Here is a 57,671-nt window from a genome sequence, read left to right as displayed (position 1 = left end):
TGTCCAGCCCGGAGAGAATGTTCAGCAGGGTCGACTTGCCGGAGCCGGAGGCACCGACGATCGCCACCAGCTCGCCCCGGTCGATGACCAGGTCGAGGCCCTGCAGGGCGACGACCTCCACCCCCTCGGTCTTGAAGATCCGGACCAGCCCGTCGCAGACGATGTGCCCGCGCAGCCGGTCCCGCCCGCCGGCCCGTTCGGCGGCGCGTTGCGCGGCGCGCTGCTGGAGGGCGGCCAGGTCCGGCACGGCGGACGTCTCGGCAGTCGCTGTCATTCGCTCTCCTCTCCGAGCCGGAGCACCTCGCCGAGGCGCATCCGACGGTTGTTCAGGGTCTCGACCGTGATCGCGAAGCCGAGGGCCAGCACGGCGAGGCCCAGCACGCCGGCCACCAGGCCGGGTTCGAAAGCTGCCTGCACCGCCACCCCACCGGTGAACGCGCGCAGGCCGAGCACCGGGGTGAGCAACACCGGTAGCAGCGCGCCGACCAGCGCGCCGGTGAGCACCGACACCAGCACCAGCGGGGTCAGCTCCACCAGCAACAGGCCCCGCCACTGCCGGCGGGACAGTCCCATGGTGCGCAACCGGGACAGCACCTGCCCACGGCTGCGCGCCTCGGCGAGCACCGCGAACGCGAGCGCGAGCAGGCCGAGCAGGCCGCCACCGACCGCGCCGACAGCGAACCCGAAGACCAGCAGGCCGTTCACCCCGCTGCCGCCCAGCTCGGCGCGGACCGCCGACCGGGTCAGCACCTCCGGCGGGTGGGGCCGCGCACCGGCGACGACGGTCCCGCTCCGCTGGTAGCGCCGCTGGCCCTCGTCGACGACGCGGGCCACGGCGTCCGGGTCGACCCCGGCGCCGGCGAGCACGAAGCCGGTGGGGACGAGCGGATGCAGTGCGTCCGCCGGCAGCGCCGGCCAGGGCAGCACCAGGAAACGCGTCACGTTCTGGTCGATCGGCGGGAACTCCTCGACGGTGCCGGCGACGCGTACCGGCAGCCGGTTGCCCTGCACGTCCAGCCAGGCGGGTTTGCGCCCCTCCCGGTCGGCGAGCCCGGCGTCGGCGAACTCCTCGGCGAGCTCCGGGGAGACCAGCCCCGGCATCGGCGCCGCCGGGTCGCCGGCGGCCCGCAGCGGGTCGGGGACGGTCACCGGGACGCCCGCGCGGCGGGCCACCGCCGCGAACCGCTCGCCGTCGACCAGCAGGACCCGGATCTCCCGTACGTCGCTGAGCCGGCCGTTCTGGTTCGCGTACGGGCGTTGGCTCGGCTCGACGAGCAGCGGGGCGACCGCGCGCACCCCGGGCAGGGCGGCCAGCGCCTCGGTGGTGTCCGGGGCGAACCGCTCCCCGTTGACCAGCACGTCCCCGGGGACGGCACGCTCGGCGGCCCGGTCCCGACCGTTCTCGATACCGGCCGCCACCACGCCGCAGAACGCGGCGGTGGCGACGGCGAGCACCACCACGACGAGCGGGCCGGTGGTGGCGGCCCGGCCGGCGCGGGCGCTGCCGAGGAACGCCACGCTGCCCCGGGCCCGTGCGGCGGCCCGGCTGAGCAGTCGCAGCGGCCACGGGTACGCGCGCAGCGCGACCAGCGCCGCGGCGACCGCCAGCAGCACCGGCACGGACACCAGCAGCGGGTCCACCGTCCCGTCGAGGGTCAGCCCGCGCCGGCGCAGCAGGAACGCCCCGAGGGCGGCAACCGCGAGCACGGTCACCTCGACGGTGAGCCGCACGGTGGTGGAACGGGCGCCGACCAGGTCGGCCCGCCCTGCACCCCGCATGGCGGTGAGCGCGGTGACCGGCGGGAGCAGTGTGGCCGCCACCGCGGCGAGCAGCACCCAGCGCGGGTCGGTGCCTGCGCCGGGGAGGAGCCCGCCGAGCAGCCAGCCGGCGCCGGCGGCGAGCGGCAGCACCAGCGCCGACTCGGCCAGCCCGCGGCGCAGCACCGCGCCGGTCGAGCCGCCCCGGGCCCGGATCAGCACGTACTCGCTGCGGCGTCGGCGCGCCGCCACCCGGGCGGCGAGCAGGATCAGGCCGGCCAGGGTGGCGAACAGACCGGCGGCAATGACGGCGAGCAGCGTACGGGCGGCGGCGAGTGACTCGGCGAAGCGCCGCAGCGGGATGTCGATGCCCTGGGTGAAGGTGAGCCCGGCCGGGCGGTTCCGATCCAGGACGGCCAGCCCGTCGATCAACGCGGTGAGTTGATCCGCGGAGATCCGGTCCCCCGCGATGCGGTAACGCCAGCCGAAGCTGACCGCCCAACCGGAGGTCGCGACAGTGTCGAAGCCGCGGTCGCTGGTCACCCCGACGCTCAGGAACGGCTTGCCTTCGCCCTCGGGCTCGGTGAGCCGCAGCATCGTCGGCAGCCCGTCCCAGATCCCGTCGGTCCGGTCGTTCGGCCGGAACACACCCACCAGGACGACCTGGCTGGCCCGCATCAGGGTGCCGTCTTGGCGCAGCAGCAGGTAGCTGAACCGGTCGCCCGCGTGCAGCCCGAGCGGGCCGGCCACCGTGTCGGCCAGCGCCACCTCGATCGCGCGGTCCGGGTCCGTGTCGGGCCAGCGTCCCTCGACCAGGGTGGCCGCCTCCTGGATGCCGCTGGCCACGCGCAGGCTGAGGTCGATCAGCCCCTTGTCGGCGGTCAGCCGCGGGCCGCGCAGCCGGCCGAACGTGGTCTGCGCCTGATACCACCGCTCCCCGATCGCCCCACGGACGACAGCGGGCATCTGGGCCTCGATGTTCCTCAGTTCGCCGGCCCTGTTGGCGGCGATTCCGGTGCTGCTCTTCGGCACCACCTCCGGCTCCGAGGTGTAGTTCAGGTCGCGGAGGGCCGACTTCTGGCCCGCGATGTGCTCGCGCAGCCCCTGCCCGGTCAGCCGGTCCGCGACCCGGGGCACCGCCGTGATCAGCAACGCGGCGACCAGGGTCAGCACGGCGAGCAGCAGGAAGTGGCCCCCGTACGCCCGCACCCGTCGCGCGACCGCCAGCAGACTCATCGCTCTCCCCCGATCCGAAGCTGGGCCGCGGCCACCCGCTGGCGGATGCCGGCGGTGATGACGGCGCTGAACGCCAGGGCGACCGCCAGCAGTCCGAGCGCGGTCGCCCCGACCGGCGCCCAGGGCAGGACGAAGGCCGCGTCGGGCACCGGCCGGCCGGCGGCCGGGGTGAGGATCACCAACGGCACCATGGTGGCCGCGACTCCCGCCCCGACCAGCAGGCCCACCCCGACACCGATGCCGGCGAGGAAGGTCTGCTCGGCCAGCAGCGCCCGGGCCAGCAGGCGCGGCGTCGCGCCGAGCGTGTGCAGCACGGCGAATTCCGTCATCCGGTGCCGGGTCGTCGCCCAGACGTCGACGGCCAGGCCGACCAGGGCGAGCAGCACCGCGCCGAGGGCGGCGGCGAGCAACCCGGTGCGGGCCCCCAACCAGTACGGGTCCCGCGCCGCCTCCCCGGCGATCTGTCGCCGGTCGAGCAGGGTGGTCGCGGGCAGGTCGGCGAGGGCCGCCGCCGCGGCGGCGTGGTCGCCGTCGGTGCCCAGCCACCACTCGGACGATGGCCGGACCGTGCCCTGCTGGCCCAGCAGCCAGTCGGCGGCCGTGGGCAGGTCCAGCAGGATCCCGTCGCGCTCGGTGGCGGGCACGGCCGCGACCTGCCCGACCAGCCGGACCGGCAGGGACACCCCGGAGAGCGAGAGGGTGACCGTGTCCCCGCTGTGGAGGTTCAACGCCGCAGCGGCACCGGGCGTCATGAGCGCGGGCACCGACGGGTCGTCCCCGGCCGGCACCACGGCGAACCGGGACGGCGGCTGGTGCGCGAACTGCAGGAGCCCTTCCGGCAACTTCACCTCGTGTGTGACGTCCACGGTGGTGCTGCCGACCGGCGCCGGCCCGCCCGGGCCCTGCAGGGGGTCGGTCAGCCGCCAGCCGGTGCCGAGGGAGAACTTCAGCGCGCCCCCGCTGGCGTCGGTGACCCGGAGCTCGTCGAGGCGCAGCCGGTAGCTGATCCCGGTCGCCGGGCCCGCGTCGGCCTCGAACCCGGTCAGCCGCAGCGGCGTACCGCCGGTCTCCGGCAGCGGGACGGAGAACGGCACCGGCTGGTCGCCCTGCCCCACCGCGAGCGGCAACCGCCAGGTCGCGCCGCCGTCGGTGGCGAGCAGCGCCACAACGACGACCCGTGGCTCACCGAACAACGAAACGACCGGGGTACGGACGGTGCCGGCGAACTGCCGGGCACCGGCCGGGAGCGCGACCCCGGGAGACGCGAGGCGGTGCGCCAGCCGGTCGAGCAGTTCCGACGCGGACGCGTCGCCGACGGCGTCGTCGAGCCGGAGCAGCCCCTTCGCACGGGCCGCGTCCAGGCTCAGCACGGTCACCGGCAGGTCCTTGCGGCCCAGCCGGACGTCGTCACGCCAGGCCGGCAGCACCCGGTCCACACCGGGCACCGTGGCCAGGGCGGCGGCCCGGTCGGCCGGCGCGGCGCCGTTGCGCTCGACCAGCCGCAGGTCGGCCCCGACGGTGTGCCGGGCCTGTTCCTCCTGCGACCGTTCCCAGGAGGCCATCAGCGACCAGGCCAGGCTGCTGCTACCCACGGCGAGGGCGAGCAGCAGCACGGGACCGGCGTGCGGCCGGCGGCCCGCCTGCCACATGCCGAGGATGGTGGCGGTCCACGGTCGCCGGTCGACGAACCGCTCGGCGAACCGGGTCGCCGGCGGCAGCAGCCGCAGCGCGACCACCGCCCCGGCCAGCACGCCGATGGTGGGTGCGGCGGCGAGCAGCGGGTCGATGCCGAGCTGGCCGCCGGCTCCCGCGAGGGGCGAGGAGTAATGCCGCAGCTGGGTCCAGGCGAGCACGGCGAGCGCGACGAGCGCCAGGTCGACGCTGGCCCGCTGGACCGCCGCGCCCCGGGTCGGGCGGGACCGGGCCGCCATGTCGGCGACGTAGGTGCCGGCCCGGCGCAGCGCCGGCATCACCATGGCGAGCAGGCAGCCGACCGCGGCGGCGACCGCGACCGCCCAGACCTGACCGAGAGCGGCGTCGGCCAGCCGCAGGTCGGCACCGATCCACCGCACCGCCTCCGCGGCCAGCGGTGGTGCCAGCAGGACGGCCGGGGCCACCACCAGGGCCGCCTCCCGTACGGCGAGGCCGGCGAGCTGGCCACGGGCGGCGCCCCGGGCGCGCAGCAGCGCGGTCTGCGCCCGCCGGTCCTCGTTGAGCAGCGCGGCGACCAGCACCAGCGCGTACCCGCCGAGGACCACGATCAGCAGCAGCGGGGTGAGCAGGGCGGACCGGCCCACCAGGTCGGCCCGGCCGAGCCGGTCGGCGAGCCGGTCCAGGTGGCTGACCATCTGGGCGGAGGAACCGAGCCCGGTGGCCTCGGGAAGCCGCTGGGTGATGCTGGCCACCGCAGTCTTGACCTCGGCCAGCCGGCTCGGCTCGATGACCGCGAGGTTGGGCGCGACCAGCCAGGTGGCCGACGTGGAGCCGGGGAAGGTACGCGCGAAGTCGGCCGGGTCCAGCACGAACGGCCCGTACGAGGTGACCTTGCCGGTCTCCTGGCCGTCGCCCACGCCCGGCGCCAGCCACCAGTACGGCTCTGTCGGGTCGCGGGGCCGCCAGGTGCCGGCGACCACCACCGCGCCGGCCCGCTCGGTGCTGCGGTCGTAGAGCGGCACCCGGTCCCCGGTCCGCAGCCCGAGCTGGCCGGCGATCTTCTCGGGCAGCGTCACCTGCATCGGCGTCGCCCCGGGCGTCGGCCACGAGCCGGCGGTGAGCTCGGCGTGCTCGGGCAGTTCGGCCAGCGTGGCGAGGTTGGCGAACATCGGGTCCTTGCTGGTCCGGGCGGAGCCGAGGTCCCCGGTCAGCTCCCGTCCGGTGCCGTACCGGGCAGTGGCGATGGTCACCGGTGCGCCGCCCAGCCCGTCGGCGAACTGCGCGCGGACCGCGCGGTCCCGCTCGGCGTACGCCGCGGCGTCGCGGCCGCCGGAGCCGCTGACCAGCAGGCTGCGCTCCTCCGGCGGGGCGGCGGCGAGCACCGCCTGCTGGCCGGCGTCGATGGCTCGACGGTTGTAGTCGGAGAGCCCGGTGACCAGCGCGACCGCGACCAGGGCCGCGACGGCGGCGGCGAGTAGCAGCCCGCGCGCCTCGACGGCCCGCCTCCACACCAACTTCATCCGATGCCCTCCCCTGGCCCCCGGTCGGGCCGATGACAAGGGAGACCGGTCGGGGGGCGGGAAAGGTTCGCACGCGTTACATGATCGTTACCTCCTGGTGCGGGGCGGGGAGGCGGTCAGGCCCGGGGGCGGTCGCGGTCCTTGGAGGGCTGCACCCGCTTCGGTTCACCCGGCATCTTCGGGTACTCGGGCGGGTACGGCAGGTCGCCCTGCCCGGCGGCGGCGTCCCGCTCGGCCCACTCCAACAACGGGGTGATGTCCCACGGCGCGTCGTCGATGCCCGCGTGCGGGTCGCCCCGCTCGGCCAGCCGCGCCGGCACGCTGCGCAGGTCGAAGTCGTCCGGGTCGACCTGGGTCAGCTCGTCCCAGTCGACCGGGGTGGAGACGGTGGCCCGCGCGTTGGCCCGCAGCGAGTACGCGCAGGCGATCGTCCGGTCCCGGGCCATCTGGTTGAAGTCCACGAAGACCCGACTGCCGCGCTCCTCCTTCCACCAGGCGGTGGTGACCAGCTCGGGGCGGCGGCGCTCCAGCTCGCGGGCCAGCGCGATGGTGGCCCGGCGCACCTCGACGAACGTCCAGCGCGGCTGGATCCGCAGGTAGATGTGCATGCCCCGGCCGCCCGAGGTCTTCGGCCAGCCGGTCACGCCCAGCTCGGCCAGCAGCGCCCGCAGCTCGCCGGCGGCGGTGACCGCGTCGGCGAAGTCGGTGCCGGGTTGCGGATCCAGGTCGATCCGCAGCTCGTCCGGCTGGTCGACGTCGGCGGCGCGGACCGGCCACGGGTGGAAGACCACGGTGCCCATCTGCGCGGCCCAGGCCACGTGCGCCAGGTCGATCGGGCAGAGCTCCGCCGCTTTCCGGCCACTGGGGAAGCTGATCTCCGCGGTCGCCACCCACGGGGGTACGCCCCGGGTCGGCACCCGCTTCTGGAAGAACATCTCCCCCTCGATGCCCTCGGGGAAGCGCTGCAACGTGGTCGGCCGGTCGCGCAGGGCGCGCATGATTCCCTCGCCGACCGCGAGGTAGTAGTGGAAGACGTCCGCCTTGGTGAAGCCGCGCTGCGGGAAGATCACCCGGTCCGGGCTGCTGAGCCGTACGGTGTGCCCGGCGACCTCGATCTCCTCGGCTGCGGCCTTGCTACCAGCCATTGCGCGACGATATGCGATACCACCGACGCCCGGCGTACCGTTGACCGGTGAGTCTTTCCGAGAGTGATCTGCCCACCACCGAGGACGAGTGGCGGGTCCGGCTGAGCCCCGAGGAGTTCCGGGTGCTCCGCCAGGCCGGCACCGAGCGGCCATGGACCGGCGAGTACGTCGACACCAAGGCCTCCGGCGTCTACCACTGCCGGGCCTGCGGGGCGGAGCTGTTCCGCAGCCAGGACAAGTTCGACTCGCACTGCGGCTGGCCGAGCTTCGACGACGCCATTCCCGGAGCGGTGAAGGAGATCCCCGACAACACCCTCGGCATGCGGCGTACGGAGATCCGCTGTGCCCGGTGCGACAGCCACCTGGGGCACGTCTTCGAGGGGGAGGGTTTTACCCCGAAGGACACCCGGCACTGCGTGAACTCGGTCTCCATCCGGCTCGAACCCCGTTAACCTGGGGCCATACGTCCATTTTTGGGGGATTTCGTATGGCTACCTGTGAGGTCTGCGGCAACGACTACTGGATGGCGTTCGAGGTGCGCACGGCCAGCGGGGCCACGCACACCTTCGACAGCTTCGAGTGCGCGATCCACAAGATGGCGCCGATCTGCGAGCACTGCCAGTGCAAGATCGTCGGCCACGGCGTGGAGGTCTCCGGCCGCTTCTTCTGCTGCGCGCACTGCGCCCGCGCGGTGGAGGGCGCTCAGGGCGCGGAGATCCGCGACGCGGTCGGCGCCCGACCCGCCTGAGCCCGGCCGGCGACGCCGACGCGGATCCGGCGGCGAGGTACGCCCTCGTTCGCCGGCAACCCGTCCCGGCCCGGCCGGGACGACACCCCGGCTGCGACCTAACATCGCGGGATGCCCATCGAGTCGCACGTCGCGAGCTTCGCCGAGCTGGACGCCCGCACCTTCCACGACCTGCTCCGGCTACGCATCGACACGTTCGTCGTGGAGCAGACCTGCCCGTACCCGGAGCTGGACGGCCGGGACGTCGAACCCGGGACCCGGCACCTCTGGCTGACCCGCGACGACGCGGTGTTGGCGTACCTGCGGATCCTGGCCGACCCCGGCGGCGTGACGCGGATCGGCCGGGTGGTGGTGGCGCCGGCGGCCCGTGGCGCGGGCCTGGCCGGCCGGCTGATGACCGAGGCGCTGGCCCTGGTCGGCGCGGACCCGTGTGTGCTGGAGGCGCAGACCCACCTGGTCGACTTCTACGCCGGCCACGGCTTCACGGTCAGCGGGCCCGGATACCTCGACGACGGCATTCCGCACACCCCGATGCGACGGGCGATGTAACGCCGAAGGAAGTCGATACGCTGTGCCCTCCGGTGAGACATGGGAGGGAAACGACAACGTGAGACCAACGGGGATCCGCTGGAACCGCCGGACCGTCGGCATCGCGGCCGCGATGGCCACCACCACGCTGGCCGGCACCATCGGCATGGTCGCGGTGAGCCTGGGCGACGAGGGCGCCGAGTGGGTGGACGCGCCGGTCACCACCGCCCTGCACACAGTGGACTTCCCGGCCGCGACCGGCCGGGATGTCACCATCCCGCGGCGGGACACCGACAGCTTCGCGCTGCTCGGCGTGACCTGGGCGAACCCGAAGGCCGACTTCCGGGGAACCATCGCGGTACGGACCCACGCGGTGGGCGGCGACTGGTCGGACTGGCAGCAGCTCGAGCTGGACGGCCACAGCGGACCGGAGCCGGGTTCCACCGGACCGGCACACGGTGCCACCGATCCGCTCTGGGTCGGCCCGTCCGATGGAGTCGAGGTACGCGCGACGGCGGCTGACGGCCGCACGGCCGGGCGGCTCCCCGACGGGCTGCGGCTGGAGCTGGTTGATCCGGGCCAGCCGAAGCGCCGCAAGGTCAGGGCCGCGGGCGGCGGGCAGGTCCGGCCGCAGCGCCTCCAGCCGGTCGCCGAGCAACGCGCACTGGAGCCCGCCCCCACCGACGGCACCACCACCGAGCCCGAGCCGACCGGCGACCCCACCACCGCGCCCGCCGAGACCACCGACCCGGCGCCCACCGAGACCACCGCACCCGTGCCGACCACCACCACCGCGCCGGCACCCACGACCGGCCCACCGGCACCCAGCACCACCGCGCCGGCACCCACGACCAGCTCACCGGCACCCAGCAGAACCCCGGCCGGCCCGCCGAAGGTGGTGACCCGCGCCGAGTGGAAGGCCGACGAGTCGATCGTCCGCGAGGCGCCCACGTACGGGAAAACGGTGAAGGCGTTCTGGGTGCACCACACCGCCGGGGCCAACAGTTACAGCTGCGCCGATTCGGCGGCCATAGTCCGGAGCATCGAGGTCTACCACATCAAGAGCAATGGCTGGAGCGACATCGGCTACAACTTCCTCGTGGACAAGTGCGGCGTGGTCTTCGAGGGCCGCAAGGGCGGCATCGACAAGCCGGTGACCGGCGCCCACACCTACGGTTTCAACACCGACACCGCCGCCATCGCGGTGCTCGGGGACTACCGCACCACAGGAGTGCCCACTGTGGCGCTCGACGCCATCGCAGTGGTCGCCGCGTACAAGCTCGGCCAGTACGGCAACGACCCGCTCGGCAAGGTCACCCTGACCTCCGGCGTGGAGGGCAAGTACCACCTCGGCCAGCAGGTGGTCTTCAACCGGATCGGTGGGCACCGCGACGCGGTGGCGACCGAATGCCCCGGTGACACGCTCTACGGCCAGCTCGGGACCATCCGCAGCAAGACCGCCAACGTCTACGGGCTGACCATTTCCGGGGTGGCCGGCACCCGCAACGGCACCACCACATACACGAAGGTCCTGACCACCGTGTCCTGGTCCGTGAGCACCCCGAGCGACCTTATCGCCCGCTTCGAGGTGCTGGTGGACGGCGCGGTCGTCGCCACCACCGCCGGCACCGCCCGCTCGGCCGGACTCTCCCTGGCCCCCGGGACGCACACCGTGCAGGTGCGCGGCGTGCACCAGCTGGGCCAGACCGCGACGACCCCGGCGCAGACCGTGGTGGCGGACACCACCGCCCCGGCCTTCGCGTTGCGGCCCACCCTCTCCCTGCGTACCGGCGGGGTGAGCAGCACGGTCGTGCCGGTGTCGCTGAGCTGGCGCGCGACGGACAACGTGGCCGTGCGGTCGGTGGCGCTGACCGCACCGGCCACCGGCACCTTCGCCGGAAGCGGCGCCTGGTCCACCACCACCCGGCCGGGCGTCACCACCACCTGGTCGATGCGGGCGGCGGACTGGTCCGGTAACACCGCGACCTCCTCGGCGTCCTGGATCCCGGTCTTCCTCCCGGAGACCAAGGCCACCCGCAAGGGCACCTGGTCGACCACCACCAGCAGCAAGTATCTGGGCGGCTCGGCGCTCACCGCCAAAGCGGCCAAGGCCTCGCTCAGCTGGACCTTCACCGGCCGCTCGGTCTCCTTCGTGGCGGCGAAGACCTCAGCGTCCGGGCGGGTGGAGATCTGGGTCGACGGCGTCAAGAACACCACGCTGGACCTGAAGTCCAGTACCACCCAGTACCGGCAGGCGGTCTGGGCGAAGAGCTGGGCCGGCAGCGGCCGGCACACGGTGAAGATCGTGGTGCTCGGCACCTCGGGTCGGCCTGGCGTGATCACCGACGGCCTGGTCTACGTGCGCTGACCCCATCGGCGCGACGGGCCCTCGGGGCGATGTCCCGGGGGCCGTCACCGTCCGCGCCAGTCACACCGGGCAGGCGATGGTCATACCAGCGCAGGCCGCGCATCAGGTGAGCAGACATTGACGCATACCGCTTTCATGTGAAAGCGTGCCAGGAAGCCGTCGCGGGAGCCACCCAAAACGGGCGCAGGAGGGGCAACTCCGCGCCGTCCGGGCGTCGTTGACCGCCCCTTCCTGGAGGCTCACATGTCCACTCCACCCCGCCGACGCACCCTGCTCGCGACGGCGTTCCTCGCCGTCGGCGCCCTCGTCGCGGCACTGCTCACCACCGTCATGGCCAGCCCGGCCTCTGCACACGGCTCCGTCGTGGACCCGGCGTCGCGCAACTACAGCTGCTGGCAACGCTGGGGCGGCGACTTCCAGAACCCGGCGATGGCCACCCAGGACCCGATGTGCTGGCAGGCCTGGCAGGCCGACCCGAACGCCATGTGGAACTGGAACGGCCTGTTCCGCGAGGGCGTCGCCGGCAACCACCAGGGGGCCATCCCGGACGGCCAGCTGTGCAGCGGCGGCCGCACCCAGTCCGGCCGGTACAATGCCCTCGACACGGTCGGCGCCTGGAAGACCACGTCGATCGGCAACAACTTCCGGATCAAGTTCTTCGACCAGGCCAGCCACGGTGCCGACTACATTCGGGTGTACGTGACGAAGCAGGGCTTCAACGCGCTGACCAAGCCGCTGGCATGGAGCGACCTGGAGCTGGCCGGGCAGATCGGCAACACGCCGGCCAGCCAGTGGACGCGGGAAACGGACGGCGTGTCGATCCAGGTGCCCGCGAACGCGCCGGGCCGCACCGGCCGGCACATCGTCTACACCATCTGGCAGGCCAGCCACATGGACCAGTCCTACTACATCTGCAGCGACGTCGACTTCGGTGGCTCGACCACCCCGCCGACCACCCCGCCGCCGACCACCACCCCGCCGACGACCACTCCGCCGACGACCACTCCGCCGACCACCACTCCGCCGACCACCCGCCCGCCGACGACGGCTCCCCCGACCACCGCACCGGCCGGCAGCTGCTCCGCCACCTACCGGGTCACCAACTCCTGGACCGGTGGCTTCCAGGGTGAGGTGACGGTGACCGCCGGCGCCTCGGCGATCAAGGGCTGGACGGTCACCTGGACGTTCCCGAGCGGCCAGCAGATCAGCCAGGCGTGGAACGCCGTAGTCACCAGCAGCGGGTCCACGGTGACCGCCCGGAACGAGACCTTCAACGGCTCACTGGCCGCCAGCGGGCAGACCACCTTCGGCTTCCTCGCCTCCGGCAACAGTGCCACTCCCACTCCGAGCTGCACCGCGACCCTCTGACGAGGGGATGAGCAGGGGGCCCTGGCACCGCGCCGGGGCCCCCTGCTCTCACGGCAGGCAGGTGACGATGTCGGCGATGGACCGGCGGCGCCCGGTGTAGAAGGGGACCTCCTCGCGGACGTGCCGGCGGGCCCGGGAGCCCCGCAGATCGCGCATCAGGTCGACGATCCGGTGCAGCTCGTCCGCCTCGAAGGCGAGCATCCACTCGTAGTCGCCCAAGGCGAAGGAGGCCACCGTGTTGGCCCGCACGTCCGGGTAGCCGCGGGCCATCTGCCCGTGCTCGGCGAGCATCTCGCGCCGCTCGGCGTCCGGCAGCAGGTACCACTCGTACGAGCGAATGAACGGGTAGACGCAGATGTAGGCCCGGGCCTCCTCGGCGGCCAGGAACGCCGGGATGTGGCTCTTGTTGAACTCGGCCGGCCGGTGCAGCGCCAGCTGCGACCAGACCGGGGTGAGCGCCCGGCCCAGCGTGGTCCGGCGGAACCGCAGGTACGCGTCCTGCAGCGCGTCGCTCGACGAGGAGTGCCACCAGATCATCAGGTCCGCGTCCGCGCGCAGGCCGGACACGTCGTACGTGCCCCGGATGGTCACATCCTTGCCGGCCAGCTCGCCGAAGAGGGACTCGACCTCGTCGATGACGTTCTCGCGCAGCGACGGGAGCGGGCTGGTCGCCCGGTACACCGACCACATGGTGTAGCGAATGGACTCGTTGAGCTCCCGCAGCCGCGCCGCGTTGGTCTGCTCGGTCATGCCGCCGTTCCTCCCAGTGCTGTGATGATCTCCTCGGCCGCGGTCTCGCCGGATCGGACGCAGACCGGGATGCCGACGCCGTCATAGCCGGCCCCGGCCAGGGCCAGGGTCGGGTGGGCGGCGCGCAGCGCCGCCCGAGCCGCCGTCACCCGGCCGAGGTGTCCGGGCGTGTACTGCGGCAGGGCCCCGCCCCACCGCTGCACGTGCCGGTCGACCGGGGTGGGCAGCGGGACACCCAGCACCTTCGACAGCTCCCGGTGCACGGTGGCGACCAGGTCCTCGTCGGTGAGCTGCAACGACGTCTCGTCGCCGTACCGGCCGACGGAGGCGCGGACCAGGGCGAGCCCGTCCGCCCGGCGCAGGTGCCCCCACTTGGTGGTGAAGAACGTCGACGCCTTGATCAGCAGCCCCTCGGTGGCCGGCACCAGGAACCCGGACAGCTCCGGCAGCTCCGGCTCCGGCAGGGCCATGCTGATCAACGCGACGCTGGCGTAGTCCAACTCGCCGATCGTGGCGGCCACCTCGGACGCCGGGCCGGCGAGCAGCCGGGCGGCCGAACGGGCCGGCACGGCGAGCACCACCGCATCGACGTCCACCTGTTCGGGGTCACGGGTGGGGCCGACGGTCAGCCGCCAGCCGGTGGCGGTGCGGTGCAGCTCGCGGACCGCCGCGTCCCGGCGGATCGTCGCGCCGCTGGCGGCCGCCGCCGCCTCGACCAGGGTGCTCAGCCCGCCGGCCAGGGTGCCGAAGACCGGCGTGCCGGGGGTGCGGGGCGCGGCGGCCTGCGCGGCCCGCACCGCCCCGACCAGGGTGTGCTCGACGCGGGCCGCCCGGGCGAGGGCCGGCATGGTGGCGGCCAGCGAGAGATCGTCGGACCGGCCCGCGTAGACGCCGCCGAGCATCGGGTCGACCAGTCGGTCCACCACCTCGTCGCCGAGGCGGGCGCGGACCAGCGCGCCGACCGGCACGTCGGCGTCCGGGCCGAGCAGCGGTTGGCCGGCGTCCCGGTCGGCGTCCGCCACCGGGCGGGCCACCGCCGCCACCTTCTCCAGATCGCCGGGTACGCCGACCAGCGTGCCGCCCGGCACCGGGCGCAGCCCGCCGTCGACGACCAGCGCGGCCTGCCCGACGCTCGGGTGCACGATCGACTCGGCCAGGCCGAGCTTGCGGACCAGGGCCACCGCCGCGGACTCCCCGCCGGCCGGGTCGCGCATCAGGAACGACTCGGCACCGAACTCGACTGGGCCGCCGGCCAGCTCACCGGTACGCAACTTCCCGCCGAGCCGGCCGGACTGCTCGTACAGGATGATCTCGGTGCCGGCGGGGAGGCGCTCGCGTAACCGGACGGCGGCCGCCAGCCCGGTGATCCCTCCACCGACGATCGCCACCCGGCTCGGTCGCGCCATGGTCCCTCCCCTACTCGACGGGCCGCGCGCTGAGCTCGTGTACCAGCGCGACCACCCTGGTCAGCACATCGGGATCGGTCTCCGGCAGGACGCCGTGACCGAGGTTGAACACGTGACCGGGGGCGGACCGCCCCTGGTCGAGAATCCGGCGCACCTCGGCCTCCACCACCGGCCAGGGCGCGAACAGCACGCACGGGTCGAGGTTGCCCTGCACGGCCTTGTCCGGGCCGATCCGGCGGGTCGCCACGTCCAACGGCGTACGCCAGTCCACGCCGACCACGTCGGCGCCGGCCTCGCCCATCGCGCCGAGCAGCTCGGCGGTGCCCACCCCGAAGTGGATCCGGGGCACTCCGGGCGACCGCTCCGGCTCGGCGCGTCCGTCGCCGCGCCGCGACCCGGAGCGGTCGCCGTCGGCCAGGCCGCCGAGCACGCGGGTCGAGTGCGGCAGCACGTAGCGGCGGTAGTCGGCCTCGGACAGCGCCCCGGCCCAGGAGTCGAAGAGCTGCACCGCGGAGACCCCGGCGTCGATCTGCACCCGCAGGAACGACAGCGTCACCTCGACCAGCCGGTCGCAGAGCGCGTGCCACAGCTCCGGGTCGCCGTACATCAGCGCCTTGGTCTTCGCGTGGGTCCGTGACGGCCCGCCCTCGACCAGGTAGCTGGCCAGGGTGAACGGGGCACCGGCGAAACCGATCAGCGGGGTGTCGCCCAGCTCGGCGACGAGCAGCCGGACCGCCTCGTCCACGTAGGACACGTCGTCGACGGTGATCGGGCGGATCCGGTCGACGTCGGCCGCGGTGCGGACCGGCTCGGCCACCACCGGCCCGGTGCCGGGCACGATGTCCAGGTCCACCCCGGCGGCGGCCACCGGCACCACGATGTCACTGAACAGGATCGCCGCGTCGACCCCGTGCCGGCGTACCGGCTGGAGGGTGATCTCGGTGACCAGTTCGGGGCGACGGCACGACTCCAGCATCGGCACGTTGGCCCGGATCTCGCGGTACTCCGGCAGCGAGCGGCCGGCCTGGCGCATGAACCACACGGGGGTGTGCGGCCCGGCCTCGCGCCGGCAGGCGCGGACGAAGGGTGAGTGGGCCGGCCCACCGTGGTGGGTTTGTCCGTCTCGGGCCGCGGTGCCCGTGGTGTCGTGGCTCATCGCGGCAATCGTGCCACGCCGGCCGATCCGGCCTGCCGCCCCCGTCACCTTTTGTGACGTAGCCGGAAGGGCCCCCGCCTGACGCCTACGGCACCGGACTCCCGGCCGACACGGCCGCCGGTGTCACATGATCGTGACCGCCGCTCGGCGTGCCGTCGCCCGGCGCGGGCGGGCGGCGGCATAGGCTGCCCGCATGGCCCCCCCGATCGCGCTCCCCGAAACCTTCGCTCGCGCGGTCGCCGGGCTGCGATCGGTGACACCCCGCACCGAAATTGTGCTGGAGGAGGTCGGCGCACCCCAGCGCCTGGCCCCGTACGCGTTCGCGCTCTCCGCGGGGGTGCTCCGGGGCGAGGACGAGGTGTCCACCGGGCGGCTGATCCTGCTGCACGACCCGGCCGGGCATGAGGCGTGGCAGGGCACCCTGCGGCTGGTCACCTACGTGACGGCCGAGTTGGAGGTCGACCTGGCCAGCGACCCGTTGCTGCCCGGGGTGGGCTGGACCTGGCTGACCGACGCGTTGGACGCGCAGGACGCCCGGTACCGGGCGATCGGCGGCACGGTCACCCAGACGCTCTCCACCCGGTTCGGCGAGCTGGCCGGGCCGCCCACCGCCGGTGACATCGAGATCCGCGCCTCATGGACGCCGCTCGGCGTCGACCTGGCCCCGCACCTGCTCGGCTGGTGCGCCCTGCTCGCCTCGACGGCCGGGCTGCCGCCACCCGGCGTGACGGCCCTGTCGTCCCGCCGCCCGGCCGGCGCCGCCTGAGCGGCCGAAGCACCGACACGGGCCGCCCCGGGGAGTCCGGAGCGGCCCGTACGGCAGGCCGTCAGAGGTATTTCTCGGCCTCGTCGCAGACCTTGTCCAGGCCCTTGGTGGCCTTGTCGAAGGCCGCCTTGTCGCCCCGCGACCCCGCCGCGAGGGCGGTCGTGAGCCCGTCAAGGCACTTGGCGATGACCTTCTTCTGCCGGGCCTGCTCATCCCGGTCATTCTTGGTGCCGGTCAGGTCCTGCTCGGTGTCGGCGAGCTTGTCCCGCATCGCCTGCAGGTCGGCCTTGAGCTTCTCGATCTCCTGCCCGTTCGCCTGGATCGTGCCGTCCCGCTGGCTGACCTTCTCCTCGGTGACGTGCAGCTTCGTGTTCGTGTCGAGGTAGAGGTAGCTCATCACGCCGCCGAAGACGAACAGCAGCCCGGCGACGATCGCGAGGACCAGGGTGCTACGCCCACGGCGAGGGGCCGCCACCGGCGCCCCGTACGGCGGCACCACACCGGGCGGGGCCGACATCGGCTGCGGCCCGAACCCGGGGCCGGAGACCGGCGGGGCGGACATCGGCGGCGCCGACATCGGCTGCGGGTAGCCGGGCGCGGAGACCGGGGCGGCTCCGGGCACGTACTGGCCGGGAACCGGCGGGGCGGGAAACGGCGGGACGGGCTGGGGCTGGGGCTGGGGCTGGGCCGGCTCGGGCGCAGCGTACTGCTGGGCCGCCGGCTGCGCGGCCGGGAACGGCCCGGCCGGCTGCTGGGCCGCCGGCTGCTGCGCGGCCGGGAACGGCTCGGTCGGCTGCTGCGCGGCCCGGAACGGCTCGGTCGGCTGCTGCGCGGCCCGGAACGGCTCGGTCGGCTGCGGGCCGGCCGGGAACGGCTCGGCTGGCGACTGGCCGGCCGGGGCCTGCTGGGGTACGGGCTGGCCGGCGTACGGGCCGCCGTAGACGGTGCCGCCCGGCGGCTGGGGCGGGTAGCCCTCTGCTCCGGTCGGTGGCTGGGACATGTCGTTTCCTCCAGATTGCTGATCCCCGTGGGTGGCCCCGACGGGCCGGGAAGCTGCGAGCTGGCGTGACCTGGGTCACGCCGAACGGTGCGAAGGTGGCCAGGGTGACCGGGCGGCGCCGGTCAGCAGAGCTTGAACGTGTCGCAGGCGGTCTTGACCGGCACGGCGAGGCCGATGCCCTCGGCGTCCCGGGCCTTGGCGGTGGCGATGCCGACGACCTCCTTGGAGCCGTTGATCACCGGGCCGCCTGAGTTGCCGGGATTGATCGGAGCATCGAACTGGATCACCGGGCCCGAGCCGTCCTCGTCCTTACGGAACGCGCTCACCACCCCGGTGGTCACGCTGTCCTGCAGGCCGAGCGGGGCGCCGACCACCACGATCTGCTGCCCTGATCGGACCGGCTCGGTGGCCGCGACCAGCCCGGTGAACCGGGCGGTGGTACGCAACTGGGCGAGGTCCTTGTCCTTGTCGACCTTCACGATGGTGGCCTCGAAGCGCTGGCCGGTCCGCTCCAGGAAGACCTTCCGGCCGCTCTTGTCGTAGACCGCCTCCACCACGTGGAAGTTGGTGAGCAGCGTGGTGCCACCGCCGGTCGGCGGCTTGCCGATCGCGAAGGCCGTACCGGTGAAATCGCCGGCGCGAACCCGGAACACGCTCGGCAGCACCGCGCTGGCCACGGCCTCCGGGTTGAAGGCGGCGCCGGCCTGCTTCTCCAAGGCCTCCGCGCGCTTCTCCAGGCCGTCCAGACGGACGCCGTCGACGCCGTGGGCCTCGGCCAGCCGCTGGTCGGTGGCGGCGAGCCGGCCGTCCAGCCGGTGAATCTGGTACGCCTGCACGCCCGCGACCACCGCCAGCACCCCGGCCAGCGCGAACGCCACCACCGGCAGCCGGCGCCGCCGCCCGGGCCCGTCCGCCGGCGCATCGGGGTACGCCGTCCCCGGGCCGGCCGGCCCCGGGTAACCCGGCCCAACGGTCGGCTGCCCCGGATACGCCGCCCCGAGGACCGGCTGTCCAGGCACGGCGGCCGCCCCTCCGGGCGCGATGGCCGGGACACCCGGCGCAGCGGCCGCTCCACCGGGCGAGAGAGTCGGTCCTCCCGGCGCGGCGACCGGCGCACCGGGCGCGATGGCTGGTCCCCCGGGCGCGGTGGCTGGCCCACCGGGCGTAATGGCTGGTCCCCCGGGCGCGACGCCGAGCGGGGCCGGCGGCCACGGACCCTGGGTGCGCGGGGCGGCGGAGAGGCCGGTCGGGTCGCCCCACTGCCCGCCGTTGGCCGCCGGAGGCCAGCTGGTCCGGCCGGCTGGCGGGGCAGGCTGACCCGGCACAACTCCGGGGTGGCCCGGCACAACTCCCGGGTGACCCGGCACAACTCCCGGGTGACCCGTCGCGACTCCGGGGTGACCCGTCGCGACTCCGGGGTGGCCTGCCGCGACTCCGGGGTGGCCTGCCGCACCAGCAGCCTGACCCGGGACACCGCCGAGCTGGGCAGGAGCGCCGGCGGGCGAGGTCGGACGCTGGGCTCCGGCCGCCTGACCAACGGCGCCGGGCACGGCAGGTGGGTTGGCGAAACCGCCGCCGGTTCCGATCGGCAGGGTAGCGTCGGCCCGCTCGTCGGCGCCCTGCCCCGGCACCTCGTCACCGGCTCGGTATCCGGCCGTCATGATCGCTCGTCCTCCCCGTGAACGCCCCGTCTGATGCCGCTACGCGGCCTTCGACACCCGCCACGGCTCGATGGACCGTACCGGCGCGAACGTGGTTTGTCTCCCCCGTTGTCCGACCATGCCACGCCGAGGCCACCCGGCCCGATCGCGACACTCGCCAGCCATCCCGCCGACACACGGCGGACCGGCTGCGCACACCGGATCGCCCGGCGAACTAGGGTTGTCAGGTGACCGACGAACCACCCCTGCGCCGTCGGGCCGCCGAAAGCCGTGCGGGAGAGGCCTCACCGTATCCGTCGTCGGCCGCGCCGCAGCCCTCGGACGCAGGGACCGAACCCAGCGCCGGCGGCCCCGTGCCGTTGACCGAGCCCCGCGAGGGCACCCCCACGCCGGTAGCCGCACCGAGCGAACTCGACGAGGTCGTGGCGCGTTTCGCGGCGGCCGTCGGCCCGGTGGCCCTGGACGCCGAACGCGCCTCCGGATACCGCTACAGCCAGCGGGCGTACCTCGTGCAGTTGCGGCGGGCCGGCGCTGGCACCGTGCTCATCGACCCCCTGCCGCTGCCCGACCTCTCCGCCCTGGACGCGGCCATCGCCGAGGCCGAGTGGGTGCTGCACGCCGCCAGCCAGGACCTCGCCTGCCTCGCCGAGCTGGGGCTGCGCCCACGCCGGCTCTTCGACACCGAACTGGCCGCCCGGCTGGCCGGCTTCGAGCGGGTCGGGCTTGCCGCGCTGACCGAACAGCTGCTCGGCTACACGCTGGAGAAGCACCACTCGGCGGCGGACTGGTCCAGCCGGCCGCTGCCGGAGTCCTGGCTGACGTACGCGGCTCTGGACGTGGAGATGCTGGTCGACCTGCGCGACTCCCTCGACGAGGAGCTGCGCCGGCAGGGCAAGTCGGAGTGGGCGTCGGAGGAGTTCGCCGCTCTGGTCCGCAACGGCGCCCGCCCGCCGCGCGTACGGGCCGAGCCCTGGCGGCGCACCTCCGGCATCCACCGGGTACGCGGCGCCCGGGCGCAGGCCCGGGTGCGTTCCCTCTGGTACGCCCGGGACCAGATCGCGGCGCGGCGGGACGCCGCCCCGGGGCGGGTGCTGCCGGACTCGGCGATCGTGGCCGCCGCCGAGCTGGATCCGAAGGACGAGAAGACCCTGCTCACCCTGCCCGGCTTCGGTGGTCGCTCGGTACGCCGGCTGGCCCGTACCTGGCTGGCGGCCCTGGACGACGCCCGGCAGCTGCCCGACGACGCGCTGCCGGTGGCCCCGATCGTGGAGGGCCCGCCCCCACCGCACCGGTGGGCGGAGCGCGACCCGGTGGCGGCGGCCCGGCTGGCCCGCTGCCGCGAGGTGGTGGTCGCTACGGCCGGCGCGCACAACCTCCCGCCGGAGAACCTGATCGCCCCCGACTACGTCCGCCGCCTGGCCTGGCAACCCCCGGAGGAGATCACCGAAGCCACGGTCGCGGAAATCCTCCAGGGCTTCGGCGCCCGCCAATGGCAGCTCACCCTCCTCCTCCCCACCCTCACCCCCGCCCTCACCACCCCCTGACCAAACTCCTCCCGCGTCGATCATGAGGTTGGCGGCACCTTTGTAGATCCACATCACCGCCAACCTCATGATCGACGCGAGCCGGGCGTCCGGGCGCGGGATGTGTGGGGTGGGCCACATGGGGGGTGGTGACGGGTTTTGGTTACTGGCGAGTAGCATCCGAGGAAATGCCAGTGCCGGGCGACCCTCGTTCGGGCCGTGGCGCTGCCGGGCGGCGCGTCGGCCGAACCGTGGTCGAAGAGGAGGCTCCAAGTGCCCCGTGAAGTTCGGGATGTCGTCTTCGTCGACGGCGTCCGCACCCCCTTCGGCAAGGCGGGTGGCATGTACGCCAACACCCGCGCCGACGATCTGGTGATCCGCTGCATCCGCGAGCTGATGCGACGCAACCCGCAACTGCCGCCCGAGCGGGTCGAGGAGGTCGCCATCGCGGCCACCACCCAGATCGGCGACCAGGGCCTGACCATCGGCCGCACCGCCGCCCTGCTGGCCGGCCTGCCCAAGACGGTGCCGGGCTTCGCCATCGACCGGATGTGCGCCGGCGCGATGACCGCCGTCACCACCGTCGCCGGTGGCATCGCGATGGGCGCGTACGACGTAGCCATCGCCGGCGGCGTCGAGCACATGGGCCGCCACCCGATGGGCGAGGGCGTCGACCCCAACCCCCGGATCATCGCGGAAAAGCTGGTCGACCCGTCCGCCCTGGTCATGGGGGCCACCGCGGAGAACCTGCACGACCGGGTCCCGCACATCACCAAGCAGCGCACCGACGCGTTCGCGCTCGCCTCCCAGCAGCGGACCGCCAAGGCGTACGCGAACGGCAAGCTCCAGGGCGACCTGGTGCCGGTGGCCATCCGCGACGAGGAGAACGGCTGGGGCCTGGCAGGAGTGGACGAGGCGCCCCGGGACACCTCGATGGAGAAGCTCGCCGGCCTGAAGACCCCGTTCCGCCCGCACGGCAAGGTCACCGCCGGCAACGCGGCCGGCCTGAACGACGGCGCCACCGCCGCCCTGATCGTCGCCGAGGAGACCGCCCGCGAGTTGGGCCTGCCGATCGCCATGCGGCTGGTGTCGTACGGCTTCGTCGGCGTCGAGCCCGAGGTGATGGGCGTCGGCCCGATCCCGTCGACCGAGAAGGCGCTGCGCATCGCCGGCCTGACCATCGACGACATCGGCCTGTTCGAACTGAACGAGGCGTTCGCCGTGCAGGTGCTCGCCTTCCTCGACCACTTCGGCATCGCCGACGACGACCCGCGGGTCAACCCGTGGGGCGGTGCGATCGCCATCGGTCATCCGCTCGCCTCCTCCGGCGTACGGCTGATGACCCAGCTCGCCCGGCAGTTCGCCGAGCACCCCGAGGTCCGCTACGGCCTCACCGCCATGTGCATCGGCATCGGCATGGGCGGCACGGTGATCTGGGAGAACCCACACTGGACGGAGTCCAGCAAGCCTGCTCAGCGGGAGGGTGGAGACAAGTGAGCGCGAGGAGTGAGCCGGGTTTGCGTGCCCCGCAGTCGCGAACGGAAGGTGGCACGGTGAGCGCGCTCGCCGCACCGAACGAGGTCGTCACCAGGGCGCTGCTGCGCCAGGTGAACGTGCCGGGGCTGGACCGTCCCGCCGCCCTGATCACCCTGGACAACGGCCTCGACCACACCAAGCCGAACACCTTCGGCCCGGCCGGGCTGACCAGCCTGGACGAGGCGATCACCGCCGCGCTGGCGGCGAACCCGGCGTTCATCGCGGTCACCGGCAAGCCGTACATCTTCTGCGTGGGCGCGGACATCACCTCCCTGCCGCTGCTGGCGAACCGCGAGCAGGCGCTGGAGATCGGCCGGCTCGGCCACCGGGTCTTCGCCCGGCTCAAGGACAGCGAGATCCCGACCTTCGCCTTCGTGAACGGCGCGGCGATGGGCGGCGGCCTGGAGTTGGCTCTGCACTGCCGCTACCGGACGCTCTCCGGCGGGGCCACGGCGCTCGCGCTGCCCGAGGTCTCGCTCGGCCTGGTGCCGGGCTGGGGCGGCACGCAGCTGCTGCCGAACCTGATCGGCATCCCGGCCGCCACCCAGGTGATCCTGCAGAACCCGCTGATGCAGAACAGGATGCTCAAGCCGAAGCAGGCGGCCGAGATGGGCATCGCGGACGTGCTGCTGGAGCCGGCCGACTTCCTGGAGCGGTCCCTGGAGTGGGCCGCCGGCGTGGTCCGGGGCGAGGTCACGGTGACCCGGCCCGAGGTCGACAAGGACATGTGGGCGGGCGTGCTCTACTTCGCCCGGCAGACCCTCGACCAGCGGCTGCACGGCGCGGTCCCGGCCGCGTACAAGGCCCTGGACCTGTTGGAGACGGCGAAGGACGGCGACTTCGCGGCCGGCACCGCCGACGAGGACGAGGCCCTCGCCGACCTGATCTTCTCCGAGGAGCTGCGCAGCGGCCTGTACGCCTTCGACCTGGTGCAGCGGCGGGCCAAGCGGCCGGCCGGGGCACCGGACAAGGGCCTGGCCCGCCCGGTCACCAAGGTGGGCATCGTCGGCGCCGGCCTGATGGCCAGCCAGCTCGCTCTGCTGTTCGCCCGCCGCCTCCAGGTGCCGGTCGTCATGACCGACCTGGACCAGGCCCGGGTGGACAAGGGCGTCGGCTACGTGCACACCCAGATCGAGAAGGCCGTCAGCCGGGGCCGGATGGACAAGGGCACCGCCGCCAAGCTGTACGGCCTGGTCAGCGGCTCGGTCGACAAGAGCGCCCTCGCCGACGCCGACTTCGTCATCGAGGCGGTCTTCGAGGACCTGACCGTCAAGAAGCAGGTCTGGGCCGAGCTGGAGAAGATCGTCTCCCCGGAGGCGGTGCTCGCCACCAACACCAGCTCGCTCTCGGTCAGCGCGATGGCGGCGGACCTGGAGCACCCGGAGCGGGTGGTCGGCTTCCACTTCTTCAACCCGGTCGCCGTGCTGCCGCTGCTGGAGATCGTCCGGGGCGAGCGGACCGACGACGCCGCCCTGGCCACCGCGTTCGCCGTCGGCAAGCAGCTCAAGAAGTCGTCGGTGCTGGTGAAGGACGCCCCGGCGTTCGTGGTCAACCGGCTGCTGACCCGCTTCCTCGGCACGGTCTTCGCCGCCGTCGACGCCGGCACCCCGCTGGATGTGGCGGACAGCGCGCTGGACTCGCTGGGTCTGCCGATGCGCCCGCTCGCCCTGCTCCAACTGGTCGGCCCGGCCGTGGCGTACCACGTGGGCGGTACCCTGCACGCCGCCTTCCCGGAGCGGTTCGGGGTCAGCGAGAACCTCAGGCGGATCGCCGACTCCGGCCAGCCGATCGTGGTCGACGACCAGATCAACGCCGAGGTGGCCAAGCTGCTCGTGGTCGGCGACCAGCCGCTGACCGCCGAGCAGGTCCGGCAGAACGCCCTGGAGGCGCTGGCGCAGGAGATCCGGCTGATGCTCGACGAGGGCGTGGTCGCCGAGGCGCAGGACATCGACCTGTGCATGATCCTCGGCGCCGGCTGGCCGTTCCACCTGGGCGGCGTCACGCCGTACCTGGACCGGACCGGCACCGCCGAGCGGGTGACCGGCCGGCGATTCCTGCCGCCCGGGGCGGCCAGCCTGCGGTGACAGCTCCAGCTCGGCGCGTCTGACGCCGCGCCCGCGACCTGGCGCCGTCAGGTGATCCACGTCGCTCGCCACGGTCGCGGTGGCCGGTCGTCCCCTGGGCGGCCCGGCCACCGCGACCGTCGTTCGGCCTGCCGGATCACAAGCCGGTTCCGGTTTCGTCACGCCCACCCTGGGCGGACGGCAGCTTGTCGGTGCGGCTCGATACGATCACGCGTCCAGATTTCACACAGGAGCTGACCAAAATCATGTCGCAGCCGCCGTCCAGTCCGTACCCCGGTTCCTACCCCCCGCCGCCGCAGCAGCCCGGCGGATACCAGCCGCCGCAGCAGCCCGGCGGATACCCGCAGGCCCCGCAGCAGCCCGGCGGGTACCCGGGTGCCGGCCAGCCCGGTTTCGGTGCCCCCACCGAGCCGCCGAAGAAGAAGTCCAACGTCGGGAAGATCCTGCTGATCGTCCTGGCAGTCGTGGTGGTGCTCTGCGTCGGTGGCGGCGTGGCGCTCTACTTCGCCGGGAAGGACGCGGTGAACGAGGTGGTCGACGCCTCGAAGACCCGCGTGGTCGAGCCCGAGACGCTGGGCGGCCGGGCGAAGTCGACCGACGCGTCGCTGGTCTCCGTCGTCGAAGAGGCGAAGACGGAGATGAAGACCACCGTGCCGGGCGCGACCAGCATCGTCGGCGGAGTCTACGGTGACCCGGCGAAGCAGGACATGCTCATGGTCGTCGGCGCGTCCGCCTTGCAGGTCGACCCGAAGAAGGAGCTGGACACCGGCCTCAGCCAACTCGGTGGCAGCCTCGGGGTGACGGAGTTCAGGACGATCGACGCCGGCCCGCTGGGCGGCGACGCCAAGTGCGGCGACGGCAAGAGCTCCGGCGTCGACATGGGGATCTGCGCCTGGTCGGACCGGGGCAGCTTCGGCATGTTCATCCTCTACTTCAAGTCCTCCGCCGACCTCGAGAAGCAGTTCGCCACGCTGCGGGCCGAGGTCGAGAAGAAGGACTGACCCTTCCGGAACGACCGGTGAACCAGGCCCCCGCCAGCTTGGCGGGGGCCCGGTTCGCTTCAGGGTGGGACGGTTCTGGTCAGGTGGCGGCGGGGGCGTCGGCGGAGGGCAGGATGACGCTCACCTCCAGGCCGCCGCCCGGCTGGGCGACCGCCTTGACGGTGCCACCGTGCGCGTCGCAGACCGCCCGGACGATGGAGAGCCCCAGGCCGGAACCGCGAGCCCCGGTACGCTCCTGGCCGCCACGGCGGAACGGCTCGAACAGCCCCGGCACCTCGGCCGGGGCGACCTCGAAGCCGGTGTTCCCGACCACCAGCCAGGATCGCTTCCCGTCGCTGCCGGTGCGGATCCACAGCCGGCCGTGCAGGTGGTTGTAGCGGACGGCGTTCTCCACCAGGTTGCCGGCCAGTCGGTCGAGCAGCCCCGGGTCGCCGACCACCGGTGCCGGACCGAGCGCGGTGTGCACCTTCAGGCCGATCCGTTCCACCTCGCCGGCCATCGCAGAGAGGGCGTTGGCGGCGCCCACCGCGAGGTCGCTCTCGACACGGCGGGCCAGCCGGCGCCCGGCCTGCGCCTCGCTGCGGGCCAGCACCAGCAGCGCGTCGACCAGGCCGTTGGCCCGCCCCGAGGCGTCCCGGACCACGGTGGCCATCCGGCGGTAGTCGGCGATGTCCGACTCGTCGTCGCTGAGCGTCACGTCGATCTCGGTCCGCATCACCGCCAGCGGGGTACGCAGTTCGTGCGAGGCGTTGGCCACGAAACGCTTCTGCGCCTCGAACGCGGTGGCGATCCGGTCCAGCATCGCGTCGAAGGTCTTGGCCAGCTCGGCCACCTCGTCGTCGGCGCCGGACCAGCCGATCCGCTGGTCCAGGGTGGCCTCGCCGAGCCGGCGGGCGGTGGCGGTGACCTGGTGCAGCGGGCGCAGCGCCCGCCCGGCCACCAGGTACGCCCCGGCGACGCCGACCACGCCGATCGCCAGCAGCGCCCCCAGGCCCTTGAACAGCAGCTCCCGCGAGGCCGCGTCGACCAGTTGCCCCTGCCACTGCCCGGCTTCCAGGGTGCGGCCGTCGGCGAGCACCACCGTGGTGCCGGGCAGCAGGTCGTCGGCCGGGCGCAGCCCGTCCCGGAGCAGCAGCCAGGCCAGCACCACCAGGATCGCCCCGGCCCCGACCAGCAGCACCCCGTTGAGCAGGGTGAGCCGCAGCCGCAGGGTGGGACGCAACCGCAGCCGACGGATCATGCGGCCACCTCGGCGGTGCGGTAGCCGGCCCCGACCACCGTCTCGATCAGTGGCGGGTCACCGAGCTTCTTGCGCAGCGTCATGACGGTGACCCGGACGATCGTGGTGAACGGGTCGGTGTTCGCGTCCCAGACCCGCTCCAGCAGTTCCTCGCTGGAGACCACCGCGCCGCGCGCCTTGAGCAGCTCGGCCAGCACCCCGAACTCCTTGTTGGTGAGGTCGACCGGCACGCCGCCACGGGTGACCGCCCGGCGGGCCGGGTCGAGCACCAGGTCGGCGAGCGCCAGCACCGGTGGGGCGGCCGGGGTGGCCCGCCGGCCGAGCGCCTGCACCCGGGCGACCAGTTCGTCGAAGGCGAACGGCTTGGGCAGGTAGTCGTCGGCGCCGAGCTGCAACCCCTCGACCCGGTCGGCGACCGTGCCGCTCGCGGTCAGCATCAGCACCCGGGTCAGGGTGCCGGAAGCGGCCAGGTCGGCGCAGATCCGGTCGCCGGGCACGCCGGGCAGGTCCCGGTCCAGGATCACCACGTCGTACCGGGTGACGAAGGCGGCCTCGTGCCCGGTGTCGCCGTCGTAGGCGACGTCCACGGCCATGCCGCGCTTGCGCAGCCCGCGCGCGATCGCGTCGGCGAGGTTCCGCTCGTCCTCGACCACCAGTACCCGCATCCCGGCCTCCCGCCTCGTGACCTCCCGACAACCTAGTGCCGGCCGCCAACCAAGCGTCCCTCGCCGTCGTTGCAAAAAACCTTCGGGTACGCCATGCTTCGCGGCACCCGGCGACAAGGAGCTGCCGATGACCGCAACGCCCGCCGGACGGGACGTGGCGTACCGCCGCTTCCGCTTCCCGCAGGACCTCGCCCTGGGTACGGCCGACGGGGTGGCCGCCGGCCCGGACGGCCTGGTGGTCGCCGATCCGGCCGGCCGGGTCGAGCACACCGACCCGCACAGCGGCGTCACCGCCGGGTACGCGCGGGCCGCCTGGACGTCCCCGGTGGTCCGGGCGGGCTTCGGCGTGGACGAGATCGTGCCGTCGTGGACCGCCGACACCCCGGACGGCGGCTGGCTCCGGGTGGAACTGCGCGGCTGGCACGAGGACGCCCCGGCCACCGGCTGGTACGTGCTGGGCGACTGGGCCGCCGACGACAGCGCCGTCCACCGCAGCTCGGTGCCGGGGCAGACCGGCGACGACGCCCGGGTGACGGTCGACGTGCTGCGCGTCTCGGCGGCGGAGGTGACCGGCTGGCAGGTCCGGGTCACCCTGTTCCGCCGGTCCGACGCCACGGCCGGTCCGGTGCTGCGGACCGTCGGCGCGGTCACCTCGGCCGGCGCTCCGACCGACCCGCCCGCAGAAGCGACGGTAACCTCGGCCGACGAGGCGACCGGCCGGCCCGAGGACCCGACGGGCGCGGACGACGCCGGCGCCTGGGGGCGGGTGCTGGACGTGCCCCGCTACGCGCAGCGACTGCACGCCGGTGGGGAGACCCGCTGGGGCGGCGGCGGTGACTCCTGGTGCAGCCCCACCTGCGTCTCGATGGTGCTGGACTTCTGGGGTGCCGGCCCCACCCCCGACCGGTACGCCTGGGTCGACCCGCCCGGCCCCCGGCCGGTGGTGGTGCACGCCGCCCGGCACTGCTACGACCACGCGTACGCGGGGGCCGGGAACTGGGCGTTCAACACCGCGTACGCGGGCCGGCACGGGGTGGACGCCTTCGTCACCCGGCTGCGGGGCCTGGCCGAGGCGGAGCGGTTCGTCGCCGCCGGCATCCCGCTGATCGTGTCGGCGGCCTTCACCGCGGGCCAGGTGCCGGGGCTGGACTACGACACCCGGGGACACCTGATGGTGCTGGTCGGCTTCACCGCCGGGGGCGACCCGGTGCTCAACGATCCGTACGCCCCGGACGACGTGGGGGTACGCCGCACCGTGCCCCGGGCGCCGTTCGAGGCTGCCTGGCAGGCGGGCAGCGGCGGCGTCGCGTACGTGGTGCGGCCGGGTTCGGTACCGCTGCCCCCGGCGCCCGTCCAGGCCAACTGGTGATTCACCGGTTCAGCGGCCAGAGCACCAGCCCGCCGGCCGGTCGCGTGCAGACCAGCGCGGCGGCGGTGGTGGTGCAGTCGCTCCAGGGACCGGGGAGCACGGTGAGGGTCCGGGCCTGACCGGCCGCCACATCCAGCTCCGCCACCAGCGTGCGGTTTCCGGTGGCGGGACGGAAACCGAGCGTCCGAACCCCGGTCCGGTCGATGTCGGCCAGCCGCCAGCGACCCAGCCGGGCCAGGGTACGGCCGGTGCCGGGATCGAGCACCGCCAGTTCCTCCGCCCGCCAGTCGCCTGCGGCGACGACCAGCCGGCCGTCGACCGAGAAGGCGTCCCGCCACTGGTCGTTGTGCCAGCGTGGACGGCCGGTGGCCGGGTCGTACACCCGTAGGCCGGCCGACCGGCCGCTCACGCAGATCACCTCGGCACAGTTGAGGAACCAGTCCTGCGGTGGCAATGGGATGGTCCAGCGCCGGTCCAGCCGGTCCAGGCCGTACGCGGTGACCGTGCCCGACGAGTCGCCGAGCAGCAACAGGTCGCCCAGCACCAGTGCCAACCGCTGCGGCCGGTCGACGGCCGTGGGCAGCCGGCCGGCCCGCCGCAGCGCGCCGGAGTCGACGTCGTGCACCTCGACCAGCCCGTCGCCGGCGAACAGCATGATCGCCGTCACGCCCCGGTCCCCGAAGCCGTACACCACCCTGTTGCCGGGCAGCGCGAGCGACCAGCGGGCCGTTCCGGTCGCCGGGTCGACCGCCCGGATCGCACCCACCCCGTCGGCAGCGGGCGTCTCCAGGACCAGCCCGCCCGCCTGGGTGGGCGTCGGGTAGCCGGGCTGCCGCCAGCGCGCCGCGCCGGTACGCGGATCCAGGGCGACGGTGCGGGCATCGTGGTAGGAAGCGGCCGGGCTGCTCGCCACCAGCAGCAGACCGGCCACCGCCCACACCCCGAGCACGTCCTCGCCGGTGGGCGGATCGAACCGCCACACCGGCGCACCGTCGGGCAACCGGTACCCCTTGACGAACCGTTCGCCGGCACCGGCCGTGCCCGGTCCGCCGGCGGCCACCACCAGCCGGTCGGCGAGGACCAGGAAGTAGGCGTCCCGCGGGGTGGGCAGGGTGACGCCGGCCGGTTGGCGGGGCACCGGGGTGGACCCGGCCAGGCTGAGCAGCACGGCACAGCAGAGCAACGCAACCCGGGCCGACGCCGTCGGGGGCCGGCGCGGCGCCGGTGGTGGCTCGGGCTCGTCGCCGTGCCGTAGCTCCCCCAGCTCGATCATCGGGTTCACCGGTTCCGCCACAGGATGAAACTGCCGTCGATCCGGTGGCAGACGAGCAGTGCCGCGCCGGCCCGGCAGTCCCCGGCGGCGGGCAGGGCGTCGCGTATCCGGGCCTGCCCGGCCGCCGGGTCCAGTTCGGCGATGAGCAGCCGGCCGTCGCCGCCCGGCCGTACCGCGACCATCGGGCCGTCCTGGTCGACGCGCGGGACGATCTGCCACTCGCCGAACTCGGCGACGAGCCGGCCGGTGGCCTCCTCCACCACCGCCAGCCCGTAGGAGGAGGAGGTGGGTGTGGACTCGCCGACCAGCAGCCGCCCGTCGGCCGCCCCGACCGCCCCCGCCCACCGGCGGTCGGTCCACCGGATCGCACCGGTGGCCGGGTCGAGCACCAACAACCCGCCGGCCTGCCGGTAGACGCAGAGCGACCGGCCGCAGGAATCGGCGAAGTCGACCTGCGACAGCCGGACGCTCCAGCGCACGTCCAGCCGATCCAGGTCGTAGCCGGTCACCGTGCCGCCGGCAGTGCCGATCACCAGCACCATGCCGTCGGCCACCACCGTCCGCCGGCTTAAGGGCGGCTCCCCGGTACGCAGGTCGCGGGCGACCAGCCGGGTGCCGGAGGCGGCGTCGAAGACCTCCGTCGTGCCGGACTGGTGCACCAGCACCATCCGGTCCACCCCGGCCGGCCCCTGGCTCAGGTTCAGCTCGGCCGAGGTCGTCGGCACCGACCACAGTGTTCCGCCGGTGCGGACGTCGATCCGGCGGGTCTCGGCCTCGTCACCGTCGCGGTCGCGCAGGAGCACCAGGTCACCGGCCGGTACGGCGACCCCGGGCTGCCGCCAGCCGAGCCGCCCGGTCCCGATGTCGAGGGCCATCGTCTCCCACGCGGCGTCGTTGGTGGTCCGGCCGAGCAGCAGCAGCCGCCCGTCCACCGCCCAGGCCACGTCGACGACGCCGCCGCCGGGCAGTGGGGTCCGCCACAGTTTCCGCGGCCGACCGTCCGACACCCGGTACGCGACCAGCCGGCGGCCGGTGCCGCCGTCCGGGTCGGTGGGCTCCACCACGTACACGCGGTCGTCGACGACGAACGCCGCGGCGCCGGGACCACCCGGCACGGTGGTGGCGATCCGGCGGGGTGCGGGTGCCGCGCCGGCGAGGGTGACCAGCGCCGCCAGCAGCACCGCGAGGCACCGGTACGAGCGACCGACGGCCCGCGGCGGCCGGGCGGGCGGGGCATCGTCGCGGAGCTCCCCCAGATCGATGATCGCCATGACCACCCCTCTCCCGCGCCACCGTTGGGCGGCGGCGGCCGGGCCCGCTCGGGGCACACCGGTGGGCCGGGGCGACGGCAGGCCGGCCGGTACGATGGCCCGTCGTGGCCGTGCCCGTGGTAGACCCCTCGCTGAACTCCTTGTCCGTCGCGACCGAGCCCGTCGAGGCGGAGGTGCCGCGCCGGCCCCGACGCCGGCCGGCCCGCGCCGACATGCTGGCCATCGGAGCCTATGCGTTGGTCGGTGTTCTCGTCTGCCTCAACTACTGGGTGGACGTGCAGCACCGGGTCTCGTCGCATCTGCCGACCGACCACAGCTGGTTCGAGTGGCTCTTCGCGCACGGCGCACACTCGGTGCGGCACCTGGAGAACCCGCTGTTCACCGTCCGGCAGAACGCCCCGGACGGGGTCAACATGATGGCGAACACGGCAATGCTCGGGGTCACCCTGCCGTTGGCGCCGCTCACCCTGCTGCTCGGTCCACAGGTGATGTACGCGCTCTATCTGGGCGCGGCCCTGTCCGCGACGGCGGCCACCTCGTACTGGGCGCTCTCCCGGCATCTGGTGCGCTCCCGCGCGGCCGCGTTCGTCGGCGGCGCGTTCCTCGGCTTCGCCCCCGGCATCGTGCACCACGCCAACGGCCAGCCGAACTTCGCCTCCAACTTCCTGCTCCCGCTGATCGTGGCCCGGGTGCTGCGGCTCGGAGAGCCGGGCCGGTGGCGGCGCAACGGGATCGTGCTGGGCCTGCTGGTGGCGTACCAGGTCTTCATCAACGAGGAGATGCTGCTGCTCACCGCGCTGGCCTGCCTGGTCGTCGTGGTCGCCTACGCGGTGCAGCGCCCCCGCGCGGCCCGCGAGCAGGCCGGCCCGTTCCTCGCCGCGATGGGCGTGGGCGGCGGGCTGGTCCTGCTGCTGACCGCGTACCCGATCTGGTTCCAGTTCAACGGGCCGCAGTCCTCCCGTGGCCTGCAGGGCGGCGTCTTCCACAGCTGGGGCGAGGACCTGATGGCCTTCGTCACCTTCGCGCGGGACACCGTGGCCGGTGACGAGGCGGTGGAGAAGACCATCGGGCTGACCGAGCAGAACTCGTGGTTCGGCTGGCCGTTGGTGCTCGTCGCGCTGGTCGCCCTGGTGCTGCTGGTACGCCGGTCGCTGCCGGCGCGGATCGTCGCCGTGCTGATGGTGGTCTTCAGCGTGGCCGCGATCGGCCCGAAGGTGCGCTTCGACGGGGTGGTGACCGGCGTCGACGGCCCCTGGGCGTACGTGCCGGACGACCTGCCGCTGGTCGAGATGATGATGCCGACCCGGCTCACCCTGGTGGTGGCGGGCGCGCTCGGAGTGCTGCTCGCGCTGGCCTGGGACGCCCTGGCCGGGGCCGGCCGCCCACCCGTCCCGGCTCCCCGCACCGGGGATGCTCCCGGCCCGTCCCCCGCCGCCGGCCCGCGACGCCGTTGGCTGCGCGGCCTCGGGTACGCGGCGATCGTGGCCGCCCTGCTGCCGCTGTTCCCGCGCCCGCTGCCGGCCCAGCAGATCGACCCGCCGCCGCACTTCATCACCGCGGGAGGCTGGCGGCCGTACGTGCCGGACGGCCGGACCCTGGTGCCGGTGCCGATCCCGAGCAACGTGCACGGCCTGGCCACGCTGCGCTGGAGCGCGCTGACCGGGCAGGAGTTCCCCATTCCGGGCGGCTACTTCATCGGCCCGAACAAGCAGGGCGACGGCGTCTTCGGCGCACCGAACCGCCCGACCAGCACGCTCATCTACGCCACGATGGACGCCAACCGGGTCCCGGCGGTCACCGACGAGAACCGCCGCCAGGCCGTCGAGGACCTGCGCTTCTGGCGGGCCTCGGTGGTGGTGCTCGGCGCCGGCCCGCGCGAGCAGGTGCTGCGGGAGCTGATGACTGCCCTGCTCGGCCCGCCGCAGCGCGTCGACGACGTCTGGCTGTGGGACGTGCGGTGACCAGGGGCCCCGGTCACGGCCGGGGCCCCTGGGCGCCCTCCGGGCGGCTGGCTGGCGCTGTCGGCCGGCTCGGTCAGCCGGTGAGGGCGCGGACGTCCCAGAGCCAGACGTCCAGCTCCTGGCGAGCGGGGCCGATCAGCTGCTCGACGGTCCGCCGCAGCGGCTCGGCGTTCGGCTGGTCCAGCGGCAACACCACGATGGCGGCCCGCCAGTGCCGCAGCTCGTCGAGGCAGCGGCGGCGCTGGCGGTCGTCCAGCACCGGCGTACGCCCGGTGGCCGCGACCTCCGCCAGCAGCACGCCGATGCCGCTGGGCCGGCCGCCGAAGCGGCCCGGGTCACCGGTGACCCCGTTGCGCGGGGCGAGGAAGTAGCCGCCGGGGATCCGGAAGGCCAGGTCGGTGCTGGCCGCCCAGCGCATCGGGTCGGTGTTGCCCATGCTCGGCACCGGCACCGACACCAGGGTCTGGTCGGGGCCGACGTACTGCCGCCACCGGTCGGCGGTGATGAACTCCGGCACCGCCGGCCGGGTGGTGACCTGCAAGGGCATCGGCGCGATCGGCAACAGCGCGAGCACCAGCCCGGCGACGGTGAGGGTGCGCGCGGTCCGCCGATCGATGGTCCGCAGCGACCAGGCCCGCTCGACGGCGATCGCCAGCAACACCCCGACGACCACGGTGGTGATCAGCCCGAACCGGGTGGGCACCACCGCGTCGAGCAGTGGCAGCCGGACCAGCAGCTCCCACGGCCCGGTGATCAGCTCCCGGTCCCACCAGGTCACTCGCTCGCCCAGGGAGAGCACCGCGAAGAACAGCCCGGTCGCCGCGAGTGCCCGGACCATCACCTCCCGGCGCAGCCAGGCCGCGATGCCGACGGCCAGCAGCGACAGGCTCCAGCCGAAGAAGGCGTTCTCCTCCGAGTAGTTCGGCGCCAGGTTGACGTTCGCCCGCTCGTTGCCGCCCAGGGTGGGCGAGCCGGGGGCGAAGAACGCGGAGATGTCGTTGCCGTAGTCGCGGACCGTGTCGCTGAGGCCGTGGTACGCCATCGGGCCGGTGAACTGGACCCAGAGCGGATACGCCAGCAGCGCGCCGGAGAGCACCGCGCAGACCGCCAGGCCGATGCCCAGCGGTCGCCACGCCGCGGCCCACCGCCAGCGCTCCTGGACCACCACCGCGAGCAGGAACACCCCGCAGGACAGCGCGGTGAAGAGCAGGATCTCCTCGTTGATGAACGCCTGCGCGGTGACCAGCAGGGCGAGCAGCACGCCGTCGCGGACCGGGCGGGTGGAGCGGCTCAGCACGAGCACCCGCCAGACGATGAACGGCAGCAGGAACTGACTGATGATGTTGGGGTGCCAGTTGGCGTGCGACAGCATCGCCGGCGAGAAGCCGCAGAACCAGGCGCCCACGGCGGCGGCCAGCCGGTTGCGCACGACGTGCCGGGAGAGCACCCGGTACCAGGCGGCGGCGGTGCCGGCGAGGCCGAGCGTCACCAGTGTGACGAAGCTGACAGCCGGTCCGAACAGGACGGTGATCGGCACCATCGGGATGCCGAGGGCCAGGACGGCGGTGTTCGCCATCAGGTTCACCCCGTCCGGATAGTTGAACCGGTCGGTGAAGAACGGGAACTCGCCGTGCAACACGACGCGTACCGAGTGGGCGAGGAAGAACTGCACCTGCGCCGGGTCGCTGCTGTAGAGGGTGGCCACCCGGCCGGCCGGGTCGATCCAGATCCGGCTGGTCACCCAGACCGCGGCGACCAGGAAGACGCCGTACACGGCGAGGTTGAGGCGGCGTGGCGTCCACCGCCAGCGTGGCGTCGAACGGCCCGTCCCGGCAGCGGACGCCCCCCGCCGGGCGGGAGGTTCCGGCGCGACGACGACGCCGGGGGTGGTGGAGGCGGATCCGGTCAGGAGGTCGGCATCCGGTGGCGAATCGACGAGGGGCTCGGCAAGCGGCACAGTAGCCAGATTCTACCGGAGCCGGAAAATGGCCGCGAATCGCCTGCCTCCATTGTGGAGGACCAACGGGGGCAAGGACCGGCGCTGCCGGCCCACCGGACATCTCGTACCATGTGGCTTCCAACACGACCGGCAACGCGATCGGGGGCGTACGGGTGGCCAGAGTCCGCCGACGCGGCACGACTGCCACCGCGCTGCTGGCCCTGTTGCTGGCCGCGGCCGGGTGCGGCCCCGTCGCCGGACGGCAGCCGGCGGAGCTGCGGGCCGGCTACGACAGCCTGGACGGGCCGCTGACCGTCTGGCCGGCACGCGGCAGCCTGGCCGACGACGCCGCCGCGCGAGCCGCGATCACCGCCGCCGTCCGGGACTGGCGCTCACCGGTCGACGACCGGGCGCACCTGCCCTCGTCCGGCATCCTCTTCGCCGGCCAGGTGGCCGGGGCCCCGCTGGCCCTGGTCGCCGCCGACGTACCTGGCGAGAGCGCCTCGTGGCTGCTGCAACTCGGCCGCGACGGGGACCGCTGGCGGGTGGCCCACGCCACCGAGTACACCGACCCCGGCTACCTGGTCTACTCCGACGTGCTGCCGGTCCAACTCCCGGACGGCCGCCGCTACTTCACCTCGGCCCGGGTGCAGCGGCTGCTCGGCCCGGACGCCCGGGCGCTGGCCAGCACCGAGGGCCTGACCGAGCCGGTCACCGTGCCGCCCTGCCGGGCGGTGGAGCTGACCGCGGCCCTGCGCCCCACCCGGTCGCTGCCGCGCGGCCGGGCCGCCGACCGCTTCCTCGACCTGGGTACGGCCATCGCCGTCCCCCGATATCCCCTGGTCCGCGACGAGTCCGGCTCCGGCAAGCGGGCCCTGGCCGGGCTGGACACCTGCGTCCTCGCCGGTGACGCCGGGCCGTTCGGCAGTGTCCCGCGCCGCAGCGGCGACCGGGTGGCGCCACGGTCGGTCCCGGAGTCCTGGCCGACGGAGAAGATCGCCGTCCGGTCGTTGGGCGAGATCACGCTGGGCGACGGCGGGCCGGGCGACCTGGAACAGCTGAGCTGGGAGAGCGCCACCGGCGCGATGACCGCGGTGCTCTACCGCCCGGCCGACGGTGGGGCGCCGGTCGTCTCCGTGGCCGACCGGTCCACCACGCTCCAGGCCTACCGCCTGCCGGTGCCCGGGCAGGCGCTGGCGGTGCTGAGCTGGCGCGCCAACCGGGACACCTCGCTCGCCGCTCCCCCGGCGACCTCACTGATGGTGGAGCGGCCGGGCCTGGTGGTGCTGCCGCAGCCGGAGCGCCCCCTGACGTTCAGCCTGGCCGACCCCGAGAAGACCTGGTACAGGTCCGTCGGCGGCTGATCCGGCACGGATTCGACGGCGCCCCCGCGCCGGCACGTGACCTCGATCGCGGCCCTGCCATCTTCGGTTACCTGAGCGCACGGGCTCCGAAATCTTGGACATTTACCGTTCGCTGCTAACGGCAAATGTCCAAGATCTCGGGCCGAGGGGACGATCAGCCGGCGGCCGTCGCATGGTCCCGACCATAGGTCACCCGCGCGGAGTTCCGGCCGCCCGGAAACGCCGAACGGACGGCCCGGTGTGAGGCAGGGCCGCCCGTTCGGCGTACGTCGTCAGTTCTTGGCGGCGGCCCGGTCGGCGGGCGGCTCGACGGACTCGGCGTCCAGGCCGGAGATCCAGCCGGTGACGTCACGGGCCACGTCCTGCGCGGTCAGGCCGAGGTCGGCCAGGATCTGCGCCCGCGTGCCGTGCGGGTGCCAGTCGGCCGGCACGCCCAGGTCCTTCAGCGGCACCCGGACGTCGGCGTCCCGCATGGCCTGGCCGAGCGCGTCGCCGACGCCGCCGATCCGGACCCCGTCCTCGACGGTGACCACGAGGCGGTGCCCGGCGGCCAGCTCGACCAGCTCGGCCGGAACCGGGCGGACCCAGCGCGGGTCGACCACGGTGACGCCGTAGCCCTGTTCGGCGACCCGGGCGGCCACCTCCATGCCGAGGCCGGCGAAGGAGCCCACCGCGACCAGCAGCACGTCGGTACGCGCCGACTCGGCCAGCACGTCGACCGTGCCGACCCGGCGGACGGCCGGAAGGTCACCGGCGACCGTGCCGGTCGGGAAGCGGAGGACGGTCGGGCCGTCCTCCACGGCGATCGCCTCGCGCAGCTCCTCGCGCAGGCTGGCCGAGTCGCGGGGCGCGGCGATCCGCAGGCCCGGCACCACGCCGAAGACGGACATGTCCCAGATGCCGTAGTGGCTCGGCCCGTCCGGGCCGGTGATGCCGGCCCGGTCCAGCACGAAGGTGACCGGCAGCTTGTGCATCGCCACGTCCAGCAGCACCTGGTCGAACGCGCGGTTGAGGAAGGTGGCGTAGACGGCCACCACCGGGTGCAGCCCGCCCATGGCGAGGCCGGCCGCCGAGGTGGCGGCGTGCTGCTCGGCGATGCCCACGTCGTACACCCGCTTGGGGTACTTGCGGGCCAGCTTGGCGATCCCGGTCGGCTCGGCCATCGCGGCGGTGATGCCGACCACGTCGGGCCGCTCGTCGGCGATCGCGACCAGCTCGTCGGCGAAGACGTGGGTCCACTTCACCGAGGGGGCAGCGACCAGCTGCCCCGTCTCGACGTCGAACGCGCCACCCGGGCCGTGCAGGCAGTCCGCCTCGTCCTCCTCGGCCGGACGGTAGCCGGAGCCCTTGCGGGTGACCGCGTGCACGATCACCGGGCCGCCGAAGTTCTTCGCGGCACGCAGCGCCGACTCGACCGCGGCCACGTCGTGGCCGTCGACCGGGCCGACGTACTTGATGCCGAGGTCCTCGAACATGGCCTGCGGCGCGACCGCGTCCTTGATGCCCTTCTTGACCGCGTGCAGCACCTCGTACATCGGCCTGCCGACCAGCGGGGTCGAGCCGAGGGCGTCCTTGACGGTGTCGAGCACCCTCTCGTAGCCGGGGTTGAGCCGCAGCGACGAGAGGTGGTCGGCGAGGCCGCCGATGGTCGGCGCGTACGAGCGGCCGTTGTCGTTGACCACGATGACGAGCGGGTTGCCGGCGGCGGCGATGTTGTTCAACGCCTCCCAGCACATGCCGCCGGTGAGCGCGCCGTCGCCGACCACGGCGACCACGCAGCGCTTCTCGGCACGCAGCGCGTACGCCTTGGCCAGGCCGTCGGCGTACGACAGGGCGGTGGAGGCGTGCGAGTTCTCGATCAGGTCGTGCTCGCTCTCCGCCTGGCTCGGGTAGCCGGAGAGGCCACCACGCTGGCGGAGCTTGTCGAAGCCCTCCTGCCGACCAGTGATGATCTTGTGTACGTAGGCCTGGTGGCCGGTGTCGAACAGCAGCCGGTCCCGCGGCGAGTCGAAGACCCGGTGCATGGCCAGGGTCAGCTCCACCACACCCAGGTTGGGGCCGATGTGCCCGCCGGTACGGGACACCTTGGCGATCAGGAAGTCACGGATCTCGGCGGCGAGGATGTCCAGTTGCTCGGCGGTCATCCGCTTCACGTCCTGCGGGCTCCGGACGGTGCCGAGCAGCCGACCGTCGTTGGCCGTGTCCTCTTCAACGCTCATGACCGAAGAGTCTATCGGCCGCCCACCGGCCCGCAGCCCGACCATGGATCTCAGCGGCCGGAACGCCCGGTCACGGGGTGACGAACAGCCGGCGCGGCGGGGCCGGCGGCACCGTCGCGTACGCCGGGCCGGACGGGGTCCAGGAGCCCAGCACGGCGGCCCGGGACGCCCCGGTCACCGACGGGATCGCCCCGGGCAGCCCGTGCCAGGAGAGCCAGCCGAGCAGGGCGAACGCGTACGCCTCCTTGGCCTGCGCCGGCACCCCCAGCTCGTCGGTGGTCCGCAGCCGCCACCGCCCCTGCCCGAGCGCGGACAGCCGGGCGCACAGGGTGGGGTTACGCACACCCCCGCCCGCGGCGACCACCTCGGTCACCCCGAACCGGTCGCACTCGGCGGCGACCGTCCGGGCGGTCAGCTCGGTCAGCGTGGCGAGCACGTCGTCGGCGGCCACCGGCTCACCCAGCGCCGCCAGCATCCCGTCCAGGTAGCCGCCGTGGAACAGCTCCTTCCCGGTGGACTTGGGCGGCGGCGCGGCGTAGTAGGGCTCGGCGAGCAGCAGCTCCAGCAGACCCGGGTGCACCCGGCCGGCCGCCGCGCGGGCCCCGTCCAGGTCGCAGGGCCGGTCGAGGAAGCGCCGGGCCGCCGCGTCGAGCAGGGCATTGGCCGGGCCCACGTCGTACCCGACAACCGGGGCGTCCGGGGCGACCACGGTGAGGTTGGCGATACCGCCGAGGTTGAGCGCCGCCCGCGGCGCGGCACCGCCCGGATCGAGGGTCGTGCCCGGCGCGGTGCCGGCCACGTCGAGTGCCGACCGTGGCCCGGTGCCGGCTGCGGCGAGCGCGCCGGCGGCCGGGTCGAGCGCCCTGCCCGCGTCGAGCAGCAGCGCGTCGAAGGCCGGCACCAGCGGAGCGCCCTGACCGCCGGCCGCCACGTCCGCCGAACGCAGGTCGTGCAGCACCGGTACGCCCACCCGGGCGGCCACCCGGGCCGGCGCGCCGAGCTGGAGGGTGCCCCGGGCCCGCCCCGCCTCGACCCAGTGGAAGACGGTCTGCCCCGGCGAGACCACCGCGTCGACCCGGCCCCCGGCCAGTTCGACCCCGATCGCCGCCGCCTCGGCGAAGACCTCCCCGAGCCGGTTGTCCAGCCGGCAGACCGCCTCGATCGTGGTGGCCCCGGGCGGCAGCAGCGCACCGATCTCGGCGCGCAGGTCGTCGGCGTAGTCCAGGCCACGGTGCCCGAGCGGGCGCAGCCGCAGCGTCTCCCCGTCCCGGGTGAACTCGGCCGCCGCCACGTCCACCCCGTCGTACGACGTCCCCGACATCAGCCCGACGATTCGCAAGGAAAGGCCCCCTGTCAACGCTTGAGGTAGAGGAAGGACCCCCTGCCAACACCTGCCACCGTTCAGGCGGCGGGCAGCAGGAGGCCGACCAGCTCGACGTGCTGGGTCATCGGGAACAGGTCGAAGCCACGCAGCGCGGCCAGCCGCCAGCCCAGCCCGGTGAAGGCGCGTACGTCCCGGGCGAAGGCGGCCGGGTCGCAGGCCACGTACGCCACCGCGCGCGGGCCGGCGGCGGCGATGTGCCGCACCACCGGCGCGCCGGCCCCGGACCGGGGCGGGTCGAGAACCACCAGGTCGACCGGGCCGGTGACCCGGCGGCGGGCCAGCGCGGTCTCCACCCGGGCGGCGACCACCTCCACGGCGGGCAGGTCGGCGAGGTTCTCCCGGGCCGCGGCCACCCCCTGCTCGGCGGACTCGACGAGGGTGATCCGGGCGTCGCCGACCCGTCCGGCCAGGGCCGCGGCGAAGAGCCCGGCACCGCCGTACAGGTCCCAGGCGGTCTCCCCGGGGCGCGGGTCGAGCAGGTCGAGGACCGTGCCGACCAGGGTGTCCGCCGCGGCCGGGTGGACCTGCCAGAAGCCGGATGTTGCCAGCTGCCACTCCCGGCCGGCGGCCACCTCGCGGACCACCTCCGGACCGCTGACCGGGGTGGGTGCCCCCGCGGCGAACGCCGTGACGCTGACGTCCCCGCCGGTCGAGGCGACCGTCTCCACCGCGTCGGCGTCCGGCCACCGGGCCCCGCTGGGCAGCAGCACCGGCAGCTCCTGGATGCGCGGGTGGGCGATCAGGCAGCGATCGACCGGCACCACCTCGTGCGAACGGTGCTTGAGCAGCCCGGCCCGGCCGGCCCCGTCGACCGCGTAGCGGACCCGGGAGCGCCAGCCCAGCGGCCCGCCGGGCAGGGCCGCCACCCGGAGGTCGAGCGCGTCGACCTGCCCGTCGGTGAGGCCGCCGAGCCGGGTGAGCTGTTCACGCACCACGGCGGTCTTCCAGTCGAGCTGGGCCGCGGGGGCGACGTGCTGGAGGTCGCAGCCGCCACAGCGGCCCGGCTTCGCGTACGGGCAGGGCGGCTCGACCCGGTCCGGCGAGGCGACGAGGATCTCCACCGCGTCGGCCCGGGCGAAGCCCCGGTGCAGCTCGGTCACCTCCGCCACGACCCGCTCGCCGGGCAGCGCGTGCCGAACGAAGACCACCTGGCCGTCCACCCGGGCCACGCAGTGCCCGCCCGGCGCGACCGCGGCCACGGTCAGCTCGACCCGCTCGGCCTCCTCCAGCCCGCGCCGACCACCGCTCGCGGCGCTCCCGGCCGCCCCGGCGCTCTCGGCGGACCCGATGCTCCCGGCCGCCCCGGCCGCCACGCCGCTCTCGGCCGGCCCGCCCGTCACTGGCCCTCCCCGGTGCTCGGGCCGCTCTCCGCCGGCGGGGCGGAGACCACCGGCGGGACGGTAGGCGGCAGCGTGCTGCGCGGGGCCACCCGGGGACCGCGCTTCGGGCCGCGGCTGAGCGTGGCGTCCAGCCGGTCCAGGTTCTTGTTGGCGGTGGAGGCTAGCTGCCAGGGCACGCTGGTCACCATCACGCCCGGCTCGAAGAGCAGCCGCCCCTTCAGCCGCAGCGCGCTCTGGTTGTGCAACAGGTTCTCCCACCAGCGGCCCACCACGTACTCGGGGATGAAGACGGTGACCACGTCGCGGGGCGACTCGCGGCGGACCGAGGCGACGTAGTTCAGGATCGGCCGGGTGATCTCCCGGTACGGGGAGTCGACCACGGTCAGCGGCACGGGCAGCTCGCGCCGCTCCCAGTCGGCCTGCAGATTCCGGGTGTCCTTCTCGTCGACGTTCACGGTCACCGCGGTCAGCGTGTCCGGCCGGGTGGCCCGGGCGTACGCGATGGCCCGCAGCGTGGGCTGGTGCAGCTTGCTGACCAGCACGACGGCGTGGTTACGGGCGGGCAGGATGCCCCGGGCCTCGGTCGGCTCCAGCTCGGCGGCGACCCGGTCGTAGTGCCGGCGGATGGCCAGCATCAACAGGTAGATCATCGCCATCGCGGCGATCGCGATCCAGGCGCCGAGCAGGAACTTGGTGACCAGCACGATGATCAGGACCGTGCCGGTCAGCGCCATGCCGAAGCCGTTGATCGCCCGGGAGCGCACCATCCGGCGGCGCGCCTCCGGGTCGCGCTCGTGGCGCAGATGCCGGTTCCAGTGCCGGATCATGCCCGCCTGGGAGAGGGTGAACGAGACGAACACCCCGACGATGTAGAGCTGGATCAGCCGGGTCACCTCGGCCTGGAAACCGACGATCAGCACGGCCGCGGAAACGGCGAGGAACACGATGCCGTTGGAGAACGCCAGCCGGTCACCCCGGGTGTGCAGCTGGCGGGGCAGGTAGCGGTCCTGGGCCAGGATCGAGCCGAGCACCGGGAAGCCGTTGAAGGCGGTGTTGGCGGCCAGGAACAGGATCAGCGCGGTCACCCCGGCGACGATGTAGAGCAGCACCGACCCGTGGCCGAAGACCGCCTCGCCGAGCTGGGTGGTGACGGTCTTCTGCACGTACCCGTCCGGCCCGGAGATGATCTGGCTCGGGGACTCGACGAACTGCAGCCGCGTCAGCCGGGCCAGCCAGATGATGCCGAACAGCATGCTCACCGCGATCAGGCCGAGCAGCAGCAGCGTGGTGGCCGCGTTGCGGCTCTTCGGCGCCTTGAACGCCGGCACCCCGTTGGAGATCGCCTCCACCCCGGTGAGCGCGGCGCTGCCCGAGGAGAAGGTGCGCAGCAGCAGGAAGACCAACGCGAAGCCGGTGACGCTGTGCTCGGCCTGGATCTCCAGGCCGGCGCTGGGCGCGCGCAGCTCGTGACCGAGGATGAAAATCCGGATCAGGCCGGTGAGCAGCATGGCGCCGACCACGATCACGAAGCCGTAGGTCGGGATGGCGAACGCCGTGCCGGACTCGCGCAGGCCGCGCAGGTTCATCGCGGTGAGCAGGGTCACCGCGATGACCGCGATCAGCACCTTGTGGCTGGCCACGAAGGGGAGCACGGAGCCGAGGTTGGCCACTCCGGAGGAGATCGACACCGCCACGGTGAGCACGTAGTCGACCAGCAGCGCGCTGGCCACCGCCAGGCCGGCGCGCGGCCCCAGGTTGACCGTCGCCACCTCGTAGTCGCCACCGCCCGAGGGGTAGGCGTGCACGTTCTGCCGGTAGCTGGCCACCACGGTGAGCATCACCACCACGACCGCGAGCGCGATCCACGGCGAGAAGAGGTACGCCGACGCGCCCGCGATGGAGAGCGTCAGCAGGATCTCGTCCGGCGCGTACGCGACGCTGGACAGCGCGTCGGAGGCGAAGACCGGCAGGGCGATCCGCTTCGGCAGGAGGGTGTGCTGGAGCCGGTCGGACCGGAACGGTCGACCGACGAGGAGTCGCTTCAGCAGCGAGGTGGGTCTGGCCACAACCGCCAAGAGTACGACCACCCGCCGGCTGTGGTGGGGGTGGCTGATCGCCCGCGCGGTACGGTCGATCCCCCGCCCACCGCGGGGACGTGGCAGGCTCGCAGTCGACGGGGCCACCGGAGCGCACCGTGGGAGGAGCGGACACGTTGCATGTCGTGATCATGGGCTGCGGCCGGGTGGGGTCGACCCTCGCCCACAGCCTGGAGTCCCGCGGCCACTCGGTGGCGGTGATCGACCAGGACGCCGACGCGTTCCGCCGCCTCGGACCGGACTTCGCGGGCATCACCGTGACCGGCGCTGGCTTCGACGGCGAGGTGCTGCGCCAGGCCGGCATCGAACGCGCGGACGCCTTCGCGGCGGTCTCCAGCGGCGACAACTCCAACATCATCTCGGCCCGGCTGGCGCGGGAGACCTTCGGCGTTTCCCGGGTGGCCGCCCGCATCTACGACCAGCGCCGTGCCCAGGTCTACGAGCGGCTCGGCATCCCCACCGTGGCCACGGTCCGGTGGACGGCCGACCGGATGCTGCGGCACCTGGTGCCCGAGGGCAACGTCGAGATCTTCCGGGACCTGACCAGCACCGTGTCGATCATCGAGGTGTCGGTGCACAAGGACTGGATCGGCCGGCCGCTGCGCCAGCTCGAAGAGTCCGCCGGAGCCCGGGTGGCGTACCTGACCCGGTTCGGGATCGGCACCCTGCCCACCGCCTCGACGGTGGTGCAGGAGGGCGACCAGGTCTTCATGCTGGTGACCGACGACATCATCGGCCCGGTCACGTCGGTGGCGGCGGCGCCGCCGGAAGGAGGGCACTGAGCCATGCGCATCGCCATCGCCGGCGCGGGCAACGTGGGCCGGTCCATCGCCCAGGAGCTGATCGACAACGGGCACCAGGTGATGCTGATCGAGCGGCAGCCCAAGATGCTCCGCCCCGACCGGGTGCCGGCGGCCGAGTGGGTGCTCGCCGACGCGTGCGAGCTGGCCAGCCTGGAGGAGGCCAACATCGCCGGCTGCGAGGTGGTGGTGGCCGCCACCGGCGACGACAAGGTCAACCTGGTGGTGTCGCTGCTGGCCAAGACCGAGTTCGCGGTGCCCCGCGTGGTTGCCCGGGTCAACCGGGCGGAGAACGAGTGGCTGTTCACCGAGCAGTGGGGCGTCGACGTCGCGGTGAGCAAGCCGCGGGTGATGGCCGCCCTGGTCGAGGAGGCCGTCACGGTCGGCGACCTGGTCCGGCTGATGACCTTCCGGCAGGGCGAGGCGAACCTGGTCGAGATCACTCTGCCGCCGAGCGCGCCGTACGTGGGCCAGCCGATCCACGCGGTGCCGATCCCCCGGGACGCGGCGCTGGTGGCGATCCTGCGCGGCAAGCGGGTGCTGGTGCCCAGCCCGGACGACCCGATCGAGGCCGGCGACGAGTTGATCTTCGTGTGCACGGCCGTCGTGGAGGAGGACGTCCGGGCGGTGATCCTCGGCCCGGCCAGCGCCGAGCGCGGCAACGACCAGGGCTGACCCCGCGCGGCGGAGCCGGTGCGGCCGGGGGCTCAGGCCCCCGGCAACGGCGTCGGCGCGTTCTCCCGGGTCACCCGGCGTACCGTCCAGATGGTGATCAACAGCAGCAGCGCGTACGGCGGGTAGCCCAGGGCGAGCCGGGCCACGCCCAGCGCGGTGTCCTGGTGGGCCAGGTAGAGCCCGGCCTGCACGCCCACCTTGGCCAGCCAGACCACGCCCCAGAGCACGGTGAGCTGGGTAAAGGTGCGCACCAGCCGCGGATCGTCCCGCCACTCCGACTTGCCCTTGGCCACCAGCACCGACCAGAGCCAGCCCACCAGCGGCTGCCGTATCGCGGCCGACAGCAGCAGGGCCAGGCCGTAGCCGATGCCGTAGAGGATGCCGGGGAGGTAGAAGTCCCGTTCGTTGCCGGTACGCCAGGCGATGGCGGCACCGATGGCGATGCCGAACAGGCCGTTGACCGCGTGTCGGACCGGCCGGCGCTGGGCCAGCCGCAACCCGGCGAGCAGCAGCGCCACGGCCACCGAGGCGATCACCGCCGGGCGCAGCTCGCCCACCACGTTGGCGATCACGAAGACCACCACGGGGATGCTCGACTCGACCAGGCCCCGCCAGCCGCCGAGCTGGTCGGCCATCTGCTCGGCGAGGCTGGGCAGCCGCTCCTCGTCCTCCGGACCGAGTTCAGGCTCGGTGGTCGGATGCTGTCCGGTCGTCACTTCGGCGACTCCAGCTCGTAGTACGGGTTGTAGATCACCTTGCGGTCGTCCCGGACGGCCACCCGGCCGCGGGCGGTGAGGTGCCGGCCCGGCTCGATGCCGGCGATGTGCCGCCGGCCCAGCCAGACCAGGGTGACCACGTCGCTGCCGTCGTAGAGGTCCGCCTCCAGCGTGGGCAGGTTGGTCCGGGGTGTGTAGACCACCGTGCGCAGTCGCCCGGCGACCGAGACCACCTGGCCCCGGGTGCACTGATGGGCCGGCGTGCCACCCGACTCGGCGCTCTCCCGGCGCAGCTCCTGCGCCTCGATCTCGGCCTCGCTCGCGGTGAGCCGATGCAGGAGACGCCGCAGCGACAGCCGGCTCTCGTCGGTCGTCATGACCTCCGCGTCACCCTCTCCACGCTGGCCGGCCCCCGCCGGCACTGGGCCCCGGCCCCGGTATGCCGGAACCGTCCCGCCAGCGTACGCCGAACCGGCCCGCCCGCGGATCCGGCGTAGGTGCGGATTGCCTCACCCGCGTACCGCGACACCGGGCCCGGCACCGTCGAGAGACCGACGGCACCGGGCCCGGTGTGGTACGTCTCAGGCCTCGCGCTGGCCGGGCGCCGGCGGCTGCCCGGCGGCCTCCTGCTCGGCGGCCTGCTGCTCGGCCATCTCGCGGGGCAGTCGCAGCGGCAGCGGCTCACGGACCGGCTTGGCCTCCTGGCCCCGGTCGACCACCAGGCCGCCGAGGCACAGCGACAGCGGGCCGGCCGCGGCGGGATCGGTGGCCGCACCACCCTGGTATACCCCGCGCACCATCCAGCGCGGCCCGTCGATGCCGACGAAGCGCAGGTCGGCCAGGCCGTCCGGGGTACGGACCCGGGCGCGCAGCTCGGTGCCGTACTCCCCCTCGACCTCCTGGGCGGCGGCGCCGTCGTTGAACAGCGACTGCCGGATCTCCTCGCGCACCTCGTCCCAGATGCCCTCGGAGCGGGGCGCAGCGAAGACGCCGAGCTGCAGGGCGCTCTCGCCGTGCACCAGCACGACCTGCTGGATCACGCCCTGCGGGTCGGCCTGCACCCGCACCTCGACCTCGGCCACCGCCGGGATCTGGAGGCTGCCCAGGTCGAGCCGGGGCTCGTCGGGCGCCTCGGAGACGTCGTACGGGCCGCGCGCCGACGAGGTCGACTCACCGGTCTCCTCGGTGTCGAGGACCTCGGTGGTCCGCTCGTCACGCGCGTGCCGCGCCTCGCCGGCCCGCTTTCGGGAGAAGATCACTGCGCCCACCCTCCGCTGTTCACACTCACCCTGCCACCTCTTCCGTGTGCCCGTCCGCCGGTGCCGGGACCAGCCCGGCGTGTCCGCCGGTCGACCCGTGCCCGCCCGTCCCGCGCCGGGACGCGGGCAGCTCGGCCGCCGGCCGGAACTCGGCCCGCGCGACCCGCTGGACGACGAGCTGCGCGATCCGGTCGCCCCGGCTGATCTTCGCCGGCGTCTCCCGATCATGATTGATCAGGTTGACCAGGATCTCACCTCGGTAGCCGGCGTCGACCGTACCGGGCGCGTTGAGCACCGTCACGCCGAGCCTGGCCGCCAGCCCCGATCGTGGGTGCACCAGACCGACGTACCCCTCCGGCAGCGCGATGGCCACGCCGGTCGGCACCAGGGCCCGGCCGCCGGGCGGCAACTCCACGTCCGCGGCGGCCACCAGGTCCGCGCCGGCGTCGCCGGGGTGGGCGTACGCCGGCAGCGGCAGCTCCGGGTCGAGCTGCCGCACGGGCACGGATACGACGTCTGTCACAGGTCTCCCTCTTCCGTCCGGTCCTTGCGGGGTGACCCTGCCATCCTGCCGGTTGTCCGGCCCGTCGTGCGCCGTACCCTCGGACTGTGCGCCAGTCGTCGTCCTCGTCCGCCCCGGCGTCGCCGGTGGCCGTCCCGCCGGAGTACGCGGAGCGCCTACGGCTGCCCTGGTGGGCCTGGCCGGCCGGGCTCGCCTTCGTCGGACTGCTCGCCGCCGAACTCTGGATGGGCGCCTCCGGGTTGCGGTCCTGGCTGCCGTTCGTGCTGCTGATCCCGGCGGCGGTGCTCGTGCTGGCCTGGCTGGGCCGGATCCGGGTCGCGGTCCACGACGGGGAGCTCCGGGTGGACGACGCCCGCCTCCCGGTGCGCCACGTGGCCGACGCGGTCCCGCTGGACACCGCCGGTCGGCGCGAGGTCCTCGGCGTCGGCTCCGACCCGCTCGCCTTCGTGGTGCAGCGCCCGTGGATCGGCGGCGCGGTGCAGGTGGTGCTCGACGACCCGGCCGATCCGACCCCGTTCTGGGTGGTGAGCACGCGTCGCCCGGTGGAGCTCGCCGCGGCGATCCTCGCCGCCCGCGACGCTGGCTGAGCCGGGTCAGGGCCAGGCGGGTGGCAGCGCCCGGGCCTGGCGGCGCAGGTCCTTGCGGAGCTGGTCGGCGAGGCTTCGGGTGGCCCGGCGGTTGAGGTAGCCGGCGACTGCGGCCCCGGTCAGGAACGGCCCGAGGGTGGTCAGGTTCCGGCCGAACCGGCGCAGCAGGCGGTCGCGCAATTCCCGCCGGGCGGCGGTGCCGAGCACGGCGCCGACCCCGACTCCCGGCATCATCGGGTTGACCCCACGCTGGCCGGCCCAGGACTGCACCAGGGTCACGGCGCGCTCCGTGCCACGGGTGGGCAACGGCACCCGGTGGACCTCGTACAGCTCGCCGATCAGCTTCAGCTCGATCGCGACCACGGCGATCGTCTCGGCGGCCAGCAGCACGGGCGCGGAGAGCAGCGTCGGGGCGACCGTCCACTCGACCGCGGTGACCCCACCGCCGGCCGCGCCGACGCCGGCGGTGGCCCGGGCGGCGTTACGGATCAGCCGCTCGACCAACTCGTCGTCGCTCAGGCCGGGGAAGTGCCGCCGGAGCGTGGCCAGGTCGCGGACCGGTACGTGCGGGGCGACCTCGGCGACCGTGTCCGTCATCCAGCGGAGCGCGGCCTTAGGCTTGAACAGGTCTGTGAGGCCACGGGACCGGGCCTGGCCGGCCATCCGGGCGAGCAGCTGCCGGCGCCGGCTCGGAGCGAGGTCGTCGGCGGTCAGCGCCGCCACGGTTGCGCCGAGCTGGTCCGCGTCGCCGTCCGGGGTGGCCGGAGCCGGCCGTTCGGCGTCGCCGCCGGTCGGTCCCTCGGCACCCGGTCCATCGGGCCTACGCTCGCTCACGCCGCCGCCTCGCTCCGCTCCCCGGCGGCGCGAGACGCCACGCTACTGAGCCGAATGGTTCGCTCGCTCCGCTCGCTCACGCCGCCGCCTCGCTCCGCTCCCCGGCGGCGCGAGACACCACGCTACTGAGCCTGATGGTTCGCTCGCTCACCCGTCTGCCCTCCCGTGCTCACGCGACGCGGCAGCCGCCCTTACGAGTCAAGCAGCTCCTCGCCACGCGTGCACGGTGACTCGAACAGCGGCGGCCCCGTCACGGAGGCCGCCGCTGGTGACGCGGATCCCGGTCATGCGCACTCGCGGCAGATCAGCTCGCCGTTGCGCTGGACTGCCAGCTGGCTGCGGTGGTGGACCAGGAAGCAGCGGGCGCATCGGAACTCGTCCTGCTGCATCGGTAGCACCTTGACCGTGAGCTCCTCATCGGCCAGATCGGCACCAGGCAGCTCGAAGCTCTCAGCGACCTCGGCCTCGTCGACATCCACGGCACCCGACTGTGAGTCGACCCGCCGGGCCTTGAGCTCTTCCAGGCTGTCCTCGCCGAGGTCGACCTCGTCGCGACGCGGGGCGTCGTAGTCGGTGGCCATCGGTTTCACTCTCCCATATCGATATGGTCGCTTCCGGTTGTAACGCCGGAGGACGTGCTTCGGTTCCACTGGCCGGCCACCACTTGTGTCGGTCACCCGACCCGACGACCGGTGGGCCGAGTCCCGCCCGGACAGGAACTCCCCGGGAGCGCGGAACCTTACCCCCCCCTTTGGGCGAGGCAATGTATACCGTCCCCGTGGCAGAGATGTACGCCCCCGCCCCCGAAGTTGTTCCCAATGTGACTCAGGCGACACGAAGATAGGGGTAGTACTACCCGTTCCTCCGGTGGCGCGCCGGCATGTCGGACTGTTTCCACGCGACAGCCGGACAACCGTTAACCTCAGCGGCGTACTCGACGGCCGACGGGGCGGCCTGACCGCCAACGGCCGCCGCCACCCAACCATCCTGCGGGAGCGCCCAGATGAGTTTTGCGCGAGTGCGGGCACTCGTTGTCGTCGGTCTGCTGGCGGTCGTCGCCCTGGTCTTCGTCGTTGTCGCGATGGTCCGCGACACCCAGAGCAAGGCGGGCACGGCGAAGGGCTGTCCGAAGGGTTGGCCCCTGGCCGACGTCGCGCTGCACGAGCCGAAGGATGTCAAGATCAACGTCTACAACGCCACCGACGAGCCCGGTCGGGCCGGCGGCGTCGCCGACGACTTCCGCAACCGCAAGTTCCAGGTGAAGAAGGTGGGCAACGCGTCGAAGGGCGTCGAGGGCGTCGCGGTGCTGCGCTACGGCCCCAAGGGCGTCGGCGGCGCGCACCTGCTGCGCGCCTACTTCCTCAACAACGCCGAGACGCAGTTCGACATCAACCGCAAGGACGACACGGTCGACGTGGTCCTGGGCAACGGTTTCCAGCAGCTGGCCACCACCACCGAGGTCAACCAGTCTCTCGGCGACCTCGGCTCGCCCGAGGCGCCGCGCGGCACCTGCCCGGCGCCCGACGAGAAGAATTAGCCCCACCCCGGGCCGGCGACCGGGCGTGTTCCCCGCACGGGAGACCGCCCGGTCGCACTCGGCGCGGTCGAGTCAGGGTCCGCCGGAGGCGTCCAGGGCGGCGAGCCGGGTGTGCAGCGGCTCGAAGAGCGCCGGCGGCGCGGCGATCACCAGATCCGGCCCGGCCGGCCGGCCCGCGAGGCCGGTCACCAGCAGCCCGGCCTCGCGCGCGACCAGCCCGCCGGCGGCCAGGTCCCAGGCGGCCAGCCCCTTCTCGTAGTAGGCGTCCACCCGCCCCTCCGCGGCCAGGCAGAGGTCCAACGCGGCGGCACCCATCCGGCGGATGTCCCGGATGTGCGGGATCAGCTCGGCGACCACCCGGGCCTGGTGCGCCCGGCGGTCGGCCGCGTAGCCGAACCCGGTGGCGATCAGTGCCTGCCCCAGATCGGTCTCGGTGGAGCAGCGCAGCCGCTCCCCGTCCCGCCAGGCGCCGCCGCCCGCGGTGGCGGTCCACTCCTCCCCGGTGACGATGTTGCGCACCACCCCGGCCACCACCTCACCGGCCACCTCGGCGGCGAGGGAGACCGCGCAGTGCGGCAGCCCGTAGAGGTAGTTGACCGTGCCGTCGATCGGGTCGACGATCCAGCGCACCCCGCCGTCGGCGACCGGGCCGGCCTCCCCCGCGCCGTACTCCTCGCCCAGCACCGCGTCGCCCGGCCGGAGCGTCCGCAGGGCGTCCAGCACCTGCCGCTCGACGGCCTGGTCCGCGGCGGTGACCACGTCGGTGGCGGTGCTCTTGGTGGCGGCGACCGACACCCCCTCGGCACGCATACGGTGTGCGGTGACGGCGGCGTCGCGGGCCACCGTGACGGCGATCTCCAACAGGTCCGGCGGAGTGGGCGCCGAGCGGATCATGTTTGTCCCCTTCCCGCACGACCGGGCCCCGCCGGCCGAGCGCGGGTATCATCCTTACAAAGTCCACATCTGCGTCGAATCGGTGGTCCATACCGCCGTTACGCCGTGCGGCGCGGGATGATCGCCGCAGACGGCGTTACAATTCACCCTGCCCACGCGCCACGGACCGCCAGCGACCGGCCGGCCCGGGACGCGGGGGTCCCTCAACGACTCGCCCGGCACGGCGCTCCGTGCTGCGCCGGACGACCCGGCCGTGCTCGCTCTTCGCCTCCGGAAGGTCTTCGTGACAGATCCCCGCCAGACCGGCGCCGACGTTCGCTCGCTCACCGACACCCTGATCGCCCACGCGCAGAGCGCCGGCGGCCAGCTCACGTCGGCCCAGCTCGCGCGCACCGTCGAGTCCGCTGAGGTGACCCCGGCCCAGGCCAAGAAGATCCTGCGTGCGCTCTCCGAGGCGGGGGTGACGGTGGTCGTGGACGGCTCCGCCAGCACCCGCCGCCGGGTGGCCGCCGCCCGATCCGCCACGCCGGCCTCCCGGGCCACCACCGCCAAGACGACGAAAAAGGCCGCCGCGCCCGCGCCGAAGCAGGCGCCGGCCGCCGAGGAGGCCCCGGCACCCGCCCCGCGGAAGGCGACCGCGCGCAAGGCCGCCGGCACCACCGCCGAGGTGGCCGCCAAGGCCGCCGCCCCGGCGAAGGCCACCAAGGCGACCCGGGCCACCAAGGCGACGGTGGCCGCGAAGACCGCCGGGGCGAAGCCGGCCAACGCCCCGAAGGGCGAGGGCGCCGAGGGTGAGATCGACCCGGAGGAACTGGCCGCCGCGATCGAGGACGTGGTGGTCGAGGAGCCGGCCGAGCTGACCCGGGCCGCCGAGGCCGACGCGGCCAACTCCGCCAGCGACAACGACTTCGAGTGGGACGACGAGGAGTCCGAGGCGCTCAAGCAGGCGCGTCGCGACGCCGAGCTGACCGCCTCCGCCGACTCCGTCCGGGCCTACCTGAAGCAGATCGGCAAGGTGCCGCTGCTCAACGCGGAGCAGGAGGTCGAGCTCGCCAAGCGGATCGAGGCCGGCCTCTACGCCGCCGAGCGGTTGCGCGCCGCCGAGGAGGGTGAGGAGAAGCTCACCCGCGACATGCAGCGCGACCTGCTCTGGATCTCCCGGGACGGCGAGCGGGCCAAGAACCACCTCCTCGAGGCGAACCTGCGGCTGGTCGTCTCGCTGGCCAAGCGCTACACCGGTCGAGGCATGGCCTTCCTCGACCTCATCCAGGAGGGCAACCTCGGCCTGATCCGCGCGGTCGAGAAGTTCGACTACACCAAGGGCTACAAGTTCTCCACCTACGCCACCTGGTGGATCCGCCAGGCCATCACCCGCGCCATGGCCGACCAGGCCCGCACCATCCGCATCCCGGTGCACATGGTCGAGGTGATCAACAAGCTCGGCCGGATCCAGCGCGAGCTGCTCCAGGACCTGGGCCGCGAGCCCACCCCGGAGGAGCTGGCCAAGGAGATGGACATCACGCCGGAAAAGGTGCTGGAGATCCAGCAGTACGCCCGGGAGCCCATCTCGCTCGACCAGACCATCGGTGACGAGGGCGACAGCCAGCTCGGTGACTTCATCGAGGACTCGGAGGCCGTGGTCGCGGTCGACGCGGTCTCGTTCTCGCTGCTCCAGGACCAGCTCCAGCAGGTCCTCCAGACGCTCTCCGAGCGTGAGGCGGGCGTGGTACGCCTCCGCTTCGGCCTGACCGACGGTCAGCCCCGCACCCTGGACGAGATCGGCCAGGTGTACGGCGTGACCCGGGAGCGCATCCGGCAGATCGAATCCAAGACCATGTCCAAGTTGCGGCATCCCTCGCGTTCCCAGGTACTCCGCGACTACCTGGACTGACCGCGCACGTCAACCAGCCGTGTCGGTTTGACCACCAGCCGTAGAACACTCATATGGTGATCGGTCGGTTGCCTGTTTGTGATCGTTGACGTGGCACCCTTGGTGCACGGCACACTGTCTCCACGCCAGGTGTGACCTCGGTCCCCCGCGGGCACACAGGGAAGGCAGGGCACGAGCAGGGTGTTGCACGATAGGTGAGCAAGGACCGAAGAGAGTGTTCATCGGTGACGACCAGAGGAGGAAGGCGATGAACCCGACCCTCACGCCGCCGCCCGAGACGGTGAGCCCCCCGGCCGCCGATGAACGGTGCGACCGCTGCAATGCTGCCGGCAAGCTCCGGATCACTCTGGCGGGTGGGAGCGAGCTGGTGTTCTGTGGGCACCACGCGAACAAGTACGCAGAGGATCTCGTCAAGATCACTGTGCGGTACGTGGCGGACCCGGAATTCAGCTGGCGTGGCGCCGATCTGATGGCGAACTGAGTCGGCAACCCGACATAGCCGGCCGGAGGTAACCGAAAGGTGCCTCCGGCCGGCCTTTACCCGCCACCAGCCCATTCCCGGACACCGCCCCTTGACCCTGCGATCCACTCCACACGCCGCGAACGGTGGTCTCCGGCACCCGCCGACACCGCCGCATGCCGCGCACGAGTCGATCGAGGCTTACCCGACGCGCCCTCGGGCGGGGACGGTCAGAGGGTTTGGACGGTGGCGATGCGTTCTTCGAGCTGCTCGATGGTGGCCTGGGCGCTCGGCGGGCCGCCGCAGATCCGGCGCAGCTCGGCGTGGATCTTGCCGTGTGGCTGCCCGGTCCGGTGGTGCCTGGCGGCCACCAGGGCGTTCAGCTGTCGCCGGAGCGCCACCCGGCGCTGGGCGGCACTCATGGGTGGCGGCGCTGACGCCAGGGTCTCAGTGGCCGGCTCGGCGGTCCGCTGGGCGGCCCTGCGCCGCTGCGCGGCGAGCTGCTCGGCCTGCCGCTTGCTCAGCAGCATCGAGACCTGGTCGGCCGTGAGCAGCCCCGGGAGGCCGAGGTATTCCTCCTCCTCCGGGGTGCCCGCCTGGGCGGCGGTGCCGAACGACGCCCCGTCGAAGATCACCTGGTCCAGTTCGGCGGTCGCGGAGAGCGCGGCGAACCGCTTCTCCAGCTCGCCGCTGGCCTGGTCGTCACGCTGGGCGCGCTCCAGCAGGTCGTCGTCGAAGCCGTCGGACTCCTTCGCCTTGCCGAGCACGTGGTCCCGCTCGGCCTCCATCTCGCTGGCCAGCCCGAGCAGGTGGGGCACGCTGGGCAGGAAGACCGAGGCGGTCTCCCCGGACCGCCGGGCCCGGACGAACCGGCCGATCGCCTGCGCGAAGTAGAGCGGGGTGCTGGCGCTGGTCGCGTAGACGCCAACCGCCAGCCGGGGAATGTCGACGCCCTCGGAGACCATCCGGACCGCGACCAGCCAGCGCTGCCCGGACGCCGCGAACGTCGCGATCCGCGCGGAGGCGCCCTGGTCGTCGGAGAGCACCACCGCCGCCTTCTCCCCGGTCACCTGTTCCAGCAGCTTCGCGTACGAGCGGGCGGTCTGCTGGTCGGTGGCGATCACCAGGCCACCGGCGTCGGGCATGCCCGCGTCGCGCAGCACGGTCAGCCGGGCGTCGGCGGCCCGCAGCACCTGTGGCATCCAGTCGCCGGCCGGGTCCAGGGCGGTACGCCAGGCCTGCGCGATCAGGTCCTGGGTCATCGGCTCGCCCAGCCGGGCGGCCAGCTCCTCCCCGGCGTTGGTACGCCACCGGGTCTCCCCCGAGTACGCCAGGAAAAGCACCGGCCGGACCACGCCGTCGCGCAGCGCGTCGGAGTAGCCGTAGACGGAGTCGGCACGGGACCGCAGCAACCCGTCCCCGCCCCGCTCGTAGCTGACGAACGGGATCGGGTTGTCGTCGGAGCGGAACGGCGTGCCGGTGAGCATCAGCCGGCGTACCGCGGGCTCGAAGGCCGCCTTGACGCCGTCGCCCCAGGTACGCGAGTCGCCGGCGTGGTGGATCTCGTCGAGGATGACCAGCGTGCGCCGGGTCATGGTGCGCCGCCGGTGCACCTGCGGCGCCATGCCGACCTGGGCGTACGTGACCACGGCACCGTGGAAGTCGGCGGAGGAGTGCAGGTCGGCGTTGCGGAAGGCGGCGTCGAGCTGGATGCCGACCGCGGCGGCGGACTGCGCCCACTGGGTCTTCAGGTGCTCGGTCGGGGCGACCACGGTGACCGCTTCGACGGTGCCGTCGTTCAACAGTTCGGCGGCGATCCGCAGGGCGAAGGTCGTCTTGCCCGCGCCCGGGGTGGCGACCGCGGTGAAGTCATCGGTACGGCGGCGCAGGTAGTCCACCATCGCCTTGCGCTGCCAGGCTCGCAGGGGCGGGAACGTGTCGAGCGCCGGCAACCGCGGTGCCACCCGTAGCTCCTCTCGGACCGCACGACAGCGGGCCCGGGCCGAGGGCCACGGGGATCACCGCCCATGAAAAGGCCTTCGCGCATCGGTGCCGCGAAGGCCGACTCAGCATAACCAGCGGAGCCGCTTCTCCCCACTCGACGCCACGCTGGTCACATCCGCCGGCCCGGCCGTCGACGCCCGCCTGGGGCCACCGCACCGGCCGACGCGGAGTGCGCGCAACGGCGGCGCCGGACTCAGCCCCGCGGGCCGCGGGTGCCGGTGCGGGGCGGACGCAGGGTGGCGACCGGCGCGGACCAGCGCCGCCGCAGCGAGATCAGCCGCAGCACGAAGACGAAGGCGGCGGCGAGGATCAGCCCGGCCGTGTGCGCCTCTCCGTACGCCGCCAGCAGGGCCACCGTGATCGACCCGGCGAGCGCGGCGAGGGCGTAGATCTCCCGGCGCAGCACCACCGGGATCTCCCCGGTGAGCAGGTCCCGGCCCAGCCCGCCGCCGATCGCCGTGAGCATGCCGATCATGCAGGCGCCGACCGCCGGGACGTGGGCGTCGAGGGCCTTGAGCGTGCCGGTGACGGTGAACAGGCCGAGACCGGCCGCGTCGAGCACCAGCACGGTGGTGCGCAGCCGGGCGAGCTGCGGGTGCAGCCAGAACACGGCGGCGGCGACCGCCGCCGCCGTGACCGCGTACCGCCAGTCGGCGAAGGCCAGCGGCGGAACCTCGTTGATGACCAGGTCGCGGAAGATCCCGCCGCCGAGCGCCGCGACGACGCCGACGAAGACCACCCCGAAGAGGTCAAGCCGCTTGGCCACCGCCGCGGAGGCGCCGGAGGCGGCGAAGACCGCGACACCGGTGAGGTCGGCGACGAGCAGGACGGTGGAGGTGGTCACCGGCGAAGGGTACGTGCGGGGCGGCGGGATCGCCCACGGTCACTCTCCCCAGGAGTCGTAGATCTCCTTGCACTTGGGGCAGACCGGCGACCCGGGCTTGGCGGCTTTGGTGACCGGGAAGGTCTCCCCGCACAACGCGACGACGAACGTGCCCATGACCGCGCTTTCGGCGATCTTGTCCTTGCGCACGTAGTGGAACATCTCGGGGCCGGTATCGGCGTCCTTCAGCTCGGGACGCTCAAGAACCTGTGTGCTCACGTCTGCACCTCCAACTTTCCAGTTTTGCAGGTCCCGCGGGGCCGGTCCACCGCAGACCAGCCCGAGCGCGGCCCGTACCGTAACGGAAGTGACCAACTTTCACATCAGTTTCGGCCCCGAGGTGGCCGACGCCCTGCACGACGGGCGTCCCGTCGTCGCCCTGGAGAGCACCATCGTCTCGCACGGCCTCCCCCGGCCGGACAATCTGCTGGTAGCCCGGCGGATCGAGCAGGCGGTCCGGGATGCGGGTGCGGTTCCGGCCACCATCGGCATGGTCGCCGGCGAGCTGATCGTGGGCCTGGACGACGCGCAGCTGACCCGGCTCGCCACGGTCGACGGCGTGAGCAAGCTCTCCGTACGCGACCTGGCCGTGGCGGCGGCGACCGGCGCGGACGGCGCCACCACGGTGGCCGCGACCAGCGCGGTGGCCGCCGCGGCCGGGATCGGTGTCTTCGCCACCGGCGGCCTGGGCGGGGTACACCGGGAGGCGGCGCAGACCTTCGACGAGTCGGCCGACCTGATCACCCTGGCCCGGACGCCGATCGCGGTGGTCTGTGCCGGGGTGAAGTCCATCCTCGACGTGGGCGCCACCCTCGAACGGCTGGAGACCCTGGGGGTGAGCGTGGTCGGCTACCGCACCCGCCGCTTCCCCGGCTTCTACCTGACCGACGCCGGCTTCGACCTGGACTGGTCGGTCGAGTCGCCGGAGCAGGTCGCCGACGTGCTCCTCGCCCGGGAACGGCAGGATGTGCACCACGGCGGGTTGGTGGTGGCGAACCCGCTCCCGACCGACGAGCAGCTCGACCCGGCGCTGCACGACCGCACGCTCGCCGACGGCCTGGCCATGCTGGCCCGGGAGGGGGTGACCGGGAAGGCGGTCACCCCGTTCCTGCTGGCCCACTTCCACTCGGCCACCGAGGGTGCCAGCCTGGCGGTCAACGTCCGGATCATCCTGCGCAACGCGGACCTGGCGGCACGTATCGCCGTCGCCGCGACGGCCCGGCGCACCGACGACTCCGCTGCATGAACGAACAAAGCGAGGTGGCGGCATGAGCAAGCGT

Annotated in this window: 49 protein-coding genes (1 of these 49 running past the window's edge); 21 read left to right on the top strand and 28 right to left on the bottom strand. The window is 73.6% G+C overall.

Annotation, left to right across the window (positions count from 1 at the left end; genetic code table 11):
• From ACIRG9_RS04600 to ligD, 4 genes are all read right to left on the bottom strand, one after another.
• Positions 1-274: the 5' portion of an ABC transporter ATP-binding protein gene (locus tag ACIRG9_RS04600; protein WP_402850022.1), read on the bottom strand. The gene continues 719 nt to the left of window position 1, outside the view; the window shows 274 of its 993 coding nt (coding positions 1-274); its start codon is at positions 272-274; its stop codon lies off the left edge, out of view.
• Positions 271-2,994, bottom strand: coding sequence for an FtsX-like permease family protein (locus ACIRG9_RS04595; RefSeq protein ID WP_402850020.1), 2,724 nt, complete (start codon positions 2,992-2,994; stop codon positions 271-273). Before ACIRG9_RS04595 ends, ACIRG9_RS04600 begins: the two co-directional genes overlap by 4 nt.
• Positions 2,991-6,167, bottom strand: a complete 3,177-nt coding sequence (locus ACIRG9_RS04590; RefSeq protein ID WP_402850017.1) for an FtsX-like permease family protein — start codon at positions 6,165-6,167, stop codon at positions 2,991-2,993. The genes ACIRG9_RS04595 and ACIRG9_RS04590 overlap by 4 nt, the downstream gene beginning before the upstream one ends.
• Positions 6,168-6,283: 116 nt before the next feature.
• On the bottom strand, positions 6,284-7,312 hold the full coding sequence (gene ligD / locus ACIRG9_RS04585; protein WP_402850015.1) for a non-homologous end-joining DNA ligase: 1,029 nt from the start codon (positions 7,310-7,312) through the stop codon (positions 6,284-6,286).
• A gap of 47 nt (positions 7,313-7,359) precedes the next feature.
• Here ligD and msrB point away from each other — a divergent pair, with 47 nt between their 5' ends.
• From msrB to ACIRG9_RS04560, 5 genes are all read left to right on the top strand, one after another.
• A complete protein-coding gene (gene msrB / locus ACIRG9_RS04580; protein ID WP_402850012.1) occupies positions 7,360-7,764 on the top strand; it encodes a peptide-methionine (R)-S-oxide reductase MsrB in 405 nt (134 codons plus the stop codon).
• 35 nt (positions 7,765-7,799) lie between these two features.
• A complete protein-coding gene (locus ACIRG9_RS04575; RefSeq protein WP_402850010.1) occupies positions 7,800-8,060 on the top strand; it encodes a Prokaryotic metallothionein in 261 nt (86 codons plus the stop codon).
• 111 nt (positions 8,061-8,171) lie between these two features.
• Positions 8,172-8,609 (top strand): GNAT family N-acetyltransferase, encoded by a 438-nt coding sequence (locus ACIRG9_RS04570; protein WP_402850007.1) that lies wholly within the window; start codon positions 8,172-8,174, stop codon positions 8,607-8,609.
• Positions 8,610-8,667: 58 nt separating this feature from the next.
• A complete protein-coding gene (locus tag ACIRG9_RS04565; protein WP_402850004.1) occupies positions 8,668-10,956 on the top strand; it encodes an N-acetylmuramoyl-L-alanine amidase in 2,289 nt (762 codons plus the stop codon).
• A gap of 243 nt (positions 10,957-11,199) precedes the next feature.
• A complete protein-coding gene (locus ACIRG9_RS04560; RefSeq protein ID WP_402850001.1) occupies positions 11,200-12,324 on the top strand; it encodes a lytic polysaccharide monooxygenase in 1,125 nt (374 codons plus the stop codon).
• Positions 12,325-12,372: 48 nt separating this feature from the next.
• Here the strand turns inward: ACIRG9_RS04560 and hemQ are convergent, their stop codons facing one another.
• From hemQ to hemE, 3 genes are read right to left on the bottom strand one after another with little or no spacing between them, the layout of a single operon-like run.
• The gene (gene hemQ, locus ACIRG9_RS04555; protein ID WP_402849999.1) at positions 12,373-13,074 is read right to left on the bottom strand and encodes a hydrogen peroxide-dependent heme synthase; all 702 of its coding nucleotides are present in this window, start codon (positions 13,072-13,074) and stop codon (positions 12,373-12,375) included.
• Positions 13,071-14,480, bottom strand: a complete 1,410-nt coding sequence (gene hemG / locus ACIRG9_RS04550) for a protoporphyrinogen oxidase (RefSeq protein WP_402849996.1) — start codon at positions 14,478-14,480, stop codon at positions 13,071-13,073. The genes hemQ and hemG overlap by 4 nt, the downstream gene beginning before the upstream one ends.
• A gap of 10 nt (positions 14,481-14,490) precedes the next feature.
• The gene (hemE, locus tag ACIRG9_RS04545; RefSeq protein WP_402849993.1) at positions 14,491-15,636 is read right to left on the bottom strand and encodes a uroporphyrinogen decarboxylase; all 1,146 of its coding nucleotides are present in this window, start codon (positions 15,634-15,636) and stop codon (positions 14,491-14,493) included.
• 193 nt (positions 15,637-15,829) lie between these two features.
• On the opposite strand from hemE, the gene ACIRG9_RS04540 reads away from it, so the two are divergent.
• Complete coding sequence (locus tag ACIRG9_RS04540) at positions 15,830-16,402, top strand: DUF3000 domain-containing protein (RefSeq protein ID WP_402849990.1); 573 nt, start codon at positions 15,830-15,832, stop codon at positions 16,400-16,402.
• 61 nt (positions 16,403-16,463) lie between these two features.
• On the opposite strand, the gene ACIRG9_RS04535 is transcribed toward ACIRG9_RS04540, so the two are convergent.
• Together ACIRG9_RS04535 and ACIRG9_RS04530 are read right to left on the bottom strand one after the other, a co-directional pair.
• The gene (locus ACIRG9_RS04535; protein WP_402849987.1) at positions 16,464-17,402 is read right to left on the bottom strand and encodes a hypothetical protein; all 939 of its coding nucleotides are present in this window, start codon (positions 17,400-17,402) and stop codon (positions 16,464-16,466) included.
• 122 nt (positions 17,403-17,524) lie between these two features.
• Positions 17,525-18,571 (bottom strand): S1C family serine protease, encoded by a 1,047-nt coding sequence (locus ACIRG9_RS04530; RefSeq protein ID WP_402850290.1) that lies wholly within the window; start codon positions 18,569-18,571, stop codon positions 17,525-17,527.
• A gap of 165 nt (positions 18,572-18,736) precedes the next feature.
• Between ACIRG9_RS04530 and ACIRG9_RS04525 the strand changes: the two genes are divergently transcribed.
• The 5 genes from ACIRG9_RS04525 to ACIRG9_RS04505 all read left to right on the top strand — a co-directional run bounded on the left by ACIRG9_RS04525 (position 18,737) and on the right by ACIRG9_RS04505 (position 25,207).
• On the top strand, positions 18,737-19,084 hold the full coding sequence (locus ACIRG9_RS04525) for a hypothetical protein (protein ID WP_402849984.1): 348 nt from the start codon (positions 18,737-18,739) through the stop codon (positions 19,082-19,084).
• Positions 19,085-19,290: 206 nt separating this feature from the next.
• Entirely contained in the window at positions 19,291-20,607 is a 1,317-nt protein-coding gene (locus ACIRG9_RS04520) for a ribonuclease D (RefSeq protein WP_402849981.1), read from the top strand.
• A 252-nt stretch (positions 20,608-20,859) separates the two neighbouring features.
• Positions 20,860-22,083: a thiolase family protein gene (locus ACIRG9_RS04515; protein WP_402849979.1), complete on the top strand. Its 1,224-nt coding sequence runs from the start codon at positions 20,860-20,862 to the stop codon at positions 22,081-22,083.
• Positions 22,084-22,139: 56 nt separating this feature from the next.
• Positions 22,140-24,206, top strand: coding sequence for a 3-hydroxyacyl-CoA dehydrogenase NAD-binding domain-containing protein (locus tag ACIRG9_RS04510; protein WP_402849976.1), 2,067 nt, complete (start codon positions 22,140-22,142; stop codon positions 24,204-24,206).
• Between the two features lie 245 nt (positions 24,207-24,451).
• The gene (locus ACIRG9_RS04505) at positions 24,452-25,207 is read left to right on the top strand and encodes a hypothetical protein (protein WP_402849974.1); all 756 of its coding nucleotides are present in this window, start codon (positions 24,452-24,454) and stop codon (positions 25,205-25,207) included.
• Positions 25,208-25,286: 79 nt separating this feature from the next.
• Here the strand turns inward: ACIRG9_RS04505 and ACIRG9_RS04500 are convergent, their stop codons facing one another.
• On the bottom strand, positions 25,287-26,447 hold the full coding sequence (locus ACIRG9_RS04500) for a sensor histidine kinase (protein ID WP_402849971.1): 1,161 nt from the start codon (positions 26,445-26,447) through the stop codon (positions 25,287-25,289).
• Positions 26,444-27,112, bottom strand: a complete 669-nt coding sequence (locus ACIRG9_RS04495) for a response regulator transcription factor (RefSeq protein ID WP_402849968.1) — start codon at positions 27,110-27,112, stop codon at positions 26,444-26,446. Before ACIRG9_RS04495 ends, ACIRG9_RS04500 begins: the two co-directional genes overlap by 4 nt.
• A gap of 127 nt (positions 27,113-27,239) precedes the next feature.
• On the opposite strand from ACIRG9_RS04495, the gene ACIRG9_RS04490 reads away from it, so the two are divergent.
• Positions 27,240-28,481: a peptidase C39 family protein gene (locus tag ACIRG9_RS04490; protein WP_402849965.1), complete on the top strand. Its 1,242-nt coding sequence runs from the start codon at positions 27,240-27,242 to the stop codon at positions 28,479-28,481.
• Between the two features lies 1 nt (position 28,482).
• Here the strand turns inward: ACIRG9_RS04490 and ACIRG9_RS04485 are convergent, their stop codons facing one another.
• Positions 28,483-29,775, bottom strand: coding sequence for a PQQ-binding-like beta-propeller repeat protein (locus ACIRG9_RS04485; protein WP_402849962.1), 1,293 nt, complete (start codon positions 29,773-29,775; stop codon positions 28,483-28,485).
• A complete protein-coding gene (locus tag ACIRG9_RS04480; RefSeq protein ID WP_402849960.1) occupies positions 29,760-31,025 on the bottom strand; it encodes a PQQ-binding-like beta-propeller repeat protein in 1,266 nt (421 codons plus the stop codon). The genes ACIRG9_RS04485 and ACIRG9_RS04480 overlap by 16 nt, the downstream gene beginning before the upstream one ends.
• Positions 31,026-31,237: 212 nt before the next feature.
• On the opposite strand from ACIRG9_RS04480, the gene ACIRG9_RS04475 reads away from it, so the two are divergent.
• Entirely contained in the window at positions 31,238-32,986 is a 1,749-nt protein-coding gene (locus ACIRG9_RS04475) for a hypothetical protein (protein WP_402850287.1), read from the top strand.
• A gap of 73 nt (positions 32,987-33,059) precedes the next feature.
• Here the strand turns inward: ACIRG9_RS04475 and ACIRG9_RS04470 are convergent, their stop codons facing one another.
• Positions 33,060-34,943 (bottom strand): hypothetical protein, encoded by a 1,884-nt coding sequence (locus tag ACIRG9_RS04470; protein WP_402849958.1) that lies wholly within the window; start codon positions 34,941-34,943, stop codon positions 33,060-33,062.
• Positions 34,944-35,098: 155 nt separating this feature from the next.
• Between ACIRG9_RS04470 and ACIRG9_RS04465 the strand changes: the two genes are divergently transcribed.
• Positions 35,099-36,289, top strand: coding sequence for a hypothetical protein (locus ACIRG9_RS04465; RefSeq protein WP_402850285.1), 1,191 nt, complete (start codon positions 35,099-35,101; stop codon positions 36,287-36,289).
• A 272-nt stretch (positions 36,290-36,561) separates the two neighbouring features.
• On the opposite strand, the gene dxs is transcribed toward ACIRG9_RS04465, so the two are convergent.
• The 4 genes from dxs to ACIRG9_RS04445 all read right to left on the bottom strand — a co-directional run bounded on the left by dxs (position 36,562) and on the right by ACIRG9_RS04445 (position 43,298).
• Positions 36,562-38,508, bottom strand: coding sequence for a 1-deoxy-D-xylulose-5-phosphate synthase (gene dxs, locus ACIRG9_RS04460; RefSeq protein WP_402849955.1), 1,947 nt, complete (start codon positions 38,506-38,508; stop codon positions 36,562-36,564).
• A 70-nt stretch (positions 38,509-38,578) separates the two neighbouring features.
• The gene (locus tag ACIRG9_RS04455; protein ID WP_402849952.1) at positions 38,579-39,847 is read right to left on the bottom strand and encodes an anhydro-N-acetylmuramic acid kinase; all 1,269 of its coding nucleotides are present in this window, start codon (positions 39,845-39,847) and stop codon (positions 38,579-38,581) included.
• Positions 39,848-39,909: 62 nt separating this feature from the next.
• Complete coding sequence (locus tag ACIRG9_RS04450; RefSeq protein ID WP_402850283.1) at positions 39,910-41,181, bottom strand: class I SAM-dependent RNA methyltransferase; 1,272 nt, start codon at positions 41,179-41,181, stop codon at positions 39,910-39,912.
• Between the two features lie 47 nt (positions 41,182-41,228).
• Complete coding sequence (locus tag ACIRG9_RS04445; protein WP_402849949.1) at positions 41,229-43,298, bottom strand: APC family permease; 2,070 nt, start codon at positions 43,296-43,298, stop codon at positions 41,229-41,231.
• A 146-nt stretch (positions 43,299-43,444) separates the two neighbouring features.
• Here ACIRG9_RS04445 and ACIRG9_RS04440 point away from each other — a divergent pair, with 146 nt between their 5' ends.
• A complete protein-coding gene (locus tag ACIRG9_RS04440) occupies positions 43,445-44,110 on the top strand; it encodes a potassium channel family protein (protein ID WP_402849946.1) in 666 nt (221 codons plus the stop codon).
• A 3-nt stretch (positions 44,111-44,113) separates the two neighbouring features.
• Entirely contained in the window at positions 44,114-44,803 is a 690-nt protein-coding gene (locus ACIRG9_RS04435; RefSeq protein WP_402849944.1) for a potassium channel family protein, read from the top strand.
• A 32-nt stretch (positions 44,804-44,835) separates the two neighbouring features.
• On the opposite strand, the gene ACIRG9_RS04430 is transcribed toward ACIRG9_RS04435, so the two are convergent.
• The 4 genes from ACIRG9_RS04430 to dut all read right to left on the bottom strand — a co-directional run bounded on the left by ACIRG9_RS04430 (position 44,836) and on the right by dut (position 47,301).
• Positions 44,836-45,519, bottom strand: coding sequence for a DUF3159 domain-containing protein (locus ACIRG9_RS04430; protein ID WP_402849942.1), 684 nt, complete (start codon positions 45,517-45,519; stop codon positions 44,836-44,838).
• Positions 45,516-45,896, bottom strand: a complete 381-nt coding sequence (locus tag ACIRG9_RS04425; protein ID WP_402849939.1) for an OB-fold nucleic acid binding domain-containing protein — start codon at positions 45,894-45,896, stop codon at positions 45,516-45,518. The genes ACIRG9_RS04430 and ACIRG9_RS04425 overlap by 4 nt, the downstream gene beginning before the upstream one ends.
• A gap of 204 nt (positions 45,897-46,100) precedes the next feature.
• Positions 46,101-46,778, bottom strand: coding sequence for a DUF3710 domain-containing protein (locus ACIRG9_RS04420; protein ID WP_402849937.1), 678 nt, complete (start codon positions 46,776-46,778; stop codon positions 46,101-46,103).
• 25 nt (positions 46,779-46,803) lie between these two features.
• Positions 46,804-47,301, bottom strand: coding sequence for a dUTP diphosphatase (dut, locus tag ACIRG9_RS04415; RefSeq protein WP_402849934.1), 498 nt, complete (start codon positions 47,299-47,301; stop codon positions 46,804-46,806).
• Positions 47,302-47,387: 86 nt separating this feature from the next.
• On the opposite strand from dut, the gene ACIRG9_RS04410 reads away from it, so the two are divergent.
• Complete coding sequence (locus ACIRG9_RS04410; protein WP_402849933.1) at positions 47,388-47,888, top strand: DUF3093 domain-containing protein; 501 nt, start codon at positions 47,388-47,390, stop codon at positions 47,886-47,888.
• A 6-nt stretch (positions 47,889-47,894) separates the two neighbouring features.
• Here ACIRG9_RS04410 and ACIRG9_RS04405 read toward each other — a convergent pair whose 3' ends face one another.
• Together ACIRG9_RS04405 and ACIRG9_RS04400 are read right to left on the bottom strand one after the other, a co-directional pair.
• Positions 47,895-48,611, bottom strand: coding sequence for a hypothetical protein (locus ACIRG9_RS04405; RefSeq protein WP_402850280.1), 717 nt, complete (start codon positions 48,609-48,611; stop codon positions 47,895-47,897).
• Positions 48,612-49,006: 395 nt separating this feature from the next.
• The gene (locus tag ACIRG9_RS04400; protein WP_402849930.1) at positions 49,007-49,303 is read right to left on the bottom strand and encodes a DUF4193 domain-containing protein; all 297 of its coding nucleotides are present in this window, start codon (positions 49,301-49,303) and stop codon (positions 49,007-49,009) included.
• Between the two features lie 437 nt (positions 49,304-49,740).
• Here ACIRG9_RS04400 and ACIRG9_RS04395 point away from each other — a divergent pair, with 437 nt between their 5' ends.
• The gene (locus tag ACIRG9_RS04395; protein ID WP_402850278.1) at positions 49,741-50,259 is read left to right on the top strand and encodes a LytR C-terminal domain-containing protein; all 519 of its coding nucleotides are present in this window, start codon (positions 49,741-49,743) and stop codon (positions 50,257-50,259) included.
• A 72-nt stretch (positions 50,260-50,331) separates the two neighbouring features.
• On the opposite strand, the gene ACIRG9_RS04390 is transcribed toward ACIRG9_RS04395, so the two are convergent.
• Entirely contained in the window at positions 50,332-51,153 is an 822-nt protein-coding gene (locus tag ACIRG9_RS04390; protein WP_402849927.1) for an inositol monophosphatase family protein, read from the bottom strand.
• A gap of 283 nt (positions 51,154-51,436) precedes the next feature.
• On the opposite strand from ACIRG9_RS04390, the gene ACIRG9_RS04385 reads away from it, so the two are divergent.
• Together ACIRG9_RS04385 and ACIRG9_RS04380 are read left to right on the top strand one after the other, a co-directional pair.
• Positions 51,437-53,044: an RNA polymerase sigma factor gene (locus tag ACIRG9_RS04385; protein ID WP_402849924.1), complete on the top strand. Its 1,608-nt coding sequence runs from the start codon at positions 51,437-51,439 to the stop codon at positions 53,042-53,044.
• 247 nt (positions 53,045-53,291) lie between these two features.
• Entirely contained in the window at positions 53,292-53,525 is a 234-nt protein-coding gene (locus tag ACIRG9_RS04380; RefSeq protein ID WP_402850275.1) for a hypothetical protein, read from the top strand.
• A 209-nt stretch (positions 53,526-53,734) separates the two neighbouring features.
• Here ACIRG9_RS04380 and ACIRG9_RS04375 read toward each other — a convergent pair whose 3' ends face one another.
• The 3 genes from ACIRG9_RS04375 to ACIRG9_RS04365 form a co-directional block, all read right to left on the bottom strand.
• Positions 53,735-55,468 (bottom strand): DEAD/DEAH box helicase, encoded by a 1,734-nt coding sequence (locus ACIRG9_RS04375; RefSeq protein ID WP_402849921.1) that lies wholly within the window; start codon positions 55,466-55,468, stop codon positions 53,735-53,737.
• 233 nt (positions 55,469-55,701) lie between these two features.
• Positions 55,702-56,352: a trimeric intracellular cation channel family protein gene (locus ACIRG9_RS04370; protein ID WP_402849918.1), complete on the bottom strand. Its 651-nt coding sequence runs from the start codon at positions 56,350-56,352 to the stop codon at positions 55,702-55,704.
• A 39-nt stretch (positions 56,353-56,391) separates the two neighbouring features.
• Positions 56,392-56,610, bottom strand: coding sequence for a DUF3039 domain-containing protein (locus tag ACIRG9_RS04365; RefSeq protein ID WP_120777989.1), 219 nt, complete (start codon positions 56,608-56,610; stop codon positions 56,392-56,394).
• Positions 56,611-56,698: 88 nt separating this feature from the next.
• On the opposite strand from ACIRG9_RS04365, the gene ACIRG9_RS04360 reads away from it, so the two are divergent.
• Positions 56,699-57,637 (top strand): pseudouridine-5'-phosphate glycosidase, encoded by a 939-nt coding sequence (locus tag ACIRG9_RS04360; protein WP_402849915.1) that lies wholly within the window; start codon positions 56,699-56,701, stop codon positions 57,635-57,637.
• Positions 57,638-57,671: the final 34 nt, after the last annotated feature.

The sequence above is a fragment of the Micromonospora sp. NPDC093277 genome, from assembly GCF_044765245.1.
In the GTDB taxonomy this organism is placed as follows: Bacteria; Actinomycetota; Actinomycetes; order Mycobacteriales; family Micromonosporaceae; genus Micromonospora.
The sequence above is the reverse complement of the archived record's forward strand: the minus strand, read 5'-3'. Positions and strand labels throughout refer to the sequence as shown.

Bases quoted from the DNA above. Each gene is read 5' to 3' on its own strand.
- ACIRG9_RS04540 (WP_402849990.1), top strand. From the start codon at position 15,830: ATGGCCCCCCCGATCGCGCTCCCCGAAACCTTCGCTCGCGCGGTCGCC.
- ligD (WP_402850015.1), bottom strand. From the start codon at position 7,312: ATGGCTGGTAGCAAGGCCGCAGCCGAGGAGATCGAGGTCGCCGGGCAC.
- ACIRG9_RS04575 (WP_402850010.1), top strand. From the start codon at position 7,800: ATGGCTACCTGTGAGGTCTGCGGCAACGACTACTGGATGGCGTTCGAG.
- ACIRG9_RS04535 (WP_402849987.1), bottom strand. From the start codon at position 17,402: ATGTCCCAGCCACCGACCGGAGCAGAGGGCTACCCGCCCCAGCCGCCG.
- ACIRG9_RS04495 (WP_402849968.1), bottom strand. From the start codon at position 27,112: ATGCGGGTACTGGTGGTCGAGGACGAGCGGAACCTCGCCGACGCGATC.
- ACIRG9_RS04500 (WP_402849971.1), bottom strand. From the start codon at position 26,447: ATGATCCGTCGGCTGCGGTTGCGTCCCACCCTGCGGCTGCGGCTCACC.
- ACIRG9_RS04480 (WP_402849960.1), bottom strand. From the start codon at position 31,025: ATGGCGATCATCGATCTGGGGGAGCTCCGCGACGATGCCCCGCCCGCC.
- ACIRG9_RS04590 (WP_402850017.1), bottom strand. From the start codon at position 6,167: ATGAAGTTGGTGTGGAGGCGGGCCGTCGAGGCGCGCGGGCTGCTACTC.
- ACIRG9_RS04425 (WP_402849939.1), bottom strand. From the start codon at position 45,896: ATGACGACCGACGAGAGCCGGCTGTCGCTGCGGCGTCTCCTGCATCGG.
- hemE (WP_402849993.1), bottom strand. From the start codon at position 15,636: ATGAGCCACGACACCACGGGCACCGCGGCCCGAGACGGACAAACCCAC.
- ACIRG9_RS04390 (WP_402849927.1), bottom strand. From the start codon at position 51,153: ATGATCCGCTCGGCGCCCACTCCGCCGGACCTGTTGGAGATCGCCGTC.
- ACIRG9_RS04380 (WP_402850275.1), top strand. From the start codon at position 53,292: ATGAACCCGACCCTCACGCCGCCGCCCGAGACGGTGAGCCCCCCGGCC.
- ACIRG9_RS04400 (WP_402849930.1), bottom strand. From the start codon at position 49,303: ATGGCCACCGACTACGACGCCCCGCGTCGCGACGAGGTCGACCTCGGC.
- ACIRG9_RS04505 (WP_402849974.1), top strand. From the start codon at position 24,452: ATGTCGCAGCCGCCGTCCAGTCCGTACCCCGGTTCCTACCCCCCGCCG.
- ACIRG9_RS04490 (WP_402849965.1), top strand. From the start codon at position 27,240: ATGACCGCAACGCCCGCCGGACGGGACGTGGCGTACCGCCGCTTCCGC.
- ACIRG9_RS04560 (WP_402850001.1), top strand. From the start codon at position 11,200: ATGTCCACTCCACCCCGCCGACGCACCCTGCTCGCGACGGCGTTCCTC.
- hemG (WP_402849996.1), bottom strand. From the start codon at position 14,480: ATGGCGCGACCGAGCCGGGTGGCGATCGTCGGTGGAGGGATCACCGGG.
- hemQ (WP_402849999.1), bottom strand. From the start codon at position 13,074: ATGACCGAGCAGACCAACGCGGCGCGGCTGCGGGAGCTCAACGAGTCC.
- ACIRG9_RS04570 (WP_402850007.1), top strand. From the start codon at position 8,172: ATGCCCATCGAGTCGCACGTCGCGAGCTTCGCCGAGCTGGACGCCCGC.
- dxs (WP_402849955.1), bottom strand. From the start codon at position 38,508: ATGAGCGTTGAAGAGGACACGGCCAACGACGGTCGGCTGCTCGGCACC.
- ACIRG9_RS04595 (WP_402850020.1), bottom strand. From the start codon at position 2,994: ATGAGTCTGCTGGCGGTCGCGCGACGGGTGCGGGCGTACGGGGGCCAC.
- ACIRG9_RS04435 (WP_402849944.1), top strand. From the start codon at position 44,114: ATGCGCATCGCCATCGCCGGCGCGGGCAACGTGGGCCGGTCCATCGCC.
- ACIRG9_RS04475 (WP_402850287.1), top strand. From the start codon at position 31,238: ATGCTGGCCATCGGAGCCTATGCGTTGGTCGGTGTTCTCGTCTGCCTC.